Raw genomic sequence first — 56,352 nt, 5'->3', positions numbered from 1 at the left:
TCGAGATCGCGATTTCCGGCGGCGTCCGGCTGCCGATGTAGATGCCGGCCGGCCCGTGCAGCCGGGCCAGTTCCGCTTCGTTCAGGTCGAATTCGCGCAGCCGCTCGCGCCGTGCCGCATTGTTGCGCCGCGAGCCGAGCGCGCCCACGTAGAACGCGGGCGTCTTCAGCGCCTCCATCAGCGCGAGATCGTCGAGCTTCGGGTCGTGCGTGAGCGCGATCACCGCCGAACGCGCATCGAGGTTCATGTCGAGCACCGTATCGTCGGGCATCGTGTGCACGACGCGCGTACCCGGCACGTCCCACGCATCCGTGTATTCCTCGCGCGGATCGCACACCGTCACCTGGTAGTCGAGCCCGACCGCGATCTGGCACAGATAGCGCGACAACTGGCCGGCGCCGATCACGAGCATCCGGTAGCGCGGCCCGTGGATCGTCACGAGCCGCTCGCCGTCGAACGCGAGCCCGTCGGCTGCCTGCGCCGGCGACAGCGATGCGCGGCCGGTCGCGAGCGTCATCGTGCGCGTGACGAGGCGGCCGGCCTCGACTTCCGCGCACAGCGCGGCAATCCCGCTGTCGCGCGTGAGCGGCTCGAGCACGAGCTGGATCGTGCCGCCGCACGGCAGCCCGAAACGGTGCGCTTCCTCGGCCGTCACGCCGTACTTGAGCGCTTCCGGGCGCGCGTCGGCCGCGATCCCGCTTGCGTGCACCCGGGTGATCAGGTCGTCCTCGATACACCCGCCGGACACGGAGCCGACCACGAGCCCGTCCTCGCGCACCGCGAGCATCGCGCCTTCGGGGCGGGGCGACGAGCCCCACGTCTTCACGACCGTCACGAGCAGCACGCGGCGCCCTTCTTCGAGCCATCGCGCGCTGGATTTCAATACATCGAGATCGACGCTTTCCATCATCTTCTTCCTGTTGCCGGGCGACACCGCCGATGCGGGCCGCCGTTCGATGGCGCGATTATGAACCGCGCGGCGCGCACGTGCAGGCGGCGCGCTGGCTCGTGCGGGCAAATCCGGAGAATCGGGCAAGATATTGCGACGATCGGACAGCGGTCGATCGGGGGAGCGGCGCCGCGGCCGGTTCGGGAACGCGCGGGGCACCAGTGATGGGCCCGCGTGGTGTTCGTCGCGACGCGCGGCCTGCGCGCGCCGATACGTCGCTCAGTGCGCGTCGTGGCGACCGTGCGCGAGCTTCGAGTGGTGGCGCGAATACAGGAAGTAGATCACGAGGCCGATCACGAGCCAGATGCCGAACGCGGCCCACGTGACGGGCTGCAGGTTCAGCATCAGGAACAGGCACGACGCGACCGCGAGGATCGGCACCACCGGCACGCCGGGGCAGCGGAACGCACGCGGCAGCTCGGGGTGCGTGCGGCGCAGCACGAGCACGGCGATCGACACCATCGAGAACGCGGCGAGCGTGCCGATGTTGATCAGCTCGGCGAGCACGTTGAGCGGCACGAGCGCGGCGATCAGCCCGAAGAACAGGCCGACGAGCCAGGTCGTCAGGAACGGCGTCGCGTAGCGCGGGTGCACGCGCGACAGCGCGGCCGGCAGCAGCCCGTCGCGCGACATCGCGAAGATCACGCGTGTCTGGCCGTAGCTCATCACGAGGATCACGGTCAGCATGCCGAGCACGGCGCCGAGATCGATGAAGCCTGCCACCCACGTCTCGCCGGCCTTCTGCAGCGCGTACGAGATCGGGTGCGAGATGTTCGCGTACTGGGCCGACGGCACGATGCCGGTCGCGACCGCGGCGACCGTCACGTACAGCACCGCGCACACCGCGAGCGACGCGATGATGCCGATCGGCAGGTCGCGTTTCGGGTTCTTCACTTCCTCGGCCGCCGACGACACCGCGTCGAAGCCGATGAACGCGAAGAACATCACGGCCGCCGCGCCGAACACGCCGTTCCAGCCGTGCGGCATGAACGGCTTCCAGTTCGCGGGCGTCACGTGGAACACGCCGACCGCGATCACGAGCAGCACGACCGACACCTTGATGAACACCATGATGTTGTTGATGCGGGTCGACTCGCGGATGCCGATCGACAGCAGCGTCGTGATCACGATCATCACGAGGAACGCGGGCAGGTTGAACCACGTGACGACGCCCGGCACCGCACCCGGCGCGGCCGTCAGCACGGTGGGCAGCGTGAGCCCGAAGCCCTGCAGCAGCGACTGCAGGTAGCCCGACCAGCCGACCGACACGGCCGACGACGCGAGGCCGTATTCGAGCATCAGGTCCCAGCCGATGATCCACGCGACGAGCTCGCCGAGCGTGGCGTACGAATACGTGTAGATCGAGCCGGCGACGGGAATGGTGGACGCGAATTCCGCGTACGACAGCGCGGCGAGGCCGCACGCGATCGCGGCGATCACGAACGACAGCATCAGGGCGGGGCCGGCCTGCACGGCGCCGGTACCGGTCAGCACGAAGATGCCGGTGCCGATGATCGCGCCGATGCCGAGGAAGGTGAGGTCGATCGCGCCGAGCGCTTTCTTGAGCCCGGCGGCATGCGCGCCGGCGATCATGCGATCGACGTTTTTCTTGCGGAAGAGAGACATTGCGGATGAATCGCCAGCGCGCGCGGGCGCGGTAGCGCTGACTGAGTGAAAACCCGTAATTTTAGCCGATTTGGCGCGCAAGACCCGCTGCAGCGCAGCGCTGTGTCACAAAATCGTCCGATAAAACAAGCGCTTGCGCTTCAGGCGGGCGACAGCGGGCGGCGACGCGGCAGGTGCCGCGTCGCTGGCCCGGACCAATCGGGTGAAACGTGGGGGAATCAGGCGCCGGCCGTGGGCGCCATGTCGACGAGCCGGTTGCTCATCACGTAGAACGTGAGCTCCGCGTTGTTCGACAGCCGCATCTTCTCGAGCAGCCGCGAGCGGTACACGCTCACCGTCTTCACGGACAGCGACAGCGTGTTCGCGATGTCGGTGAGCCGCTTGCCCGATGCGAGCATGCAGAGCGTCTGGTATTCGCGGTCGGACAGTTTCTCGTGCGGCAGCGGTTCGTTCTCGAACGACACGTATTCGGCGAGCGCCTCGGCCATCGCGGGGCTCACGTACTTGCGGCCGGCCGCGACCTGCTGGATCGCGCCGATCATCTGCGCGGCGTTGACCGTCTTCGACAGGTAGCCGGCCGCGCCGGCCTTCAGCGCGCGCACCGCGTACTGATCCTCGCGATACATCGAGAACATCAGCACCGGCGTGCGCGACAGCTTGCGCTTGAGGCGCTTGAGCACCTCGATGCCGTTCGTGTCCGGCAGCGAGATGTCGAGCAGGATCACGTCGAATTCCTGCTTGTCGACGGCGGCCATCGCGTCGCCGCCGGTTTCGGCCTCGGTGACGTCGCGCGCGACGCCACGGTCGATCAGCAACTGGCGGATCCCTTGCCGGACGATCGCGTGATCGTCCACGAGCAGGATGTTCAGGCTCATGGCTACCTCACGAAAGCGACGCGCGGCGGGCCGCGACAGGCACCGCGAGCAGCGAATCCCAAGCGAAGCGCGCGGTGACGCGCGTGCCGTGGCCGGTGGCCGGCGTGGCCGTCTCGAAGCTGCCGCCGAACGCCTCGCAGCGGGCGCGCATGCCGGCCAGGCCGTAGCCGTTGCGGCGGCTACGCGAGAAACCGGTCCCATCGTCGGAGACAATCAGTGACAGGTGCGTGCCGTCGGTGGCGATGCGCACGTCGACCGACGTCGCGCGTGCGTGCTTCGCGACGTTCGACAACGCTTCCTGCGCGACGCGGAACACCGCGAGCGCGCCGGCGCCGGCGAGCTGCGTCAGGCGCGCGTCGGCCGCACAGACGAAGCTGGTGCGCAGGCCCGTGCGGGCCGCATGAGTGTCGGCCCACGACGACAGCGCGCCGACCAGGCCCGCGTCGAGCGCCGGCGTGCCGCGCTCGTCGATCAGCCGGCGATTCGCGTCGGTCGCGGCGTCGAGCGCCTGCTGCGCCAGCGCCAGCGCGCGCAGGCAACCCTCCGGCGCATCGGCCGGCAGCCACGTTTGAACGTTTGCGAGCGCGAAACGCGCAGCGGTGAGTTCGGCACCGAGCCCGTCGTGCAGCTCGCCGGCCAGATGGCGGCGGGCCGCTTCGTCGGCGGCGAGCAACTGGGCAGACAGCGCTGCGATCCGCGCGGCGGAGGCGCCACGTTTCGGCGCGGCGTCGGCAATGGGCGGAGTCGCGACGCAGCCCGGCACGCGCTGTTGCGACGGGAACGGGGCGTGGGCGCCCAAAGGCGCGTTAAGCGACGTATCCATGACTCTCCCTGCTGTCAGAAAGCGGTTCAGACACCGGCTGGCTGCGTGGATCGGCTGCCGTTTCGATGACGGTCGCCGCCAGAGAATCGCCCCCTGCCGAGGTAACAAAAGTTACGTCTTGTAACACTTGCATCCGACCCTTCCACTCTCATCCGAACGGCAACCACGCGCGGCGAATAATATCTCAAAATTTCTGAAAAGGTCATGTCAGGCGGACATTTAAGGGTAAATGTGAATAATCGGAATGAAGGTGTTGTAGGAAAAACACTGACACCCGAGCACCGGACGATGACGTATCCAAATGTAACTATTTGAGATGGGATGATCCCAATTTGTTACGAATTCGCCAAGTAGGGACGAAAAAAAACCGGAGCTTTTGCTCCGGTTTTTGATGATGCGCAAATTTGGGGATCGATCAGTCGACGAACGCGCGCTCGATCACGTAGTGGCCCGGTGCGCTGTTCTTGCCTTCGACGAGGCCGGCCTGCTTCAGCAGCTCGGTCGTGTCCTTCAGCATCGCGGTGCTGCCGCACAGCATCACGCGGTCGTTTTCCGGCGAGAACGGCGGGACGTCGAGATCCGTGAACAGCTTGCCCGTCGCGATCAGGTCGGTGATCCGGCCTTCGTTGTCGAACGCTTCGCGCGTGACCGTCGGGTAGTAGACGAGCTTTTCCTTGATGATGTCGCCCAGGTACTCGTGGCCCGGCAGGTCGTGCTTGATGTAGTCCATGTACGCGAGCTCGCCCTTCAGGCGGCACGTGTGCGTCAGGATCACCTTGTCGAAGCGGTCGTAGATGTCCGGATCGCGGATGATCGACATGAACGGCGCGAGGCCCGTGCCCGTCGACAGCATCCACAGCGTCTTGCCCGGCAGCAGGTTGTCGGCGACCAGCGTGCCCGTCGGCTTCTTGCCGATCAGCACCGTGTCGCCCACCTTCAGGTGCTGCAGGCGCGACGTCAGCGGGCCGTTCTGCACCTTGATGCTGAAGAATTCGAGATGCTCTTCGTAGTTCGGGCTGACGATCGAGTAGGCGCGCGCGAGGGGCTTGCCGTCGACCTCGAGGCCGACCATCGTGAATTCGCCGTTGTTGAAGCGCAGGCTCGCCTCACGGGTGCAGGTGAAGCTGAACAGCGTGTCGGTCCAGTGATGGACGGATTGGACGGTGGCGGTGTCGTATTTGCTCATGGCTTTGAAAACGGACGCGCGTAGCGAACGCGAGTAACGGGCCCAAAAACGGGCAAAAAAACCGAGTGCGACGGCCCGATCACGGATCGGCCGGCCGGCGCGTCGGACACGCGCCTTCTCGATGACAGACGATTGAGGAACTCGTTATTTTACCCTGTTGACGCGGATCGCGGGCTTGACCCCCGTGGCCGCGCGGATTTGGCGCAACGAATTATTTCAATCGCCTTTCAGTTTTTCAGCGCTCGGCCGCGAGTTTCGCGCCGAGGCCGACGAGCGCCACGCCGCACAGCGCGTCGAGCGGGCGCCGCACGCGCCGGTAGCCGCGCTGCGCGCGCGGGCTCGCGAACAGGTACGCGACGCACGAATACCAGCCGGCCGACAGCACGCCGATCGTCACCAGCACCGCGCCGTTGAACCACAGCGGCACGTGCGCGGGCAGCATCGCCGCGAACACGCTGGTCCAGAACGCGCACGATTTCGGGTTCGTCAGGCACGTGAACAGGCCGCTGCGATACGCACGCAGGTAGTCGCGCGCGTGCGGCGCGGCCAGCGGCGCGCGTTCGTCGGGTGCGTCGGCCGGTGCCGTATCGCGGCGCACGCCCGCGCGCAGCAGCTTGAAGCCGAAATACACGAGGTAGGCGGCGCCGCCGATCCGGATCGCCTCGTACAGCCATTCGACCTGGTGCAGCACGGCCGCGAGGCCGAGCATCGCGAGCGTCGCCCAGGCGATCGACGCGGTGCCGACGCCGAGCGCCGACGCGGCACCGAGGCTGCGCCGGCCCGCGAGCGACAGTTGCGAAATCATGAAGAAATTCGGGCCGGGCGTGATCGCCGCGACGAGATAGACGACGGCGATTTGCAGCAGGATCGGCAGGTAGGTCATGGCGGCGCGGCCCGGCGGCGGGGCGGAGCGGAATGGGCAAGGCGTTAATGTAGCGCGCGCCGCGCAATCCGGCCGTGAGCGGGCCGAGGTCGGAGCGCTATTGCGGATCGAGGCGCAGGCGCGCGATGTACGGCAGGTGGTCCGACAGCCACGCGGCTTCGCCGGACGGCGCGCGCCATTCGAGCGGCGTCAGCCCGCGCACGAACATCTTGTCGAGCGCGAGCGCCGGCGAGAACGCGGGGAACGTGCGGCCCGATTCGCCGAGCAGCGTCGCGACCTCGGACAACCCGATCTCGCCGAACAGCGCGACCGAATCGTTGCGCCAGTCGTTGAAGTCGCCGGCGAGCATCAGCGGGCCGTCGCCTGCGTTGCGCACGATCCAGTGCGCGATCCAGTGCATCTGGCGCAACCGTGCCGCGCGCGTGAGCGCGAGGTGCGCGCACAGCAGCGTGACCGGCCGGGCGCCCGCGAGCGTCGCGCGCGCGACCAGCAACCCGCGCCGCTCGAAACGGTGCGCGGAGATGTCCCAGCGGCCGCCGAGGTCGAGCGGATGCGGTGACAGGATGGCGTTGCCGTGCCGCCACGACGGCTTGAACACGTTCGGCCCGAGCGCGATCTGCCAGTCGAGCGCATGTGCGATCTCGGTGGCCTGGCAGTGCCAGATGTCGTCGACCGAGTCGTCCATCGGTGCGCCGAAGCCGGGCGCGAGCACGGGGCGCGGCATGCGGCGCGCCATCGCTTCCTGCAGGAAATACACGTCGGCGTGCGTCGACTGCATCCAGTTGCGCATCGCGTTCCACGCGGTGAAGCCGAGCGGCGAGCGGCCCTTGTGCAGGTTCCAGCTCACCGCGGTGATTTCGTCGGGTGCGGCGTGCGGTTCGGCGAACGGCAGGGACAGGGCGTCGGCGGACATGACGCTCAATCCTTCGCGACGTGCGCACGCACGCGGTACACGAGGTGCGGATGTTGCTCGACGAGCGTCCAGTCGGTCCACGCATCGGCGCCGACCGTCAGGCCGGGGTGACTCGCGACGATTTGCCGCGGCGACGCGGGCACGCACGGATCGGCCGGCTTCGCGCCTTCGTCGTCGATCGTTTCCTGCACGTCGAGCGCGAGCGACACCGTGTTCGCGCCGGCATCGACGGTGAGCGGCGCGACCGTCACCGTGCGCGAACGCTCGGTCGGCACGACGCGCGCGGCATTGCCGCAGCCGACCGGCACGGCGGACGGATAGCGATGGGTATCGGTACGGGTCTGACCCACGGTGGTGCGCTGCTGGAACGTGTCGATGGTCTGACCGTCGCGTACCACCTGGATCTCCCATGCGACGGAGGCCGGTGCGGGGCTCTGCGCATGGGCGGCGAGCGCGACGCTCGCGAGCAGGACGGCCAGGCCGTGTTTCAGCATGAAACGTCTCCGGAAACGCGGAATAGCGGGGAACGGACGCACATCTTACGCCCGATCGATTTCGGTCGCGATGTGACGGGACGCGTCGCCGCAGGTTCGCCGCACGATGCGTTCCTGTTCGAAAGGTAAGGCCGCGTCATGCGTTTTCAAGCGAAAAAGCGCGTGAACTCGGCAACGGGCGCGCGCTCGGTGACGAGGCGGTTCTCGATCGCGTCGGGATCCGCATGGCCGAGCGACATCCCGCACACCAGCTGTTCGTTGGCGGGAATGCCGAGGTGTTCGGTAATGATCCGGTGAAACGGCACGAACGCGGCCTGCGGGCAGGTATCGAGCCCGCGTGCGCGCGCGGCCGTCATCACGCCCTGCAGGAACATCCCGCAGTCGAGCCAGGCACCGTAGGTCATCACGCGGTCAAGCGTGAAGAACAGCGCGACCGGCGCATCGAAGAAGCGGAAGTTGCGGGCGTGCTGCGCATGCATGCGCGCCTTCTCGTCGCGGCCGATGTTCAACAGCCCGTACAGGTCCCAGCCGACCTTGCGGCGCCGGTCGATATACGGCGACACCCACTCGCGCGGGTAGTAGTCGTACTCGGCGACGTACTTCTCGTCGCGCGCGGGATCGTCGTGGGCCGCGGTGAGCGCTGTGGCGAGCGCATCGCGCGTGGCGCCCGTCGCGACGTACACGCGCCACGGCTGGATGTTGGTGCCCGACGGCGCGCGGCTCGCGGCTTCGAGGATCGCCTCGAGCGTGTCGCGCGGCACCGGCGTCGGCAGGAACGCGCGGACCGCACGGCGCGACGTGAGCGCCGCGTCGACGGCGTCGATCGCATCGGCATCGACGCGCGGGACAGCAGTGGGGACGGACATCGGCATACCTTCGGGACGGAGTCCGACGCGCCGTGCGGGCGCGGTCGGCCAGGCCGGTGCGGCGGGTGGGTGAACCGACGATCATACGCCGCGGCGCGCCGGCGTGCAGTGCGCGCGGGTGTTAGCAGCAGACTCGCGCGGCTGCTTGCTTGCGCGGGGATGCGGGATCGCTACACTGAAATCGTAAGGGTCTGATGGTCATGTGACGGCACGCGGCAGCGAGGTTGGTATGACGACGGCGATGGTGAAACAGGAACTGGCGGTGGCATCCTTCAGCACGGTGTACGACCTCGAGCAGGTCGAGACGGCGCTGAGCGACCTGAACGAGAGCGCGAGCGACGCACTGCGCGCCACCTACGAGAGGATGCTCAAGACGGGCAATCTGCGCTTCTGCGTGAAGCCGAACCGGATGCCGTCGTTCGACGCGCTCGGCGAGGCATTGCCCAATTTCGCCGAGCCGCTCGAAGACGTGCGCAAGCAGGTCGCGCTGTGCCTCGAAACGGAGGACCGGCTCGAACTGATGCCGATCCTGCTGCTCGGGCCCCCGGGCATCGGCAAGACGCACTTCGCGAAGGCGCTCGCGCAACTCCTCGGCACCGCGTACCACTACGTGCCGATGAGTTCGCTGACGGCCGGCTGGATCCTGTCGGGTGCGTCGTCGCAATGGAAGAACGCGAAGCCCGGCAAGGTGTTCGATGCACTGGTGAACGGCAGCTACGCGAACCCGGTGATCGCGGTCGACGAGATCGACAAGGCCGGCAGCGATGCGCAATACGATCCGCTTGGCGCGCTGTATGCGTTGCTCGAGCACGACACCGCGCGCGCATTCATCGACGAATTCGCGGAAGTGCCGATCGATGCGGGCAACGTGATCTGGATCGCGACCGCGAACGAGGCGCACGCGATTCCGGAGCCGCTGCTCAACCGGATGAACGTGTACGAGATCGAGCCGCCCGATGCGGCCGGCGCGCGCCGGATCGCGCAGACGATCTACGACGAGATCCGCACGTCGCACGCGTGGGGGCGGCGCTTCCCGGACACCCTCGGCGACGACGCGCTCGACGTGCTGGCCGCGACCCCGCCGCGCACGATGCGCCGCGCGCTGCTGCACGCGTTCGGCGCCGCACGGCTCGACGGGCGCGACGCGATCGGGCCGCGCGACATCCGGGCCGACGAAGGCGCGGCGAAGCGCCGGCCGATCGGCTTCTGAACGCGCGGCGCGCGCACGGCCCCGGCCCTGGCGGCGTGCGCGCCGCGCAGTGCCGCGCGTCGCGCCGTGCGCGGCGCGTCATGCACGGCGGCGTCGCGAGACGCTGCACGACCTTCGGCAAGCGGATGAACCGGGACGTACAATTCCCTTCTCTCCCCTCGACGCGCTAGCGGCGCGAAACGTCATGGAGCAGATGGATTGTGTCGTGATCGGCGCGGGCGTCGTCGGTCTGGCGATTGCGCGCGAACTGGCCGCGCGCGGGCGTGAAACGCTCGTGCTCGAGGGCGCCGATGCGATCGGCACCGGTACGAGTTCGCGCAACAGCGAAGTGATCCACGCGGGGCTCTACTATCCGCGCGGGTCGCTGAAGGCGACGTCGTGCGTGCACGGGCGTGACCTGCTGTATGAATTCTGCGAGACCCATCATGTGCCGCACCGGCGCGCCGGCAAGCTGCTCGTCGCCACGAGCGCCGCGCAGGTGAAGCAGTTGAGGGCGATCGCCGCACGCGCGACCGAAAACGGCGTGCTCGACCTGATGCCGCTCACGCGCGCCGAGGCGCAGACGCTCGAGCCCGCGCTCGAATGCGTCGAGGCGGTGTTCTCGCCGTCCACCGGCATCGTCGACAGCCACCAGCTGATGCTCGCGCTGCTCGGCGACGCGGAGCGCGGAGGCGCCGTGTGCGCGCTGAAATCCCCGGTCGAATCGATCGACGTGCTGCGCGGCGGGCGCTTCGTCGTGCGCACGGGCGGCGACGCGCCGACCGAGATCGAGGCCGCCTGCGTGATCAACAGCGCGGGCCTCGGCGCGCAGGCGCTGGCGCGCCGCACGCGCGGCCTCGACCCGCGCTGGGTGCCGCCGCTCTATCTCGCGCGCGGCAACTACTTCAGCCTGTCGGGGCGCGCACCGTTTTCCCACCTGATCTACCCGATGCCCGACCGCGCGGGGCTCGGCGTGCACCTGACGCTCGACCTCGGCGGGCAGGCGCGCTTCGGCCCCGACGTCGAATGGATCGATGCGCTGCGCTATGAAGTCGATCCGGCGCGCGCGACCGCGTGCTACGCGTCGATCCGCGCGTTCTGGCCGGGCCTGCCGGATGGCGCGCTGCAGCCGGCGTATGCGGGCATCCGGCCCAAGCTCGCGGGCCCCGGCGAGCCGCCGGCGGACTTCATCGTGCAGGGCGCCGCGCAGCATGGCGTGCGCGGGCTCGTGAACCTGTTCGGCATCGAGTCGCCAGGGCTCACCGCGTCGCTCGCGCTCGCGCAGCGGGTGGGCGACATGACGGCTTACCGCTGACGCGGCGCGTGTGTGACGGTGTGACGGGTGGGTGGCGGGTGCGTATCGGCGTGTGTGGCGCCTGTGTGAAATCCCTTATCTCTGGAATTTCGGCACGCACATTTATTCGCATGAGCGTTATTCTGTCGAACGGCTGTCGCCAGAACAGCTTTCAAACCGATAACGTTGGAGCGAGTCCCCCATGAAAACATCCCGTCGGAGTTTCCTGATTACGAGCATTGGTGCCGTGTCCGCGCTGGCGCTGTCGCGTGAAGCGCTGGCCGATGCGCCGATGCTCGCGGAAAGCGACCCGACCGCGACGGCACTCGGCTACAAGGCCGATGCGACGAAGGTCGACAAGACGAAGTACCCGAAATACGCGGCAGGCCAGGATTGCGCGGCCTGCATGCTGTACCAGGGCAAGAAGGGCTCGGCCTCGGGCCCGTGCGGCGCCTTCCCCGGCAAGCAGGTGTCGGCGAAGGGCTGGTGCAGCGCCTTCTCGAAGATGGGTTGAGGCCCGTGCGGCATCGTGCGATGCCGCATTGTGGCGAAAACCGCACAACGCCCGCCGTCGAAAGATGGCGGGCGTTTTTTATTGCTTGAAAACGGTTCCGTCGCTTTCTACACTCGCTGCACACCGGCGCGCCGCGGGCACTCCACGCGCCGCGCAGCCCGACACGGCGAACCGACGAGGACGAGGCACGCATGGCGACGATTGCGAATTCAACGAAAACGAGCCGGCCCGAGCGTGCACTGAACCGGCGTGCGGTCGCGGCCGCCGTGATCGGCAATGCGCTCGAGTGGTACGACTTCACGGTGTTCGGCTTCATGACGGTCGTGATCGCCGAGCTGTTCTTCCCGACCTCCAGCGAATACTCGTCGCTGCTGCTGACCACCGCGACGTTCGGCGTCGCGTTCTTCATGCGTCCGATCGGCGGCATCGTGTTCGGGCTGTACGCGGATCGCGCGGGCCGCAAGGCCGCGCTGTCGCTCGTGATCCTCCTGATGACGGCCGGCATCTTCCTGCTCGCGGTCGCGCCGCCGTATGCGGCGATCGGCATCGGGGGCCCGCTCCTGATCGTGCTCGGCCGTCTGCTGCAGGGCTTCTCCGCGGGCGGCGAATTCGGCAGCGCGACGGCGCTGCTGATCGAGGCCGCGCCGTTCTCGAAACGCGGCTTCTACGGCAGCTGGCAGATGGCGAGCCAGGCGGCCGCGCTGCTGATCGGCGCGCTCGTCGGCGCGGCCGTCACGCGCGGGCTGTCGCACGAAGCGCTGCGCAGCTGGGGCTGGCGCGTGCCGTTCATCCTCGGGCTCGTGATCGGCCCGATCGGTTTCTACATCCGCCGCCATCTCGCCGATTCCGAGGCGTTCCTGCATGCGCAGCAAAGCGCGCGCCGCGTGACGCTCGGCGAAGTGTTCACGCGCTACCCGCGCGAGGTGCTGTGCGGGCTCGGCTCGGTGATCGCGCTGACGGTGACGATCTACGTGCTGATCAGCTATCTGCCGACCTTCGCGGTGAAGCAGCTGAAGCTGCCGTACGCGGAATCGTTCTATGCGGTGATCGTCGGCAACCTGCTGCTGATGGTGCTGTCGCCGATCGCGGGCGCGTGGTCGGATCGTATCGGCCGAAAAGGGCTGTCGCTGTGGTCGCTCGCGCTCACGCTCGTGCTGATGTATCCGCTGTTCGCGTGGCTCGACGCGGCGCCGAGCATCGCGCGGCTGATCGCGGTGCAGGCCGTGCTGTCGGTCACGCTCGCGGGCTACTACGGTCCGTTCGGCGCGATGATCGCCGAGCTGTTCCCGGCCAACGTGCGCTCGACCGGGCTGTCGATCGCGTACAACGTCGCGGTGATGCTGTTCGGCGGCTTCGGGCAGTTCATCGTCACGTGGCTGATCAAGGTCACGGGCACGCCGCTCGCGCCGACCTACTACGTGATGGCCGGGATCGCGCTGTCGATCGTCGCGGTCGCGTTCGTGCCCGCGCGCAGTGCCGACCTCGACGCGCCGGCGTGACGACGCGGCGACGCGACAACATGACGATTTGACGACGATCACCCGATCGTTTCGCAAAACGCAATGATGTGCTGCAGAACACGGGAAAGCGGTGGGTCGATCCTTCGCGGTCGCGCCCGAATTGTTTAGTCGTCGAACGAAACTTGCGCGAAATGAACGAAATGGGCGCTCGCGCGCGTTGTCGCATTTTTTACTCCCACTAAACATCGGCAAAAACCCGGCGGGACATCTAGAAGAGTTTTTTCTCCAGCTTGTTGCCACATCGTTAGCTCAAGTAATATCCGCGTACGCCGGCCCCTGGCGGGCCGGTTCCGATCTGGAGACCTGGAGGAAACATGGAATACAACCGTCTGTTGCACACCCTGCGTGTTACCGCCATTGCAGGCGTGGCAGCGGCATCGCTCGGCGTCGCGGGCTCTGCATTCGCACAGATTCCGAACAAAACGCTCGTCTACTGCTCAGAAGGCAGCCCGGCGGGTTTCGATTCCGCGCAATTTACGACCGGCGTCGATTTCACCGCCGCCACGTTCACCGTCTACAACCGCCTCGTCGAATTCGAGCGCGGCGGCACGAAGGTCGAGCCGGGCCTCGCCGAGAAGTGGGACGTGTCGCCGGACGGCAAGGTGTACACGTTCCACCTGCGCCACGGCGTGAAGTTCCACACGACCGACTTCTTCAAGCCGACGCGTGAATTCAACGCGGACGACGTGCTGTTCTCGTTCCAGCGCATGCTCGACCCGAACCAGGCGTTCCGCAAGGCGTACCCGGTGTCGTTCCCGTATTTCACCGACATGGGCCTCGACAAGCTGATCACGAAGGTCGAGAAGGTCGATCCGTACACCGTGAAGTTCACGCTCGCCGAACCGAATGCGCCGTTCATCCAGAACATGGCGATGGAATTCGCGTCGATCCTGTCGGCCGAATACGGCGACCAGCTGATGAAGGCAGGCAAGGCCGCCGACATCAACCAGAAGCCGGTCGGTACGGGCCCGTTCATCTTCCGCAGCTACACGAAGGACGCGACGATCCGATTCGACGGCAATCCTGATTACTGGAAGAAGGGCGAAGTGAAGATCTCGAAGCTGATCTTCTCGATCACGCCGGATCCGGGCGTGCGCGTGCAGAAGATCAAGCGCAACGAATGCCAGGTGATGAGCTATCCGCGTCCGGCCGACATCGCGACGCTGAAGGCCGATTCGAACGTCGACATGCCGTCGCAGGCAGGCTTCAACCTCGGCTATCTCGCGTACAACGTCGAGCACAAGCCGGTCGACAAGCTCGAGGTGCGTCAGGCGCTCGACATGGCGATCAACAAGAAGGCGATCCTCGAGTCCGTCTATCAGGGCGCAGGCCAGGCCGCCAACGCGCCGATGCCGCCGACCCAATGGTCGTACGACAAGAACCTGAAGATGGCGCCGAACGACACCGCGAAGGCGAAGGCGCTGCTCGCGAAGGCCGGCTTCCCCAACGGTTTCGAGATCACGCTGTGGGCGATGCCGGTGCAGCGCGCGTACAACCCGAACGCCCGTCTGATGGCCGAGATGATCCAGGCCGACTGGGCGAAGATCGGCGTGAAGGCGAAGATCGTCACGTACGAGTGGGGCGAGTACATCAAGCGCGCGCACTCGGGTGAGCAGGACACGATGCTGATCGGCTGGACGGGCGACAACGGCGATCCGGACAACTGGCTCGGCACGCTGCTCGGCTGCGAAGCGATCAAGGGCAACAACTTCTCGCACTGGTGCTACAAGCCGTTCGACGAGCTGGTCCAGAAGGGCCGCACGACGACGGGCCAGGACGCGCGGACCAAGCTCTACATGCAGGCTCAGCAGATCTTCGCGCAACAGCTGCCGTTCTCGCCGATCGCGAACTCGACGGTCTACCAGCCGGTGCGCAAGACCGTGGTCGACATGCGTATCGAGCCGCTCGGCTATGCCCGCTTCGACGGTGTGAGCGTGAAGTAACGCGCCCGGCGTAAGCTGTCTACGAAGACCGAGACCGGCTAATTCATCCGGCGGCGGGAGGCCAAAAGCTTCCCGTCGCCGGTCGCACATTTCCCACAAGAAAATACGAGACGCATCATGTTCACATTCGTGTTGCGCCGCGTGGGGATGGTGATCCCGACTTTCATCGGCATCACCATCCTGGCGTTTGCGCTGATTCACCTGATACCGGGCGACCCCATCGAAGTGATGATGGGCGAGCGCGGCGTCGATCCCGCGATGCATGCGGAGGCGATGAAACGCCTCGGGCTCGACCAGCCGCTGCCCATGCAGTACATCCACTACATCGGCCGGGCGCTGCATGGCGACCTCGGCACGTCGATCATCACCAACACGAGCGTCGCGGGTGAGTTCTTCGCGCGCTTCCCGGCGACCGTCGAGCTGTCGCTGTGCGCGCTCGTGTTCGCGCTCGCGGTCGGGCTGCCGGCCGGCGTGATCGCCGCATTGCGGCGCGGCTCGGTCGTCGACCATGGCGTGATGGGCACCGCGCTCACCGGCTATTCGATGCCGATCTTCTGGTGGGGGCTGATCCTCATCATGGTGTTTTCGTCATATCTCGGCTGGACGCCCGTGTCGGGGCGCATCGCCGTCGAATACGATTTCCCGCACCCGACGGGCTTCATGCTGATCGACGCGCTGCTCGCGCCGGATGAAGGCGCGTTCAAGTCGGCGGTCAGCCACCTGATTCTGCCCGCGATCGTGCTCGGCACGATCCCGCTCGCGGTGATCGCGCGGATGACGCGCTCGTCGATGCTCGAAGTGCTGCGCGAGGATTACATCCGCACCGCCCGCGCGAAGGGGCTGTCGCCCGCGCGCGTGGTCGTCGTGCATGCGCTGCGCAATGCGCTGATCCCGGTCGTCACCGTGATCGGCCTGCAGATCGGCACGCTGCTTGCGGGCGCCGTGCTGACCGAGACGCTCTTTTCGTGGCCCGGTGTCGGCAAGTGGCTGATCGATGCGATCGGCCGCCGCGACTATCCGGTCGTCCAGGGCGGCATCCTGCTGATCGCGACGCTCGTGATCGTCGTGAACCTGGTCGTCGACCTGCTGTACGGCGTGCTGAATCCGCGCATCCGCCACACGAGGTAATCCCATGAGCAATCTGCAAAACACCCTGCCGACCGAATCCGCGCCGGCCGGCGGCCGTGCGCTCGCGCTGCGCGAGTTCTGGGCCAACTTCTCGCGCAACCGGGGCGCCGTCGGCGCCGGCATCGTCGTGATCGTGCTGATCCTGGTCGCGCTGCTCGCGCCGCTGCTCGCGCCGCACAGCCCGGTCGAGCAATACCGCGACTTCGTGAAGATCCCGCCCGCATGGCTTGAAGGCGGCAACTGGAAATTCATCCTCGGCACCGACGAAGCGGGCCGCGACATTCTTTCGCGCCTGATGTACGGCGCGCGGATGTCGTTCTGGATCGGCTTCGTGTCGGTCGTGCTCGCGCTGATCCCCGGCATCGTGCTCGGGCTCGTCGCCGCGTTCTTCCAGAAGTGGGCCGACACGCCCGTGATGCGCATCATGGACGTGCTGCTCGCGCTGCCGTCGCTGCTGCTCGCGGTCGCGGTCGTCGCGATCATCGGCCCGGGCCTCACCAACACGATGTTCGCGATCGCGATCGTCGCGCTGCCGGCCTACGTGCGCCTCACGCGCGCATCGGCGCTCGGCGAGCTGCAGAAGGAGTACGTGACGGCGTCGCGCGTGGCCGGTGCCGGCACGCTGCGCCTGATGTTCTCGCAGGTGCTGCCGAACTGTACGGCGCCACTGATCGTCCAGGCGACGCTCGGCTTCTCGTCGGCCATCCTCGACGCGGCCGCGCTCGGCTTCCTCGGCCTCGGCGTGCAACCGCCGACCGCCGAATGGGGCGCGATGCTGGCCTCCGCGCGCGACTACATCGACAATGCGTGGTGGATCGTGACGATGCCGGGCCTGTCGATCCTGATTTCGGTGCTCGCGATCAACCTGCTCGGCGACGGGCTGCGCGACGCGCTCGATCCCAAACTGAAACGGATGGCGTGAACATGAGCCAAGATCTTCTGACCATCCGCAATCTCGCGGTGAATTTCAACGGCCTGCCCGCCGTCGACCGGATCAACCTGTCGATCGCGCCGGGCGAGGTGGTGGGCGTCGTCGGCGAATCGGGCTCGGGCAAGAGCGTGACGATGATGGCGCTGATGGGCCTGATCGACGCGCCGGGCAAGGTGACGGCGGACGAAGTCACGTTCAACGGCGTCGACCTGCTGAAGGCGTCGCCGAAGGCGCGCCGCAAGATCGTCGGCAAGGACATCGCGATGGTGTTCCAGGACGCGCTGACGAGCCTGAACCCGAGCTATACGGTCGGCTACCAGATCAAGGAAGTGCTGAAGCTGCACGAGGGCTTGCGCGGCGACGCGCTGCACCGGCGCGCGCTCGAGCTGCTCGACCAGGTCGGCATTCCCGATGCGAAGAACCGCATTGCGTCGTTCCCGCACCAGATGTCGGGCGGGATGAACCAGCGCGTGATGATCGCGATGGCGGTGGCGTGCAACCCGAAGCTGCTGATCGCCGACGAGCCGACCACCGCGCTCGACGTGACGATCCAGGCGCAGATCATGGACCTGCTCGTGAAGCTGCAGAAGGAGCGCGGGATGGCGCTCGTGCTGATCTCGCACGACCTGGCCGTGGTGTCGGAAGTCGCGCAGCGCGTGGCGGTGATGTACGCGGGCGAGGTGATCGAGACCAACCGCGTGCCCGACATCTTCCGCGCGCCGCATCATCCGTACACCGAAGCGCTGCTCGCGGCGATTCCCGAGCACAATCAGGGGGCGCGTCGCCTTGCCGCATTGCCCGGCATGGTGCCGGGCCGCGATGATCGCCCGTCCGGGTGCCTGTTCGCGCCGCGCTGCAAGTACGTCGTCGACGATTGCCGCAAGGCGCGGCCGGCGCTTGACACGCTGGTGCCGGCCAACGATGCGATGCGCGCACGCTGCATCAAGCCGCTCAATGTTTCCAACCTCGACCTGACGGGAGGTGCACGATGAATGCAGTCAATCAAACGCCTCGCGTGTCGCACGACGAGGAAGCCGTGCTGGTGGCCGACGGCCTCGCGAAACACTATTCGGTGAAGCGCGGGATGTTCGGGCAGGGCACGGTGAAGGCACTGAACGGCGTGTCGTTCTCGCTGAAGCGCGGCAAGACGCTCGCCGTCGTCGGCGAATCGGGCTGCGGGAAGTCGACGCTCGCCCGCCAGCTGACGATGATCGAGACGCCCACCTCGGGCAGCCTGACGATCGACGGCAAGAACGTGGCCGGCGCCAGCCGCGAGACGGTGGCCGACCTGCGCCGCCGCGTGCAGATGGTGTTCCAGAACCCGTTCGCGTCGCTGAATCCGCGCAAGACCGTCGAGCAGACGCTTTCCGAGCCGCTCGAGATCAACGCGAACCTGACCGCCGCCGAACGCGCGCAGCGCATCGCGCAGATCATGCGCACGGTCGGCTTGCGGCCCGAGCACGCGAAGCGTTATCCGCACATGTTCTCGGGCGGCCAGCGCCAGCGGGTCGCGATCGCGCGCGCGATGATCCTCGATCCGCGCATCGTCGTGGCCGACGAGCCGGTGTCCGCGCTCGACGTGTCGATCCAGGCGCAGATCCTGAACCTGTTCATGGATCTGCAGGAGCAGTTCAAGACGAGCTACGTGTTCATCTCGCACAACCTGTCGGTGGTCGAGCACGTCGCGGACGACGTGATGGTGATGTACTTCGGCAGCGTCGCGGAGCTGGGCGACAAGGCGACGATCTACGCACGGCCGCGCCATCCGTACACGCGCGCGCTGATGTCGGCGACGCCGGCGATCTTCGAGGAAGACCGCCGCGTGCAGATCAAGCTGCAGGGCGAACTGCCGTCGCCGCTCAATCCGCCGTCGGGCTGCGCGTTCCATCAGCGCTGCCCGTATGCGGTCGAGCGCTGCCGGGTGGAGGAGCCGCAGCTGCGCGAGGTCGACGGCCGGCGCGTGGCCTGCCATCGGGCCGAGGAAGTCGGGGAGGAGAATGCCTGAGGTGTTGGCGGCGCGCGCGTCCGGCGTGCGCCGTGCGGGGGCAAGCAGCGCGCGCGTGATGCGCGCGTACCGCTACGCGCGGCGCTGGAGCGTGCGTACCGTCACGGGCGCGGCGCTGGCCGGCGCGTGCGTGGCGGCCAGCCTCGTGGTTCCCGTCGAATCCGCGCGCGCCGAAGGGCGCGCGCCGGCCACTTCACCGATCCATCCGTCGCAAGTCCCGCCGCCCGGCATGAGCCTGCCGGGCTTCCACGCGCCTGCCGTGTCGAACGGCACGGTTTCAAGCGGCTCCGTGCGCGTGCAGCCCGCCCGCATGCCGTTCTACGTCGCAACCAAGGGCAAGGTCACGCTCTACGTGCTCGGCACGCTGCACACCGGCGACCCGTCCGACTACCCGAGCGCGCAGCCGTTCCGGCCGCGCATCCTCGCGGCGCTCGCCGCGTCGCCCACCCTGGCGCTCGAACTGTCGCCCGACGATCTGCTCGAATCGCAGGACGACGTGTCGAAGTACGGCGTCTGCCGCTACCCGTGCCTGCAGCGCCTGCTGCCCGAGCCGCTGTGGCAGCGGCTCGCGGCGCGCCTGCGCGGCAACCCGGCGGCGCTCGTCGAGATCCGCAAGATGCGGCCGTGGCTCGCGGCGCTCGTCGTCGAGACCTACGATTCGCTGTCGGCCGGCCTGCAGACGGAATACGGCACCGAGGCGCAGCTGCAGAACGTGTTCCTGAAGAAGAAGGGCGGCCGCGTGATCGGGCTCGAGACGCTCGCCGAACAGATGCGCGCGTTCACCGGGCTGACGCTCGCCGAGCAGCGCGAGATGCTCGCGCAGGACATGGTGCAGACGCCCGCGCAGAACGCCGACGACATCAAGGCGCTGCACCGACTGTGGCGAATTGGCGACGCCGACGCGATCTCGGCATGGGCGGTTGCGAAGAGCGAACGGCTCGCGCGTTCGAAGGCGTTGTCGGACGCGATCGACAACAAGATCGTGTACGAGCGCAACCGGCGCTTCGTTGCACGGATGACGGCAATCGCCGCCCCGAACCGGCCGCTGTTCGTCGCAATCGGCGCGCTGCACTTGGGCGGCCCACGCGGCGTACTCGAATTGTTGCGTCAACAAGGTTACAGCGTCGACGCGAACTGATCGCCGTCACCGCGCCCGAACCGATCCTCCCCTGTTTGATCGACGCCGCGCGAGCGGCTCAAACGCCTGGTTGGGCACGCGATTCGATAAGGAAAACCCTCGAATCATCAGAAAATAGCGTTTCAAACGATTGACATCCCGATCTGCCAATATCTATTCTTCGATCCACAAGTTGAAAAAATGAAAAGAATAGAAAAAGTTCTACGGGGTAGCAGAAAATAAAGCGCGGGGTTAGCGCGTTGCCGGCACGTGGTGCACGTGCCGGCCGCGGAAGTGTCTGCATGTACGGCGGGGCCAATCATCGTCGGACAACAACCAGGCATGCAGGCCGACTTGCGGGATAAGCGACGTTCCGTCGTCCCACCGGGGAAAGGCAGTAATCGGGCGGCGGCGGACGTTTTTTAATCCGGAATAGTTTTCCGGTCACCGTCGCAAGACGGTTTCGGGGGGCGAATCGACAGACGGCGAAGCCGCAGCGATTGTGCCAACGGAAAAGCGCCACGAGGGCGCTTTTTTCTTTGGTGCGACGGATCGTGCGTCCGCCGGCGCGATCGGCCGGATCAGGCGCGTTCGTCGGCCTGCAGCATGCCGGGCGCGACCACGTCGACACCCACCGCCTCGAGCGCGGCGCGAATCCGTTTCGCGAAGACCAGCGCGTGCGGCCCGTCGCCGTGCAGGCAGACGGTCTGCGCATTGAGCATCACCCATTCGCCGCCGATCGCCCGCACCTGCCGGCTGCGCACCATGTCCAGCGTGCGCGCGATCATCGTGTCCTCGTCGTCGATCAGCGCGCCGGGCTGGTTGCGCGGCACGAGCGAGCCATCGGCGCGATAGCCCCGATCGGCGAACACTTCCTCCACCGCAGCGAGCCCCGCGTGCCGCGCGGCCGCGACGAACACGCTGTTCGCGAGCCCGAACACCGCGAGCGACGGGTCGAAATCGCGGATCGCGGACACCACCGCATCGGCGATCAGCGGGTCGCGCGCGGCCTGGTTGTACAGCGCGCCGTGCGGTTTCACGTGCGCGATGCGCCCGCCCTCGGCCTGCGCGATCGCCGACAGCGCGCCGAGCTGGTACAGCACGCCCGCGTAGATGTCGCTGGCCGGCAGCTGCATTTCCTTGCGGCCGAAATTCTCCGGATCGTGAAAGCTCGGGTGCGCGCCGATCGCCACGCCTTTCTGCACGGCCCAGCGTACGCAGTCGCGCATCGCGTTCGCACCGCCCGCATGCCACCCGCATGCGATGTTCGCGGACGTCACGAGGTCGAGCAGCGCCTCGTCCGAACCGCATCCTTCGCCGAGATCGGCATTCAGATCGATTTGCATGATGTTCCTCGTCCACTGATTGCGTGGCCCGTTTTCTCTACGACGACTGCCTTCGGTACCGCTACCGCCATTGTCACGCCGCACGCGACTCGGCGCGGCGGCGCGCTTCCTCGCGCAGGTCGATCGCCACGTCGATCTGCCGCAGATACGCACGTTCCGCGGCCAGCGCGGCGCGCGCGGCGTCGGGTGTCGTGCGCACGAAGCGGATCGGCAGGTTGAGCCGCGCCTGCGCGAGTTTCCACAGGTCCGCACGGATCACCGTGCCGATCTTCGGGTAGCCGCCGGTGGTCTGCGCGTCGTGCATCAGCACGATCGGCTGGCCGTTCGGCGGCACCTGGATCGTGCCGGGCAGCACCGCGTGCGACAGCAGCTCGGCCGGCCGCTCGCGCACGAGTTCGACACCGGCCAGCCGGTAGCCCATGCGGTTGCTGTTCGCCGTGACCAGCCATTCCTCATCCCAGAACGCCTGCTGCGAATCGGCGGCGAACGACGCGTAGTCGGGGCCCGGCAGCACGCGCACCGGCATCGCCCACGGCGCATGCGCGGGGCGGTGACGGCGCGGCGGCTCGTCGACGCGCACGAACGCGCACCACGCCGGCGCCTTGACGCCGAATTCGGGCGCGTCGGCCGCGAGGCAACCCATCCCGGCCGGAAGCACGCCGACCGGAAGGCGATCGCCGTCGCGCAGCGCGCGGCCGCCGAGGCCGCCGAAGCGCGACGCGAGATCGGTGCTGCGCGAGCCGAGCATCGGCAGCACGTCGATGCCGCCGGCGATGCACAGGTAGCCGCGCATCCCGCGTTTCGCGGCGGGCAGCACGAGCGTCTGCCCGGCCTCGACCGGCAGGCTCCACCATGAATATACGCGCTGGCCGTCGAGCGTCGCACCGAACTCGGTGCCGGTGATCGCGATGCGGGTCGCGCGCGTGAAGCGGAAAGCGGCCGGGCCGATCGTGATCTCGACGGCCGCCGCATCGGGGCGGTTGCCGACCAGCCGGTTGCCGACTTCGAGCGCGAGGCCGTCGAGCGCGCCGCCCTGCGCGACGCCGAGATGGCGCGCGCCGCGGCGCCCGAGATCCTGCACGGTGGACAGCGGGCCGGCCCGCACCACTTCGATGGTGCCCGGTACGGTGCTCTGGGTCATCGTGCGTCGACTCCGGCAATGGTGAAGCGCACGCGGTCGCCGGGCAGCAGCAGCGTCGGCTGCGGCCGCGCCGGGTCGAACAGCACGTGCGACGTACGGCCGATCAGTTGCCAGCCGCCGGGCGACGTGGCCGGGTAGATGCCCGTCTGCGCGCCGCCGATGCCGACCGAGCCGGCCGGCACCTCGAGGCGCGGCGCCGCGCGGCGCGGCATGTGCAGCGCGGCGTCGAGCCCGCCGAGATACGCGAAGCCCGGCTGGAAGCCGACGAAGAACACGACGTAGGCGCCGGCCGCGTGGCGCGCGACGACTTCGTCGGCCGACAGGCCGGTATGCGCGGCGACGGCCGGCAGATCGGGGCCGGCGGCGCCGCCGTATTCGACCGGGATCTCGACCTCGCGGCCGTCCGCGTGCTCGACGTCGGCCGTCTCCCACGCGTCGCGCAGCGCGGGCGTGAGCGACTCGGCCGTCGTGGCGAGCGCGTCGAATACGATCGTCAGGTTGTTCATGCCGGGCACGACGTCGATCACGTCGGGCCACGCGCGCACGGCCTCGGCAACGGCCCAGACGCGGCGCTGGCAATCGAGCGTGGCGGGCGGCGGCACCTCGCAGACGAGGGCGGCATCGCCGAGCGGATAAAAGCGGGGTTGCGTCATCGGACTGGCACGGTTCGGACGGCAATGTTAGCGCACATTGTCAATAAAATATCGACAACTTCCCAATAAGCGTTTTCGCCTAGCCCGTATGTCGGGGCTTCTGGCGTACACTCGGCACACCCTGTCATCCGGCTTGCTCCGCCTTTCCATGAAGCGTCCTGCGACCAAGATCGTGTCATCCGAACACCTCGTTTCCGATTCGAGCGCGGAGCTGTCGGAGCTCGAATACGGCCTCATCATGGCAGGCAATGCTTTCAATCGGTGGATGGTGCGCTGCATGTCGGCGGCCGGCGCGAAGGACATGACGGCGGTCGAGGTGTCGCTGCTGCATCACGTCAGCCATCGCGAACGCAAGAAGAAGCTCGCCGACATCTGCTTCGTGCTCAATATCGAGGATACGCACGTCGCGACCTATGCGCTGAAAAAACTGATCGCCCGCGGCTATGTGAAGAGCGAGAAGAACGGCAAGGAAGTGTTCTTCTTCGCGACCGACGCGGGCCGCGACCTGTGCCTGAAGTACCGCGAGGTGCGCGAGCACTGCCTGATCGAGACGCTGAAGGACAGCGGGCTCACCAACGAGCAGATCGGCGACGCGGCGCAGTTGCTGCGCAACGCATCGGGCCTGTACGACACGGCCGCGCGCGCGGCGGCGTCGCTGTAAACGGTTGCGCCGCGGCTGGCGCGCGGCGGTGCGCTGACGGGCGTGCGACGCCGGATGCGGCACCGCCCGCCGCCTCATCAGGCGGCCGGGTACAGCGCGCCGTCGGTCACGATCCAGTGCAGCGCGAGATCGTGCGCTTCGGCCGGCAGCGCATCGACGCGGCACGCTTCGTATGCGATGCCGACCGTCACGGGCAGCGCGCTGCCCGGCCACGCGGCGAGCGTGCGGTCGTAGTAGCCGCCGCCGTAGCCGAGCCGGTAGCGCTGCAGATCGAATCCCACACAGGGAATCAGCAACAGGTCGGGCACGACGACGATTCCCGACGCCGGTTCCGGAATCCGGTGATGACCTTCGCGCATCGGCGTGTGCGCGTCCCACGCATGGAACTCGAGCGGCGTGTGCCGTTCGTCGATCACGGGCAGTGCAGCCCGCCTGCCGGCGCCGGCCGCGCACCACGCGAGCACGGCCTCGCGCGCATCGAACTCACCCGGCAGCGGCCAGTAGAACCCGACCGTGCGCGGCGCGAGCCGGTCGAGCAGCGTGCGCAGCCGCGCGTCGAGCGCGGCGTTCGCGGCGGGTTGCGACGCGGCGTCGCGACGCGCGCCGGACAGCGTTTTGCGTAGCGCAACCTTCGGGTTCGGCACAGGGTTGCGTGCTATGCTTTCGCTCACTTCGTGCTCCATTCAAAACGATGTCGAACAGCCTTTTCCGAGTATATCGCGCGGTCGCGCTCACACTTTCGGCCGCCGCGCTCGTCGCCGGTACGGCTGCGTGCGCCGCACCGAACGACGATACGGTCGCCGGGGACGACCAGACCTTCGTGCAGCTTCGTGAAGCCGCGCGTCGCAACGACGCCGCGAAAGCCGCGCAGCTCGCGTCGATGATCCCGAACTATCCGGTGCCGTCCTACGTCGAGTATTTCCAGATCAAGCCGCAGCTGTTCGATTCGACGGGCCGCGCGCGCGTGGACGCGCCGGACGCGCCCGTGCAGTCGTTCCTGCAGCGCTACGACGGCCAGGCGATCGCCGACCGCCTGCGCAACGACTACCTGCTCGTGCTCGGCGCGCGCCACGACTGGCGCAACTTCGACGAGCAATACAAGCGCTTCGTGCTCGACGACGACACGCAGGTCAAGTGCTATGCGCTCGAATCGCGCGCGGCGCGCGGCGAGAACGTCGCCGAAGCGGCGCGTGCGCTGCTCGTCGAGCCGAAGAACTACGGCGACGCGTGCGTCGACCTGATCACCGCGCTCACGGTCAACCAGCAGTTCACGAGCGACGACGTGTGGCAGCAGGCGCGCCTCGCGTACGAGCAGAATTACACGACGCTCGGCGGCAAGATCGTCGATGCGCTCGGCCCGCGCCCGGTCGGCTTCGACCAGGCGACGAGCGCGCCGCCGCTGTACCTCGCGCGCGGCGTCGGCCCCGATGCAACCTCGCACCAGCTCGCACTGATCGCGCTCAGCCGCATGGCGCGCAACGATCCGGACGCGGCAGCCGGGATGCTGACCACGGTCGCGCCGTCGCTGACCAAGCAGGAGCAGGCGATCGCGTGGGGCGCGATCGGCTACCAGGGCGCGATCAAGCGCTCGCCGCTCGCGTCGGTCTGGTACGCGAAATCGACGAATGCGCCGCTGTCGAACCCGGGCTACGAATGGCGCACGCGCGCCGCGCTGCTCGCCGGCAACTGGCCGATGGTGCGCTGGTCGATCGAGCAGATGCCGCCGTCGCTGCGCAACGATCCGGCCTGGATCTACTGGCATGCGCGCGCGCTCAAGCAAAGCGGCGACACGCTGCAGGCGAACCAGGAATTCGAGCAGGTCGCGGGCCAGTTCAACTTCTACGGGCAGCTCGCCGGCGAAGAGCTCGGCCAGCGCACGACGATCCCGCCGCGCACGAAGGTGAGCGACGCCGAGATCGACGCGATGAGCAAGATTCCGGGCTTCGCGCTTGCCCAGCGTTTCTACGCGCTGAACCTGCGCCTCGAAGGCAACCGCGAATGGAACTGGCCGCTGCGCGGGATGACCGATCGCCAGCTGCTGGCCGCGGCCGAATACGGCAAGCGCGTCGAGCTGCTCGACCGCACGGTCAACACGGCCGACCGCACGAAGGCCGAGCACGACTTCACGCTGCGCTACCCGTCGCCGTACCGCAACATCGTCGAGCGCTATGCGCAATCGACGGGCCTCGACATCGAATGGGCGTACGGGCTGATCCGCCAGGAATCGCGCTTCATCATCAGCGCACGTTCGTCGGTGGGCGCGGGCGGTCTGATGCAGCTGATGCCGGCCACCGCGCAGATGGTCGCGAAGAAGCTCGGCATGGGCACGATCTCGCGCGCGCAGATGCACGACATCGATACCAACATCCAGCTCGGCACCTGGTATCTGGCGGACATCTACAACAACTTCGACAGCTCGCCGGTGCTCGCCACGGCCGGCTACAACGCGGGCCCGGGCCGGCCGCGCCAGTGGCGCCAGGTGTTGACGCAGCCGATCGAAGGCGCGATCTTCGCAGAAACGATTCCGTTCAACGAGACGCGCGACTACGTGAAGAACGTGCTGTCGAACACCGTCTATTACGCGGCGCTCTTCGAGGGCAAACCGCAGTCGTTGAAGAAACGTCTAGGCATGATCTCGCCCTGATACGCAATCTTCACACTGCCGCGCGAGACGCGGCAGTGTTCTTTTGAGGCTCACGACATGGATCGCCAGACCGTTGCGCTGCTGGGCGGCACCGGCTTCATCGGCAGCCGGCTCGTCAATGCGCTGATCGAATCCGGCAAGCAGGTACGGATCGGCACGCGCCGGCGCGACCACGCGCGCCATCTGCAGATGCTGCCGGTCGAAATCGTCGAGCTCGACGCGCTCGACACGCGCACGCTCGCGCGCTTCGTCGCCGGTGCGCACGCGGCGATCAACCTGGTCGGCGTGCTGCACGGCGGCCGCGGCACGCCGTACGGGCCCGGCTTCGAGCGCGCGCACGTCGCGCTGCCGGCCGCGCTCGCGACCGCCTGCACCGAGGTGGGCGTGCAGCGCGTGCTGCACATGAGCGCGCTCGGCGCCGATTCGCACGGCCCGAGCATGTACCAGCGCTCGAAGGGCGATGGCGAGGCCGCGCTGCATGCGATCGCGGCGACCGATTCGCTCGCGCTGACGATCTTCCGCCCGTCGGTCGTGTTCGGCCCCGGCGATGCGTTCCTCAACACCTTCGCGAACCTGCAGCGCTCGGTGCCCGTGCTGCCGCTCGCGATGCCCGACGCGCGCTTCCAGCCGGTGTTCGTCGGCGATGTCGTGCGCGCGTTCGTCAACACGCTCGATCTCGCGGCCGCACACGGCAAGACCTACGAACTCGGCGGCCCGACCGTCTATACGCTCGAGCAGCTGGTGCGCTATTGCGGCACGCTGGTCGGCCGCCAGGCACGCATCGTGCGGCTGCCCGACGCGCTCGCGCGGCTGCAGGCGAGCGTGTTCGAATGCCTGCCCGGCGAGCCGGTGCTCACGCGCGACAATCTCGCGACGATGTCGGTGCCGAACGTGCTGTCGGGGCCGCTCGCGCCGGAGCTCGGGATCTCGCCCGCGAGTCTCGAAAGCATCGCGCCCGCGTATCTCGGCCAGGCCGCGCAGCGCTCCCGGTTCGACTGGTTCCGCTCGCGCCGCTAGGCCGGCAGCGTCCTCCTTTTCCCCTTCTCGTTTTCCGGAACACCGTCATGAAACTCGTCATTGGAGACAAGAACTACTCGTCGTGGTCGATGCGCCCGTGGCTGCTGCTCGCGCATTTCGGCATCCCGTTCGACGAGATCGCGATCGAGCTGCGCCACGATGACACGGCCGCGCGCATCCGCGAGTATTCGCCGTCCGGCAAGGTGCCGTGCCTGATCGACGACCACGGCGTCGCGATCTGGGATTCGCTCGCGATCGCCGAGACGCTCGCCGAACGCTATCCGCAGTTTCCGATGTGGCCGGCCGATCCGCTCGAGCGCGCGCATGCGCGCTGCGTCGCGGCCGAGATGCATTCGGGCTTCGCGGCGCTGCGCACGCAGATGGGCATGAACGTGCGCGCGTCGATGCCGGGGCGCGGCGCGACGCCCGACGCGCTCGCCGATGTCGCGCGCATCGATGCGCTGTGGAGCGCGTGTCTCGAGGCGTCGGGCGGCCCGTTCCTGTTCGGCGAATTCGGCATTGCCGATGCGATGTACGCGCCCGTCGTGATGCGCTTCAACACGTACGCGCCGGGCCTGTCGCCGGAAGCGGCCGGCTATGCGGCGCGCGTGACGGCGCTGCCGGCCGTCCAGCGCTGGATCGATGCCGCGCGCCGCGAAACGAACGTGATCGCCGAATACGAGCCGCAGCCATGAACATCTACGCAGTAGGCGGCGCCATCCGCGACGAACTGCTCGGCGTGCCCGTGCAGGACCGCGACTACGTGGTGGTGGGCGCGACCCCCGAGCAGATGGCCGCGCAGGGGTTCCGGCCGGTCGGCAAGGATTTCCCGGTATTCCTGCATCCGCGCACGCAGGAGGAGTACGCGCTCGCGCGCACCGAGCGCAAGACGGCGGCCGGCTATCACGGCTTCCAGTTCCATTACGCGCCGGACGTGACGCTCGACGAGGATCTCGCGCGGCGCGACCTGACGATCAACGCGATGGCGCGCGAGGTGAGCCCGGAGGGCGACCTGGTCGGGCCGGTGATCGATCCGTTCGACGGGCAGGCCGACCTGCGCGCGCGCGTGTTCCGGCATGTGAGCGACGCGTTCGTCGAGGATCCGGTGCGGATCCTGCGCATCGCGCGCTTCGCCGCGCGGTTCGCGGATTTCACGGTCGCGGACGAAACGCTCGCGCTGATGCGACGGATGGTCGACGCGGGCGAGGTCGACGCGCTCGTGCCCGAACGCGTGTGGCAGGAAATCGCGCGCGGGCTGATGGAGGCGAAGCCGTCGCGGATGTTCGCGGTGCTGCGCGAGTGCGGCGCGCTCGCGCGCATCCTGCCCGAGGTCGATGCGTTGTGGGGCGTGCCGCAGCGCGCCGACTACCACCCGGAAGTCGACACGGGTGTGCACGTGATGATGGTCGTCGACTATGCGGCGAAGCAGGGTTATTCGCTGCCGGTGCGCTTCGCGGCGCTCACGCATGATCTCGGCAAGGCGACGACGCCCGCCGACGTGCTGCCGCGCCACGTCGGCCACGAGGGGCGCAGCGTCGACCTGCTCAAGCCGCTGTGCGAGCGGCTGCGCGTGCCGAACGAATGCCGCGATCTCGCGCTGGTCGTCGCGCGCGAGCACGGCAACCTGCATCGCGTGATGGAGATGGGCGCGGCCGCGCTGGTGCGGCTGTTCGAGCGCAGCGACGCGCTGCGCAAGCCGGCGCGTTTCGCCGAGATGCTGCAGGCGTGCGAATCGGATGCGCGCGGGCGGCTCGGGCTCGACGCGCAGCCGTATCCGCAGGCCGAGCGGCTGCGCGTTGCGCTCGCGGCCGCGCGCAGCGTCGATGCCGGCGCAATCGCGCGCGGCATCGGCAACGATACGGAGAAGATCAAGGACGCCGTGCATCGCGCACGGATCGAGGCCGTCGCGCAGGCGCTCGAGATCGGCGAATAGGCCCGGCGAATAGGGCCGGCGGGAAGGGCGCGCGCCTTGCGTCTGCTTCCCGGCAACCGTTACGACTTCTTCTTGCGCGCTGGCTTCGCGGCCGCCGGGCGTTTGCCGGCCGATGCGCGCGGCTTGGCCGCGGTCTTCTTGTCCTTTCCCGCCGCGCCGGCGTCGCGCTCGCGCTCCGCCCGCTTGGGCGCCGGCCCGCGGCGGCTCCCGCGCGGCTCGCCCGGCGTCGCGCGTGCGGCGGGCGCCGCTTTCCCGACGTCCATCGTCGCCGACACGAACCCGGCGCCACGGTCGTCGAACAGCGGCAGCGTGCCGACCGCGATCACCTCGGCCGGCCCGTCGCCCACGTTGGCGACCCGATGCCGCTTGCGCGCGTCGAAGTGCAGCGAGTCGCCGGGCGACAGCGGGTAATCCTTCTTGCCGACCGTGTAGCAGATCCGGCCGGCCAGCACGTACACGAATTCGTCGCCGCCGTGCGCGACCCATTCCGAGCGGTAGCCTTCCATCATCTGCACCTTGAGCGCATTGATCTGGCTGCCGTCGAACGTGGTGGAGAGGCGTTCGTACCACTGCGACCTGGCGTCGAGCGCGTACGGCTTGCGGCGGCCCTCGTACGAATCGGGCTGGGCCTGGCGCGGCTGGTCGATCAGCGCGCCGAGCGGCACGCCGAGTGCCTTCGCGACGTTGACGAGCGACGACAGCGAGATGCCCGTGAGGTGGCGCTCGACCTGGGACAGGAACCCGACCGACAGTTTCGCCTCGGTCGCGACTTCCAGCAGCGTCTTCTTCGCTTCCCGGCGCAGGCGGCGAATGCGCTGGCCGATACGCATGATGTCTGAATCCATGAATCTCTTTCGTGACAACGAGTCGGGAGGCGAGCGGACGGGCGGTGCAGTCGCCGGACGGTGATTTCCGCGCCTCGCACGAAGCACGGCCGTCGGGACGGCGATGCCGGCGCATTGTACCGCGCCGTGTCGCCGGGCGAATTCATGTGGCGTTGTGCCGGGATGCGCAGGCGCCGCGCCGATTTTAGCCCTACGAAAATTTTAGCTTGACCTCAATTTCGGCGTGCTCTAGATTCTGTCGCGCGTATCAAAAAAAGTTAAGTGGGACGAAAATTTTTTCAAGGACTGCTGCCGGAATGGCACGGCGGTCCGGCGCCGTGCCGCGCCGGGCCGGACGTCCACCTGCAGCGGCGCCGTGCCGCTCAGGCCCGCCTCGGGCCTGCACCCCGCCGCGTCACCGCCGCGTCACCGCCGGCCGCCGACAACAATGCATAACGGGCTTCCGATGATCGATCGACTGAAATACAGCTTCTCCGGCCTCCCCCCGTACGACGCATCCGTCGTCGACACGCAGGCGGGCCTGTCGCGCCTGCTCGATGCGGCGCGGCTCGACGCGGTGCTGGTCACGTCGCAGGACGAATACGTGACCGAGTACCTGCCGCTCGCCAACAATCCGCGCTATGCGGTGTCGGGTTTCGACGGCTCGGCCGGCTGCGGGATCTTCCTGAGCGCGGCGACCGCGCAGGCGCTCGATCTGCCCCCGTTCGTGCTGTTCGTCGATGGCCGCTATCACCTGCAGGCCGAGCAGCAGTGCGATCCGGCGCGCGTGCGCATCGAGAAGCTCGGGATGAACGTGACGATCTGGCAGGCAATGGCCGACTGGCTGGTCGCGCACGGCAGCCGGCTTGCGCGGGTCGGCTACGACGCGCGGCGGATCAGCGTCGCGCAGCGCGATCGACTGTTCGAACGGACGCAGGCCGCGACGCTCGACTGGACGAGCCTCGTCGACCGGGAGATCGATCGCGCGATCGCGCTGCCGGGCTGGGTCGTCGAGCGGCCGATCTTCGAAGTGCCGGAATCGGCGACCGGCCTGAGCGTCGCGCAGAACCTCGACACGCTGAACCGCCAGCTCGCCGCGCATACCGGCGCGCCGGACGGCAAGACCGCGTTCTTTACCTGCGCGTCGGACGATCTCGCCTATCTGCTGAACAGCCGCGGCTATCACATCCCGAATGCGTCTTCGCACCTCGGCTTCCTGTTCGCGGTCGGCGGCCAGGTGGCGTTGTTCCTGCCGGAAGGTTGCGAGCGCTGCGAGGTCACGCTCGCGTCGTATCCGGCGCTGCACGTGATCCGGCGCGATGTCGCGGCGCTCGAGCGCTTTCTCGCGCAGTTCGACGTCGAGCACGTGTGCTACGGCTTCGAATCGGTGAACTGCGCGCTCGTCGACGCGGTGAAGCGGGTGTGGCCGCACGCGCGGCAGGCCGACTTCAACCCGGTCGAGGCGATGCGGGCCAGCAAGACGCCGGCGGTGCTCGACCGGTTCCGCGATGCGTTCGCGCGCAGCTCCGCGGCGATCGCCGAGACGATGCGCTGGGCGAAGGCCGGCGAGCCGGGCGCGCGCCACACCGAATACGATCTGGCGCGCACGATCAACGACGCGTACGGCGCACGCTCGGCGGTGGCGCTGACGTTTCCGTCGATCGCGGCGAACGGCGCGAACAGCGCGTTCGCGCATTACACGGCGGCGAGCGCCGACGTCGAGCTGACGGAGGGCGAACTCGTGTTGCTCGACAGCGGCGCGTATTACGAAGCCGGCTTCGCGACGGACTGCACCCGTGTGGTGCTGCGCCGGACCCGGCCGGAAACGGTCGCGCAGCCGTGGCAGCGCGAGATCTACACGGTCGCGCTGAAGGCCTGCATCAAGGGGCTCGTCGCACGCTTCCCGAGCACCGCGAAGGGCGGCGACGTCGATGCGCTCGTGCGGCAGGTGTGCCGCGACCACGGCCACGACTTCGGCCACGGCACCGGGCACGGCGTCGGGATTCACGTGCACGAGGGCGGCGTGCGGTTCGCGCCGGGCGCGCAGTACGGGCTCGTGCCGAATGCGGTGATCTCGGTCGAGCCGGGCATCTACGTGCCGGGCAAGGGCGGCGTGCGGATCGAGAACATCGTGATCATCCACCGGGACGACGCGCAGCCGGACACCGTCACGTTCGAGAACATCGTGACGGTCGGCTACGACTGGGACCTGATCGATCTCGACCTGCTGGACGACGACGAGCGCGCGTACCTGCGCGACTACGAGCGGCTGTGCGTGGAGCGCGGCACGCAGGTCACCGCGTGTCCGCTGCTGTAGGCACGGCCGGGCGCGCCGCTCAGTTCAGCAGGCGTGCCCGCACGAACGGCGCGATCCGCTCGGCGAGCCACGCGTGCGTGCGCGTGGTCGGGTGCAGCGTGTCCCAGAACACGAAGCGCGCCGGATCGCGGCAGTCCGCACGCGGCGTCTGCGCGCTCAGGTAGGTGAGCGACGACGGTTTCGGGATGTCGAGGCATGAACGCTTCGCATCGTCGAAGCCGTACCGGGCCGGGTGGCTCAGCAGGTCGTCGAACAGCGCATACGCGTCGAATACCTCGAGCCGCAGCGTCGCGCCGTAGCGGGCACGCAGCGCGGCGGCCGCGTCCGCGAGGCGCTGGTTGTAGTCCTTCACCTGCGCGGCGACGCTCGCGGTGTCGCTGCGGGTCGCGAACACCGGCGCGCGCGACACGTCCGGCAGCGTGACGAGCATGATCCGCGTCGCGCCGGCCGCGGCAAGCCGCTCGAGGCTGTCGCGCACCGCATTCGCCGCCTGCTCGGGCGAGCGCCCGTAGTTCACCAGGTCGTTGCCGCCCGCGAACACCGCGAACAGCGTGTTGGCGGGCCGGTAGTCCGGCGCGCGATCCATGTATTCGCGCCACGAGTCGATCTGCTGCACGAGGCCCGGCACGACGAGGTACTGGTCGGTCGCCGCGCCGCCGATTGCCCAGTTGTAGAACGGCAGCCGCAGCGTATTGGCGAGATATTCGGCCCACACCGGGCCGTTGCTGAAGCGCCCCGCATTCCAGCTCGTGCCGTTCGGCAGCTTCCACTGGCTCGCGTTGAACACGTTCTGCGTGTCGGACAGGCTGTCGCCGAACACGATCAGCTTGTTGACGCGCGCGTCCTGCTGCGCGGCGTCGATGGTCCACACCGTGTAATTGAACGACAGCGCGTTGTTCGCCGCGACCGCCTGCACGAGGTCGGTCTTGATGCCTTTCGCGGCCAGCGTCTTGCGGCACACGTCGGCGAGCGTGTCCTGCGGCGTCGTGCTGTAGAACATGTTCTTCCACTGCGTGATGCCGTCCGCCCACCAGTAGCCGGACACGCGATACCAGTCGCCGCCGGCCGGGTTGCGCGCCCATTCGTAGGTCGCGGCCGGCTTCAGCGGGTCCGCGTCGAGCCGGTACCAGCAGCGCAGGTACGTGTAGGTGTCGGAGCCGCGGCGGGACGCGCGCGGCGTGGCGCCGGGCGGACTCGAGGCGGCCGGCGGCACGATGTCGGGGCCGGCCGGCGACAGCGACATGTCGCCCGTCGGCGTGGGCAGCGGCGCGGGGCCGGCGGCCTGCGCGGCGGGGAGCGTCAAGGCGGCGCCCAGCGTGGCGACAGCGGACACGGCGGCGACGCGGGATGAAAACGGAATGCGGAAAGTTGGCATGCGGCCCTCTTCTGATTGTTGTGACGGGACGGCTCGCGGCTGCGCGACCGTGTATCGGAAGGGACCGTGGGTGCCGGGCTCGGGCCCGGTCTGTCGAAACGTGACGTGCCGCGAACGGCGGGGAAAGTACGGTGGTGGCGGCGCTGCCGCCGATCAGTCAGTCAGTGCTTCAGCGCGTGAGAGCCGACACGCGGCCGTCGGCGCCGTAGATGCCGGCCGGTGCGGGCGCCGAGCGCAGTACCGCGAGCGCGCGCTCGTTGTAGTCCATCCGGATCCGGATCAGCATCCCGTTGTTCGCGTTGGCCTGGCGCGCGCGTTCGGCGGACTGCTGCAGCAACTGCCAGCGGCCGGCGAGGCGGGCATCGCGCTCGGCGGCCTGGTCCATGCCCTTCTTGCCGGCCGGAAAGCCGAGTGCGGAAAGCTGCGTGTCGCGCGTGCGTTCGAGCTGCGCGAGCCGGTCGATCAGCTCGCTTTTCTTCTCGACGATCCCGGGCAGCATCTCGAGCGGCTGCGCCATCGTCAGCGCCTTTTCCTCGTACGCGAGCAGGGACGCGAACGCCTCGACCGTCGCATGTTCGTCATTGACCGTGGCCAGCAGCTCTTCTCTCATCGCGTCGTGCTCGTCGCGCCGGCGCGGGGAGCGCCGGCAAACCGGGGGGGCGGGCCTCGCGAGGCCCGCTTCAGTTGCCCGGGCGCTGCTGCTGCAGCAGCTCTCGGGCGGTATTCAATACGCCGTCGGCGATCTTGTTCGCGTCGATCGTCAGCGTGCCGTTGTTCAGCGCGTCCTTGATCGACTGGACCAGGCCCGTGTCGATATCGCCGTTGCCGGACGCGGATACCGAGCGCAACTGGCCGGACAGACCCGACAGGTTCACGCTCCGGTCGCCGCCGGTCGACCCCGCATCGGCCGCCTGCGCGGACGAAGACGAGGCCGTGCCGGATTGCGCACGGGTCGCGCCGTTGCCGGTCGGCGCCAGGGGGCTCGGGTTCGGAGTGGAATCGATCTTCACGATGGGTTTCCTGTTCGGTTTGACCCAGATAACGGCCGGGTCGGCCCGAACTTTAGCATCGCGAGCCCGAAATGCCCCGAATAAACAATTCTTTACATTCTTGCCGCGAGATCCGTCCCTATAGCGGAATTTCCACGGTGCCGGCGTCCTTGACGATCGCCGTGACAATCTGGCCCGCCGCCATCCGCACCCGTACCGACTGGCCGGGCGCCGCATTCGCCAGCGCGCTGCCCTCGGCCGAAATCGTGAAACCGGGCCCGGCCGCGACCACCCGCACCGTCTGGCCGGCCGACACCGACGCCGCGCTCTTCAGCAGGTCCTGCCGCAGCGGCAGCCCGGCCGAGATGCGCGCGAGCGCGGTCGCGCCGATCGCCTGCGCCGGATCGGTGATCACCGCGAGCGGCAGCACGGTCAGGTCGCCGTCGCGGGCGACCAGGTCGGCCGCGGAAAGCGGCTCGCCGGGCGCGATCTGGCGCGCGGCGACGTAGTAGGTGGCCTGCACGGTGACTTTCGCCTGCAGGTAGACGGTCCACGGCCGCTCACCCGCGCAGCGCACGCCGACCGTCGTGCGGCCCCACAGGCGCGCGCCGGTCGGCATGAACGGCTCGAGCGTCGTGCACGCGGCGAGCCCGCGCGGAAACGCGGTCGTGACCGTCGTGGTGGTCTTGCCGGGCAGGCCCGCGACCTGCTGCTGCAGGAACGCGAGGGCCGTGCGGCGGATCGACTCGGGATCCTGCTGGCCGGGCGGCGTCGCGGGCTGGGCCGCGGTGGCGGCATTGGCGGCAGGGGCCGGGTTCGCGGAAACCGGGACGGCGCGCGGCGCCGGCGCGGCGGACGCGGCGCGGGCCGCCGCCAGGCGCGCGGCCATGGCCGGCTGCGGGGCCGGCCGTACGGGATTCGATGCGGGTTCGGCCGTGCCGGCGACGACCGTCGCGATCGCGTTCGGATCGGCGGCGCGCGGCGCGCCATATCCGGTTCCGGCGTTCATGCGGGCGGCTGCGTAGACAGGGCGCGGCACCGGGGCTGGCGCAGGCGCCGGGACGGTCGTCACGACCATCGTGCCAGCCGGTTGCGCCGCGTAGCCGGCGCCGGACGCGCCGGCGGCGGCACCTGCACCCGCGCCGCTCGCGGCACGACCCGTGTCCGGCGCCAGGCCCGAACCCGGCGCCGTCGCCGCATTCCCGCCGCTCGCCGCATTGGCGTGCGCGAGCGCGGTTTCGGCCGTCTCGCCGCGCCCCGGAATCACGATCATCGCGTCGTCCGCGTGCGCGGCCGGGGCGGCGATCCACAGCGCCGCGGCGAGCGCAAGCGCACGCCGGACGTGCGTGAGCCGCCCGTTCCTTCCGCGAAGTGCGCTGCCAGTCATCGCCGTATCCCCGATCCGTTGCTCCGCTTCGCATTCTAGGGAGCGGGGCGGTCGCGCAAACGATGAATAGAGGGGGCCTTTGCCGCGTTATTCGCCCGATTGCCGGTTGCGTCCGGCGCCTACCATCGCTGTCATGGAAAAAAGCCTCTCGAGTCGCCATCCGGCGCGAGGGGCGTGCAGCGCTTCATACGGAGAGACGCACACATGCTGGACAAACTCGATGCGGAATTCGCGTTCGGCCGACAGGCGCTGGACGTGCGCGCCTACCGGCAGGAACTGCTGTCGTCGAACATCGCGAACTCCGACACGCCCGGCTACCAGGCCCGCGACGTCGATTTCGCGTCGACGCTCGCGCGCTCGCTGAAGCAGGCGGGCGGCGGCCTCGCGCCGAGCAACGCGGCGCAACTGCCGATGGCGCAGCCGGCCGGCGTGACGAACGGGATGTCGATGGTGTCGACGGCGGCGGGTCACATGGCCGGCACCGCGAAGCTGATCCCGACGGGCGGCCCGTCGGACGACTACGGCCGTGCGCAGTACCGGATGCCGCTGCAGCCGGCGCTCGACGGCAACACGGTCGATCTCGACGTCGAGCGCGTGCAGTTCGCGAACAACGCGCTGCACTATCAGACCGGGATGACCGTGATGACCCAGCAGATCAAGGCGATGATCGCCGCGATCACGTCGAACCAGTGACGGCGCGCACCGCCGCCGAATCCGAGCAAAAGGAGCTTCCATGCCCTCGTTGATGAACATCTTCGGCGTCGCCGGCTCGGCGCTGTCCGCGCAGTCGCAGCGCCTGAACGTCACCGCGTCGAACCTCGCGAACGCCGACAGCGCGACCGGCCCCGACGGCAAGCCGTACAAGGCCAAGCAGGTCGTGTTCGCGACCGACCCGATCGGCGGCGCGCGCACCGCGTCCGGCCAGGGCGTGGGCGGCGTGCGCGTGACGAAGGTGATGGACGACCCGTCGCCGATGAAGTCGACCTACGACCCGTCGAACCCGGCCGCCGATTCGAACGGCTACGTGCAGATGCCGAACGTCGATCCGGTGCAGGAGATGGTGAACATGATCTCGGCCTCGCGCTCGTACCAGGCCAACGTCGAGACGCTGAACACCGCGAAGACGCTGATGCTCAAGACGCTGACGATCGGCTCGTAAGCCGCGCCGACCGACCTTACCGACCCGACAGAAGGCCACCCAGGATGACTTCCTCCAGCACGACGATCGGCAGCAACGGCACCAACGTGTCGAACCTGCCGACCGACACGATGAACACCAACAAAGTGTCGACCAACGGCACGTCGGCGAGCGACCTGCAGGCGACGTTCCTGAAGCTGCTCGTCACGCAGCTGCAGAACCAGGATCCGACCAGCCCGGTCGACAGCTCGCAGATGACGTCGCAGCTCGCGCAGATCAACACGGTGAGCGGCATCGCGCAGCTGAACACGTCGCTCACGTCGCTGTCCTCGCAGCTCACGGCCGGCCAGCAGACGCAGGCCGCGCTGCTGATCGGCACGAACGTGCTCGCGCCGGGCAACGCGGTCGCGGTGAAGAGCGGCGCGGCGTCGCCGTTCGGCGTGTCGCTCGCGAATTCGGTGTCGAACCTGACGATCACCGTGAAGAACGCGGCGGGCACCGTGGTGAACACGATCAACGCGGGCGCGCAGTCGGCCGGCACGGTGCCGTTCAACTGGACGCCGACCGACGCGGCGGGCAACGCCCTGCCGGACGGCAAGTACACCGTCAGCGCGTCGTACACCGACAGCAACGGCACGCCGCAGCCGGCCACGACGCTCGCGGCGTCGACCGTGCAGAGCGTGATCAAGCAGGCGGACGGCACGGCGGGTCTCGTGCTGTCGAACGGCACGACCGTGGGGCTGACCCAGGTTGCGTCGATTTTCCCGAACACTACCGCGTCGCCGCCATCGGGCAGCGGCACCACCTCCAACTGATACTGATCGAGCAATCTCGAAACGGAGACCGAAATGGGTTATCAACAGGGTCTGAGCGGCCTCGCGGGTGCATCGAACGCGCTCGACGTGATCGGCAACAACATCGCGAACGCGAACACGGTCGGCTTCAAGTCGAGCACCGCGCAGTTCGCCGACATGTATGCGAACTCGGTCGCGACGTCGACCAACACGCAGATCGGTATCGGCACGTCGCTGAACGCGGTGCAGCAGAACTTCGGCCAGGGCACGATCAACACGACGAGCTCGTCGCTCGACGTCGCGATCAACGGCAACGGCTTCTTCCAGATGTCGAACAACGGCGTGACGACCTACTCGCGCGACGGCACGTTCCAGCGCGACAAGAACGGCTTCATCGTCGACTCGCAAGGCCGTAACCTGATGGGCTATGCGGCCAACGGGGGCGGCGTGATCAACACCGCGCAGACCGTGCCGCTGCAGGCGCCGACGACCAACATCGCGCCGACCGCGACGACCAAGATCGGCGCGCAGTTCAACCTGAATTCGCAGGACGCGGTGCCGGCCAAGACGCCGTTCAGCGCGACCGACAACACGACCTACAACTACTCGACGTCGATCCAGGTGTACGACTCGCTCGGCGGTTCGCAGGCGGTCAACATGTACTTCGTGAAGTCCGCGGCCGGCACGTGGGAAGCGTACGCGGGCGTGCAGGGCGGCGCCACGACGGATCTCGGCACGGTCACGTTCGACGCGTCGGGCGCGATCAAGAGCACGACCACGGGCACGCCGCCCACGCCGACCACGTCGGTCGGCCAGTTCCAGTTCACGGTGCCGAACACCGACGGCTCGGCGACGCCTCAGAGCCTCACGCTCGACCTGACCGGCACGACGCAGTACGGCGGCAAGAACGGGGTGAACAACCTCGCGCAGGACGGCTACGCGAGCGGCACGCTGACGACCTACACGATCGGCACCGACGGCAAGCTGACCGGCAACTACTCGAACGGCCAGACCGCCGTGCTCGGCCAGATCGCGCTCGCGAACTTCAACAACCCGAACGGGCTGGTGAGCCTCGGCGGCAACCAGTACGCGGAAAGCTCCGCGTCGGGCGTGCCGCAGATCTCGGCACCGGGCAGCACGAACCACGGCAAGCTGCAGGGCAGCGCGCTGGAAAACTCGAACGTCGACCTCACGTCGCAGCTCGTCAACCTGATCACCGCGCAGCGCAACTACCAGGCGAACGCGCAGACGATCAAGACGCAGCAGGCCGTCGACCAGACGATCATCAACCTGTAAGCGCGGATAACGGGCAGCCATGGACCGACTGATCTACACGGCGATGACGGGTGCGTCGCAGTCGCTCGACCAGCAGGCGGTGGTCGCGAACAACCTCGCGAACGCGTCGACGACGGGCTTTCGCGCGCAGCTCGCGACGTATCGCGCGGTGCCGATGAATTTCGGCGACGGCAGCACGAGCGACCCGACGACGACGCGCACCTACGTGCTCGCGTCGACGCCCGGCGCCGACTACACGCCGGGTCCGATCACGCGCACCGGCAACCCGCTCGACGTCGCCGTGCAGGGCGCGGGCTGGCTGGCGGTGCAGGCGGCCGACGGCAGCGAGGCGTACACGCGCGCCGGCAACCTGCACGTCGACGAGAACGGCCAGCTCGTCAACGCGAGCAATCTGCCGGTGGTCGGCAACGGCGGCCCGATATCGGTGCCGCCGAACGCGGAAGTGACGATCGGCAAGGACGGCACGATTTCCGCGCTGATGCCGGGCGACCCGCCGACGGCGGTCGCGATCGTCGACCAGATGAAGCTCGTGAATCCCGACCCGGCCACGCTCACGCGCGGCAACGACGGGCTGTTCCGCACCGCCGACGGCAATCCGGCCGACGCCGACCCGAACGTGGTCGTCACGCCGAATTCGCTCGAAGGCAGCAACGTGAACCCGGTGACCGCGATGGTCGCGATGATCGACAACGCGCGCGCGTTCCAGCTGCAGTCGAAGCTGATCCAGACGGCCGACCAGAACGAGCAGACGGCGAACCAGCTGCTCAATTTCAGCTGAGCGCCCGCGCCACCCTACGCAGGAGACCTGATAAATGAACCGTTCGCTCTACATCGCCGCCACCGGCATGAATGCGCAGCAAGCGCAGATGGACGTGATTTCGAACAACCTCGCGAACACCAGCACGAACGGCTTCAAGGCGTCGCGCGCGGTGTTCGAGGATCTGCTGTACCAGACCATCCGCCAGCCGGGCGCGAACTCGACGCAGCAGACGGAACTGCCGTCGGGCCTGCAGCTCGGCACCGGCGTGCAGCAGGTCGCGACCGAGCGCCGGTACACGCAGGGCGGCCTCACGCAGACCGGCAACGCGAAGGACGTCGCGATCAACGGCGCGGGCTTCTTCCAGGTGCTGATGCCGGACGGCACGAACGCGTACACGCGCGACGGCGCGTTCCAGACCAACGCGCAGGGCCAGCTCGTCACGTCGAGCGGCTACCAGGTCCTGCCGGCGATCACGATCCCGCAGAACGCGACGTCGCTGACCATCGGCAAGGACGGCGTCGTGACGGTCACGCAGGCGGGCTCGACCAATTCGGTGCAGATCGGCTCGCTGCAGGTCGCGACCTTCATCAACCCGGCCGGCCTCGAGGCGCGCGGCGAGAACCTGTTCTCCGAGACGACGTCGTCGGGCGCGCCGAACGTGTCGCAACCGGGGCTGAACGGCGCGGGCACGCTCAACCAGAACTACGTCGAAGCGTCGAACGTGAACGTCGTGCAGGAGCTCGTCAACATGATCCAGACGCAGCGTGCCTACGAGATCAACAGCAAGGCCGTGACGACGTCCGACCAGATGCTGCAGACCGTCACGCAGATGAAGAGCTAACCGGAACACCCGCCGTCGCCATGAAGCAGGTTCGCCTCCTCCCGTCAGCCACCGTCCGCGCCGCATGCGCGGTCGCGGTGGCGGCGTTCGCCGCCGGTTGCGCGCAAATTCCGCGCGATCCGATCATCCAGCAGCCGATGACGGCGCAGCCGCCGACGCCGATGTCGATGCAGGCGCCCGGCTCGATCTACAACCCCGGCTACGCGGGGCGGCCGCTCTTCGAGGATCAGCGTCCGCGCAACGTCGGCGACATCCTGACGATCATGATCGCGGAGAACATCAACGCGACCAAGTCGTCGGGCGCGAACACGAACCGGCAGGGCAACACCGACTTCAACGTGCCGACGGCCGGCTTCCTCGGCGGGCTGTTCGCGAAGGCGAACCTGTCGGCGGCCGGCAACAACAAGTTCGCGGCGACCGGCGGCGCCAGCGCGGCGAACACGTTCAACGGCACGATCACGGTGACCGTCACCAACGTGCTGCCGAACGGCAACCTCGTGGTCAGCGGCGAGAAGCAGATGCTGATCAACCAGGGCAACGAATTCGTGCGCTTCTCGGGGGTCGTCAACCCGAACACGATCTCGGGCGCGAACTCGGTCTACTCGACGCAGGTCGCCGACGCGAAGATCGAATACTCGGCGAAGGGCTACATCAACGAAGCCGAGACGATGGGCTGGCTGCAGCGCTTCTTCCTCAACATCGCGCCGTGGTGATGACGATGCAGAAGACGCTTCTCGACCGCCTGTCTGCCCGCGTGCACGCCGCCGCGCGGCTCGCCGTCGCGTTCGTGGCCGTGGCCGCGGCGTGTGGTTTCGGCGCGGCGCCCGCGCACGCGGAACGCCTGAAGGATCTCGCGCAGATCCAGGGCGTGCGCGACAACCCGCTGATCGGCTATGGCCTCGTCGTCGGCCTCGACGGCACGGGCGACCAGACGATGCAGACGCCGTTCACCACGCAGACGCTCGCGAACATGCTCGCGAACCTCGGCATCTCGATCAACAACGGGTCGGCCAACGGCGGCGCGTCGCAACTGAGCAACATGCAGTTGAAGAACGTCGCGGCCGTGATGGTGACCGCCACGCTGCCGCCGTTCGCGCGGCCGGGCGAGGCGCTCGACGTCACCGTGTCGTCGCTCGGCAACGCGAAGAGCCTGCGCGGCGGCACGCTGCTGCTGACGCCGCTGAAAGGCGCGGACGGCCAGGTCTACGCGCTCGCGCAGGGCAACATGGCGGTCGGCGGCGCCGGCGCCAGCGCGAACGGCAGCCGCGTGCAGGTGAACCAGCTCGCGGCCGGCCGGATCGTCGGCGGCGCGATCGTCGAGCGTTCGGTGCCGAACGCGATTGCGCAGATGAACGGCGTGCTGCAGCTGCAACTGAACGACATGGACTACGGCACCGCGCAGCGGATCGTGTCCGCGGTCAACTCGAGCTTCGGCCCGGGCACCGCGACGGCGCTCGACGGCCGCACGATCCAGCTCGCCGCGCCGGCCGATTCGGCGCAGCAGGTCGCGTTCATGGCGCGGCTGCAGAACCTCGACGTCAGCCCGGACAAGGCCGCGGCGAAGGTGATCCTGAACGCGCGCACCGGCTCGATCGTGATGAACCAGATGGTCACGCTGCAGAGCTGCGCGGTTGCGCACGGCAACCTGTCGGTCGTCGTCAACACGCAGCCGGTCGTGTCGCAGCCGGGGCCGTTCTCGAACGGTCAGACGGTGGTGGCGCAGCAGTCGCAGATCCAGCTGAAGCAGGACAACGGCGCGCTGAAAATGGTGACGGCTGGCGCGAATCTCGCCGACGTCGTGAAGGCGCTGAACACGCTCGGCGCGACGCCCGCGGACCTGATGTCGATCCTGCAGGCGATGAAGGCCGCCGGCGCGCTGCGCGCCGACCTGGAGATTATCTAAATGGCAGCCAGTCTCCCGAACGCGAACGACCTCACGCAGCGCTTTGCGCTCGACGTGCAGGGTTTCGACGCCCTGCGCGAGCAGGCGAAGCAATCGCCGCGGGCCGGCGCGAAGGCGGTCGCCGGCCAGTTCGACGCGATGTTCACGCAGATGATGCTCAAGAGCATGCGCGACGCGTCGCCCGACGGCGGGCTGTTCGATTCGCATACGTCGAAGATGTACACGTCGATGCTCGACCAGCAGCTCGCGCAGCAGATGTCGACGCGCGGGATCGGCGTGGCCGACGCGCTGATGAAGCAGCTGCTGCGCAATGCGGGACAGGGCGCGGGCAGCGATTCGGCGGCCGACGTCGGCGCGGCCGGGCTGGGCGCGGCCGGCTTCGGCGCGTCCGGCAACGAAGGTGGCCTCGCCGCGATGAACGCGATGGCGAAGGCCTACGCGAACTCGGCCAACAACGGCGGGCTTGCCGGCACGCGCGGCTATTCGGCCGGCAGCGCGCTGACGCCGCCGCTGAAGGGCGCGAGCGGCGTGCAGGACGCCGACGCGTTCGTCGACCGGCTCGCGGGCCCCGCGCAGGCGGCCAGCGCGTCGACCGGCATCCCGGCGCGCTTCATCGTCGGCCAGGCCGCGCTCGAATCGGGCTGGGGCAAGCGCGAGATCCGCGCGACCGACGGCTCGACGAGCTACAACGTGTTCGGCATCAAGGCGACCAAGGGCTGGACTGGCCGCACGGTGTCGGCGCTGACCACGGAATACGTGAACGGCACGCCGCGCCGCGTGGTCGCGAAATTCCGCGCGTACGATTCGTACGAGCACGCGATGACCGATTACGCGAACCTGCTGAAGAACAACCCGCGCTACTCGGGCGTGCTGAGCGCGAGCCGCAGCGTCGAAGGCTTCGCGCACGGGATGCAGAAGGCCGGCTACGCGACCGACCCGAACTACGCGAAAAAGCTGATCTCGATCATGCAGCAGATCGGCTGACGGCCCCCGTCGGCGCCCGCCTGTTGCTCCCTCTGGACCGCGCCCGGCAGCCCGCCGCGCGCGGTTTCAACGTTTGCGCGAAAAAAATCCCCAATTCGATCTAAACTTTCGGTCAGCACTGCCGCTAAGTGTGAGAGACCTGCGACCGGGCCCCCGTTCTGGCCCGGTTTTATTGCGCACCGGTTGCCCGGGCGCCCATGACAAGAATGACCGGCTAGCCATGAATATCGAAACGTCGACGGACCCCAGCCTGGATGCAGGCCACTCCGGGCCCGACTATGCCCGCCGCAATCCGCTGGAAATCGGCGTGCAGCTGCGCAACCTCGTCAATCGCGGCGATTTCCTGACCGTCCAGTACCCGGGCGGCCAGCTCGTCACGCGCCTGCTCGAGGTGGATGTCGGCGCGCGGACGTTTACGTTCGACTGGGGTGCGCTGGCGGAGCAGAACGCCAGCATCCTCGGCGCGTCGCACTGCACGTTCGCGGCCGCGCCGGAGGGCGTGCGCGTCGAATTCTCCACGGGCACGCCGCGCGAGACGCGCTACGAGGGGCTGCCCGCGTTCGTCGCCGATTTCCCCGACGTGCTGATGTGCATCCAGCGCCGCGAATATTTCCGCGTCGATGCGCCGATCGTCGATCCGTTCCTGTGCCGCGGCAAGCTGCCGGACGGCGAAAGCTTCCTGTTCGAGGTGCATAACCTGTCGCTCGGCGGCGTGGGGCTGCGCACGGCCGACGAACGCGTCGAGGCGCTCGAGGTCGGCACGCTGCTGCCCGACGTCGAGCTCGAGCTGACCGGCCACGGCAAGCTGTCGCTCGACCTGCAGCTCGTGTCGCAGCGTTCGACGCAGATGCCGAACGGGTCGCGGCGCTACCAGCTCGGCTTCCGCTACATGTCGCTGCCGGGCAGCGCGGAGAACACGCTGCAGCGGCTGATCACGCAGCTCGAGATGAAGCGCCGCTCGCTCGCGCGGGCCTGACGCGCTAGCGGCGGCCGGCCCCGCCCGGGGCAGCCCGCACGGCGTTTGCGGCACCCTCGGCCGCACGCCCGAACCGGCGACGCGCACGTGCGCGTCGCGCGTGCATTTTTTCCTCAATTTTTTCGATCGGCGGCCGTTATACCGGGAGTCACGCAACCCGGCGGCCGCGACGCGCGGCCGGCTCATCAGGATCGCGCATGTCCAACACACTCATGAACCTCGGCGTCAGCGGCCTGAATGCCGCGCTCTGGGGCCTCACGACGACCAGCAACAACATCAGCAACGCGGCGACGCCCGGCTATTCGGTCCAGCGGCCCGTGTATGCGGAAGCGAGCAGCCAATACTCGGGCAGCGGTTACATGCCGCAAGGCGTGAACACCGTCACCGTGCAGCGGCAGTACAGCCAGTACCTGAGCGACCAGCTGAACACCGCGCAGACGCAGGGCGGCGCGCTGTCGACGTGGTACACGCTCGTCGCGCAGCTGAACAACTACATCGGCAGCCCGACGGCGGGGGTCTCGACCGGGATCACGAACTACTTCACCGGGCTGCAGAACGTCGCGAACAACGCGTCCGACCCGTCGGTGCGGCAGACCGCGATCAGCAACGCGCAGACGCTGGCCAACCAGCTCAACGCGGCCGGCCAGCAGTACGACGCGCTGCGCCAGAGCGTGAACACGCAGCTCACCAGCACCGTGTCGCAGATCAACACGTACACCGCGCAGATCGCGCAGCTGAACCAGCAGATCGCGGCTGCGAGCAGCCAGGGGCAGCCGCCGAACCAGCTGCTGGATCAGCGCGACCTCGCGGTGTCGAACCTGTCGGGCCTCGCCGGTATCCAGGTCGTGCGCAACGACAGCGGTTACAGCGTGTTCATGTCGGGTGGCCAACCGCTCGTCGTCGCCGACAAGAGCTACCAGCTGGCGGCCGTCACGTCGCCGTCGGATCCGAGCGAACTGACCGTCGTGTCGCAGGGGATCGCCGGCGCGAAGCCGCAGGGGCCGAACCAGCCGTTGCCCGATTCGTCGCTGTCGGGCGGCACGCTCGGCGGCCTGCTTGCGTTCCGCAGCCAGACGCTCGACCCCGCCCAGGCCCAGCTCGGCGCGATCGCGACCAGCTTCGCCGCGCAGGTCAACGCGCAGAACGCGCTCGGCATCGACCTGTCGGGCAACAAGGGCGGCAACCTGTTCGCGACGCCGTCGCCGACCGTGTACGCGAACCAGGGCAATACCGGCAACGCGTCGCTGTCCGTGTCGTTCGCGAACGCGTCGCAGCCGACGACGAGCGACTACACGCTGTCCTTCGACGGCGCGAACTACACGCTGACCGACCGCGCGAGCGGCGCGGTGGTCGACCAGAAGGCGGGGCCGATGCCGGTTTCGCTCGGCGGCCTGAATTTCTCGATCCCGTCGGGCTCGATGAGTGCCGGTGACAAGTTCACCGTGCTGCCGACGCGCGGCGCGCTGAACGGCTTCGGCCTCGCCACGACGAGCGCGTTGGCGATCGCGGCAGCCTCGCCGGCGGTCACGTCGGCGGCGAGCACCAACACCGGCACGGGCAAGATCACGCTGGGCGGCGTCACCGCGGGCTATCAAGTGCCGACGACCAAGCTGACCTATGACGCGACGGCGAAGACGCTGACGGGTTTCCCGGTCGGCACCACGGTGACGATCGGCACCACGCCGCCGACGTCGGTCACGATCAACAACCCGACGGACACCGTCCCGTACGACCCGGCGGCCGGCGCGACGATGACGATGTCGGGAACGGCCGCGGGCGCGCTCAACGGCGTGAGCGTCACGCTGTCCGGCGCCCCGGCGACCGGCGACTCGTTCACGATCGGGCCGTATGCGGGCGGCACCAGCGACGGCTCCAACGCGCTCGCGCTGTCGAAGCTGGTCAACGCGAAGGCGTTCGGCAACGGCACGACGACGCTCACGGGCGCGTATGCGAGCTACGTGAACGGGATCGGCAACACGACGACCCAGCTGAAATCGTCGAGCGCCGCGCAGACCGGGCTGATCGGCCAGATCACCCAGGCGCAGCAGTCGGTGTCGGGCGTGAGCACGAACGAGGAAGCGGCCAACCTGATGCAGTACCAACAGTTCTACCAGGCGAACGCGAAGGTGATCCAGACGGCGGCGACGCTGTTCCAGACCGTGCTCGGCCTGTTCAATTGACCGGATTCGAGGGATAGAAGCGATGCGGATTTCCAGCGCCCAGTTCTTCCAGCTGAACGTTTCACAAATGAACGATCAGCAGGCCCAGCTTGCGCAGCTGTATCAGCAGATCTCGAGCGGTGTGAGCCTGCAGACCGCGGCGGACAATCCTGCCGGCGCGGCGCAGGCCGTGCAGCTGTCGATGACGTCGGCGACGCTGTCGCAGTACGCGACCAACCAGAGCGCGGCGCTCGCGTCGCTGCAGGCCGAGGACCAGACGCTGCAGAACGTGAGCACCGTGCTGACGAACACGCAGTCGCTGCTCGTGCGCGCCGGCGACGGTTCGATGTCCGACAGCGACCGCTCGGCGCTCGCCACGCAGCTGCAGGGTTACCGCGACCAGTTGATGACGCTCGCGAACACCAACGACGGCGCGGGCAACTACCTGTTCGCCGGCACGAAAAATTCGGCGGCGCCGTTTTCGACGACGGCGAGCGGCAGCGTCGTCTATGTCGGCGACACCGGTACGCGCCAGGTGCAGATCGCCGATTCGAGCACCGTGTCGCAGGGCGACACGGGCGCGGCCGTCTTCATGTCGGTGCCGGCGATCGGCAGCTCGCCGGTGCCGTCGGCCGGCGCGGGCAACACGGGCACCGGCACGATCGGCGCGGTCACAGTGACGAACCCGTCGATCGCGACGAACGGCCATCAGTTCTCGATCAAATTTGGCGGCACGGCCGCCGCGCCGACCTACACCGTGACCGACAACTCGGTCACCCCGCCCACCACCACGCCGGCACAGGCCTATTCGTCGGGCTCGGCGATCTCGCTCGGCGGCGGAATGACGGTGGCGGTGTCGGGCACGCCGGCCGCCGGCGACACGTTTGCCGTTGCGCCGGCGCCTCAGGCGAGCGGCGGCTCGGACGTGTTCTCGACGCTCGACGCGATGATCGCGGCGCTGAAGACGCCCGTGACGGGCAACGCGGTGGCGGGCGCGGCGCTGAAGAACGCGCTGATGACCGGCTCGACCAAGCTGGGCAACACGATGCGCAACGTCACGACGATCCAGGCATCGGTCGGTGGCCGCGAGCAGGAAGTCAAGGCGATGCAGGCCGTCAACCAGACCGCGTCGCTGCAGGTCACCAGCAACCTGTCCGACCTGACGAGCACCAACATGGTGACGACGATCAGCCAGTTCCTGCAGGTGCAGAACGCGCTGACGGGCTCGCAGAAGGCGTATGCGCAGTTGCAGAACCTGTCGCTGTTCCAGTACATCAACCCCTGATGTCAGCCGCGCCGGCTGCGATGTGAGCGCCCGCTTGCGTCGCGGCCGGCGTCGGTCGCCGCCCGGTCGAGTGTCTGCTCGGGCGGCTGCTGTATCAGGTCGCGCGCTGGGACGTCGACAGCTCGCAACTTTCAGTGGCGTTGATTTCGGCCGCACGGACCTTGACCTTGCGCGTTGTCGTCACGGTGGCGATCGCCAGCATCGCGGCCGCCACGATGCAGACGGCGCGCGGCTGCGGACACGCCCAAAGCAGCGCTTGCGCGCCGGCCTCCCCGAACGCGCCCGCGACCCAGATGGAGCCAAAGTAGCGGCTGCGCGCATGCGCGGGAGCGTGTTCGGAAACCAGGTGGTAGAGCACCGGGATCGACAGAAGTTCGCCGATGCTCAACACGACAATGCCCACGCCGACGATCCAGCCGGCGGGTGCGGTTCCCACCAGCGCGACGCCGACGGTGGTCAGCGCGAGTCCTGCCGTCACACTGGACCAGGAGATACCGGTCCTTTCCGGGCGGCGCAGCGTCCACAGGTAAGCGAGCAGGACCGTGGCCGAATTCACGCCCAGCCAGACGTTGCCTTGCGTGCGCAACTCGAGTTCGGCTGCAATCAGGGGGGCGCTGGAAAAGATCATCGTGTAGCACGCCCAGATCGCGCTGAACAGGATGAACACCCTCAGGAAGATCGGGTCGTGCAGGGGTGCGAACCAGGACGCGGATCGATGCTGTGCCGGCATCGCGCGTGATCCTGCCGAGGAAGCGAGTACGGTCACCAGTGCGACGCCAGCCGGAAGCAGGAGCCACAGGCATGCGTTGCCGAAGGCAGGCCACAGGACAAGCGGGCCGGCCAGCGCCCCGACGTTGATCAACAAATAGTGCGTGGAAAAAGCGCGGCTGCCGGCCGGGCCTGATACCTGGCTCAGCATCGAATAAATGACCGGATTCAGGAGCCCTCCACCGATTCCGACCAGTCCGCCCGCGAAGAACAGCGCTTGCGACGAGGTGGCCTGACACAGTGCCGCCAGTCCGAGCGCCTGTAGCAGCGAGCCGAAGGCGAGCGTCGAGCGTTTCGAATACCGGTCCGCGAGGAATCCACCCAGTAAAGGGAAGAGCCGGTAGCAGAAGATCTGGATCACGAAGAACAGCGCGAGCCCCGAATCATCCAGCCAGCCTGCCTGCCAGGCGGAAATGGGTTTGTTCGGCGCAATCGAGAAGAACAGGAGCTTGTCGAGCGCGTGAAAGGCGAGCAGCGTAAGCAGCGGTCGATTCATCGCGCGATCCTGACGACGACATCGCCCAGCACCGCCTGTACCCGGTCGGCCGCGATATCGGCCGTGTCACCGGTCACGATAACGAATGCGATCCGGTCAGCGGAGCTTTCGGGTGGACGAATGCGGTCCCCCGGTTTCTTTTCCAGCCCGCAATGGACGACGTAGTCGCGCCGAGTGACGTCGTCCCAACCGTCGAGCGCTTCCAGCACGCCTTCGCGCGGGGCAACGACGAACCCCACGGCCGCCGCCGCGTTTCGAGCGGGGGGCGTTGTTTCGGCATCACCCAGCAGCGCTCGCAGGTGGAGCTTGAACAGATCGATGCCGGTTGCGAGCGGGACCAGGTGCGTTGTGATGTGATCGCCGCCGGGGCGCGGGTTGGTCTCGATAATGCGCGGGCCAGTCGAAGTCCAGCGCAACTCGATGTGAAATACGCCGGTATCCAGGCCGAGCGCCTGCGTCGCGGAGCGGGCCGCGTCGAGCAGTGCCTGGCGTTGCCGCGCGGGCAGGCGCGCGGGGAATACGTGACCGATCTCGACAAAAGACGGCGGTGACGTCACCCATTTCTCCGTTACGCCGGCAAACCGAACGGTTCCGTCGACTAGCGCCAGCTCGACGCTGAACTCGCGACCGTCCGCGAACGCCTCGAGCAGGTACTCCGTACGGCGTGCCAGGCCGAACATGCCGAAGTCCGTTTGCTGCAACTGCCGATATGCAGGTTCGAGCGCGCTCTCGTCTTGCAGCAGCGTGACCCCCTTGCTCGACGCGCTGCTGGTCGGCTTGATCACGAGCGGGTAACCGATTCGGGCTGCCGCGGCTTGCGCGTCGTCCAGGGTCGCGACCAGTGCGTAGTCGAGCGACGGCGCCCCCGCCTGCCGATACGCGTGCCTTGCGAGATCCTTGTGGACGCCGCATTCGGCCGCGAGCGCGGGGACGCCGCGCAGTCCCAGCAAGGCGACCAGTTTCGCGGCTGTCACGGTGACGAACTGATTGCCGGCGACCACGGCTGCGATGGTCGGCAGCAGGTCTGCTTCGTCCAGCGCGTGCTTGACGGCGTGCGCGTCGTTTACCGGGCACACCAGCACACCACGCACCTGATCGCGATAGTTGTACTGATCCGGATGCGTCGCGTCGCTGGTTACCGCCCAGCATTCCAGGCCTAGCGCACGGGCCGCCTGAATGTAACCGAGGCCGAAGAAGCACGGCTCGATGATGAGAACCTTCATGGGTTTGCTCCTCTCGTGGCGCGCGCGCCCTTTGCCGTTCACGCACGCTCTGGATTACCGGCGGTCAGGCGTTCCCGTCTCTCCAGTTTTTATTGGCATTCGGATGCGTCCGCTCTCCGCTGTTCCGGAACAAGCGGGCTGCACGCTGTGATGCAGGCTTTCTCGTGTTGAGCTACTGTTTGAACTCGATGGATCCGTGCCGCCACGCTCACAGCGAGGCAGTCCAGATACTCTAGGGCGGGCGACCCCGGCCGTGAATTGGACGAGTTCGAATCTGCAGGGCTGCCGTTCGGCTGCCGCGTGCGCGTCCGCCGCTTGCCAGCCCCATTTCCGCTCCGTAAACTCGCGCCAGATTCCAGACCGGCGCATCCTCCGCAGCCGGCGACCGACAGGAGCCCTTTTCCCCATGTCCGATTCCTACTTCCCGCGCTGGCGGGTGCAACCGACCGGCACGGCCTCGCGCGTGGTCGGCCCCGACGAGCGCCTCGCGTGGCCGCAGATGGTCGCGATGGGCGTGCAGCACGTCGTCGCGATGTTCGGCTCGACCGTGCTCGCGCCGCTGCTGATGGGCTTCGACCCGAACCTGTGCATCTTCATGTCGGGCGTCGGCACGCTGCTGTTCTTCGTGCTGGTCGGCGGCCGCGTGCCGAGCTACCTCGGCTCGAGCTTCGCGTTCATCGGCCTGGTGATCGCGGTGACCGGCTACGGCGGCAGCGGCCCGAACCCGAACATCCCGGTCGCGCTCGGCGGGATCGTCGCGTGCGGCGTCGTGTACGTCGCGCTCGGCCTGCTGGTGCAGGCGATCGGCACGCGCTGGATCGAGACGCTGATGCCGCCCGTCGTGACCGGCGCGGTGGTCGCGGTGATCGGGCTGAACCTCGCGCCGATCGCGGTCAAGGGCGTGTCCGGGTCGACCTTCGAATCGGTGATGGCGCTCGTGACCGTGCTGTGCGTCGGCGGCGTCGCGGTGTTCTCGCGCGGCATGGTGCAGCGCCTGCTGATCCTCGTCGGGCTGGTGATCGCCTACGCGATCTACGCGGTCGCGACCAACGGGATGGGGCTCGGCAAGCCGATCGATTTCTCGATCGTCGGGCAGGCGGCCTGGTTCGGGGTGCCGAGCTTTCGCGCGCCGGTGTTCGATCCGCACGCGATGCTGATGCTCGCGCCGATCGCGGTGATCCTGGTCGCGGAAAACCTCGGCCACATCAAGGCCGTCAGCGCGATGACGGGCGCGAGCCTCGATCGCTACGTGGGCCGTGCATTCATCGGCGACGGGCTCGCGACGATCGTGTCGGGCAGCGTCGGCGGCACGGGCGTGACGACCTACGCGGAGAACATCGGCGTGATGGCCGTCACGCGGATCTACTCGACGCTCGTGTTCGCGCTCGCCGCAGTGATCGCGATCGTGCTCGGCTTCTCGCCGAAGTTCGGCGCGGTGATCCAGACGATTCCGGGCCCGGTGCTCGGCGGCGTGTCGATCGTCGTGTTCGGGCTGATCGCGGTGACGGGCGCGCGGATCTGGGTCGTCAACAAGGTCGACTTCTCCGACAACCGCAACCTGATCGTCGCGGCCGTCACGCTGGTGCTCGGCGCCGGCGACTTCTCGCTGAAGATCGGCGGCTTCGGGCTCGGCGGGATCGGCACCGCGACGTTCGGCGCGATCATCCTGTACGCGATCCTGCGCAAGGAAAAAGAACCGGGCCCGGTGGTCTGAGCGTTCGGCGGGCGGTGTGCCGCCGCCCGCGTCATCTTGTGCGTCGACCGTCGACGCGCTACGCGCCGACGTTCGACTGCGTCTGCAGCCACGCGCAGAACTGCGCGACGAGCGGATCGTCCGCCGGTGCGCGCGGCGCGATCCACCAGTAGCTGCGCGTCGCGATGCGCGGCCCCTCCAGCGGCATCACCAGCCGGCCGCTCGCGAGCTCATCGTCGATCAGCGGCAACGGGCCGAGCGCGACGCCCAGGCCGTCGACGGCCGCCTGCAGCGCCAGGTAGAAGTGGTCGAACGACTGCCGCTTGCGCCCCTTCATCGCCACGCCGGCCGCCGCGAACCAGTCGCGCCAGCCTTCCGGCCGCGTATCCGAATGCAGCAGCACATGGCGCGCGAGATCGTCCGCACGCGCGATCGGCGCGCGCTTGAGCAGTGCGGGGCTGCAGACGGGAATCACGCTTTCGTCGAGGAAGTGGCCGCTCGTGCAGTTCGGCCAGTGGCCGGGGCCGCGCCGGATCGCGACATCGAAGCCGTCGAGCGTATCGAGCGGCGCATTCGACGTCGACAGCTTCAGCTCGACGTTCGGCACGTCACGCTGGAACCGGGACAGGCGCGGCAGCAGCCATTTCATCGCGAAGGTCGGCAGCGCATTGATGCGCAGCACGCGTGCCGCGCCCGTGTTGCGCAACTGCTCGGTCGCGCGCGCGATGCTGTCGAATGCCGCGCGCACGGTGTCGAGGTAGCGGCGGCCTTCGTCGGTGAGCTTCACGCGCTTGCCGTAGCGGTGGAACACCGGCTTGCCGAGCCAGGCCTCGAACCCGGCGATCTGCCGGCTGATGGCACCGTGAGTCACATGCAGCTCGTCGCCGGCGGCGCTGAAGCTTTCATGTCGTGCCGCGGCTTCAAAGGCCCGAAGCGCGGAAAAGGGTGGGAGATCGCGTGCCATGCTTGTGATTCTAGATCACAAGGGCGTGCCGATAAAATCGTTTTGCCGGCATGCCGAACGGCGGTAACCTCGGGTCACCGTTTGATAAGGAACCCCATGCAATCCGCTTCTCCGCCGGCCGCCCCTCCGCCGGCCGCCTCACCCCGCGGCGTCGGCCTCGCCGAGCTGTTCACCGGTTTCCTGTCGCTTGGCCTCATGTCGTTCGGCGGCGCGCTGCCGTTCGCGCGGCGCACCATCGTCGAAGAGCGCAAGTGGCTCTCCGCCGACGAATTCACCGATCTGCTCGGGCTGTGCCAGTTCCTGCCGGGCGGCAACGTGATCAACCTGTCGGTGGCCGTCGGCATGCGCTTTCGCGGCGTCGCCGGCGCGTTCGCCGGCATTCTCGGGTTGATCGCGGGCCCGACGCTCGTCGTCGTCGCGCTCGGCGTGCTGTACGCGAAGACGCAGAACGATCCGCGCGTGCAGCATCTCTTTGCGGGGCTCGCGGCGGCGGCGGCCGGGCTGCTCGTCGCGATGGCCGTGAAGGTCTTGAAGCCGCTGCGGCATGCGCGCGCGGCGGCCGGCATCGCGGCGCTCGCGTTCGTCGCGATCGCGGTGCTGCGCATCCCGTTGCTGACCACGATGCTCGTGCTGACGCCCGTCAGCGTGTGGTTCGCGTCGCGCCGCCGCGACGCGGGCACGCCGCAGCCGGCGCCGGCCGCGGCGCGCGACGCGCAGCGAGGAGGCCGGCCATGACCGACACGCTGATCGCCATCGCGACGATCTTCAGCCAGTTGTCGCTGCTTGCGTTCGGCGGCGGCAACACGATCCTGCCGGAGATGCAGCGGCAGGTCGTCGACGTCCATCACTGGATGAGCGCGCACGAGTTCACCGCGCTGTTCGCGCTGGCCCAGGCGGCGCCCGGGCCGAACATGATGATCGTGTCGCTGGTGGGCTGGCACGTGGCCGGCTGGAGCGGGCTGCTGGTCGCGTCGCTCGCGAAGTTCGGGCCGTCGTCGATCGTCACCGTGCTCGCGCTGCACGCGTGGGAGCGCTTTCGCGACCGGCCGTGGCGCCGCTACGTGCAGCAGGGGATGATGCCGGTCACCGCCGGGCTCGTCGCGGCGAGCGCGGTTCTGATCTCCGAGGCGTCGAACCGCACCGCGATCCAGTGGGGCATCACGGCCGCGTGCGCGGTGCTCGCGTGGCGCACGCGCATTCATCCGCTGTGGCTGCTCGCGGGCGGCGCGCTGATCGGGCTCACGGGCATCGGGCAATGACCGGCGCACTTTGACCGCCCGTGCGCCATACTGGCGCGAATCTTCACGGGAGGCTCGATGGATCTCGACGGCGCCAGCCGCAATCTCACTGTCGCCGCGTTGCTGACGCTGTCCGGCGGCTACCTCGACGCGTACACGTATGTCGGCCACGGCCACGTGTTCGCGAACACGATGACCGGCAACGTCGCGCTGCTCGGCATCAACCTGTCGGCCGGCGATTGGGCCGCCGCGCTGCATCACGTGCCGCCGCTCGTCGGCTTCACGCTCGCGGTGTTCGTCGCGCACCTGCTCGGGCTTGCCGCGCAGCGCGGCTGGATGAAGCACACGGCGTTCGCGAGCCTGCTCGTCGAGATCGCTTTTCTCGGCGTCGCCGCGAGCGGCCTCGTCGGCGCGTCGAGCGCGTGGCTGATTCCGGGCATTTCGTTCGTCGCGACGCTGCAGACGCTGTCGTTCACCCATCTCGAGGAACTGTCGTACACGTCGGTGATGACCACCGGCAACCTGCGGCGCGCCGCGCAGAAGCTGTTCGTCGGGCTGATCCCGCGCTACGACGCGGGGGCGCTGCACGACTCGGCGCTGCTCGCGACGATCAGCTTCTGCTTCCTGGCCGGCGCGGTGGTCGGCGGCCTCGTCACGCGGCTCGCGCCGGAGGTCGCGCTGTGGGGCGCCGTGCTGCTGCTCGTCGGCGCGTTCGCGGAGATCGTGCGGCGCGCGTGGCGCCGGCACTCGGCCGACGGCGGGCCGGCCGCGGCGTGACCGCGCATCCCGCGGGCGCACCGGTGCGTGCGCTCCGGGGGCACCCTTGCGTCCGCCCGTTCCGCGGCACTGCCGCGCGACCCTTACAGACCCGACGCACCGTCAGCCGCGCGAGCGGCCGCTGCCGTGCGGCGCCCGATGCTGCCCGCTGCCCGCCGGACGCGCGTTGCCGCGCGCAACGTTGTGCGCGGGCGACAGTTCCGCCGTTACCGCACGTTTCAATTTCTTTCAGCGATTGCACTCGTCATATGATTCAGCCCACATCGCGCGCGCCAAGAACGTGAGCGATCGCCACCCGGTTGCGCACGCGGCCGGCCATGAATGGAGACACCTACAAAAGGGAAAGCTCATGAAGCAGACCACCCGACTCGCAGCCATCGCAGGGGGCGCCGCGCTCGCATTTGCCAGCCAGTACGCGGCCGCACAAAGCTCGGTCACGCTCTGGGGCGTCGCCGACGCCAGCATCCGTTACCTGACCAACGCCAACGCCAAGAACGACGGCCTGCTGTCGATG

At 68.2% G+C, this 56,352-nt stretch carries 54 protein-coding genes (2 of these 54 cut by a window edge); 33 read left to right on the top strand and 21 right to left on the bottom strand.

What is annotated here, in order from left to right; translation table 11 throughout:
* The 9 genes from CFB43_RS16825 to CFB43_RS16785 form a co-directional block, all read right to left on the bottom strand.
* Positions 1 to 907, bottom strand: partial view of an XdhC family protein gene (locus CFB43_RS16825; RefSeq protein WP_089495815.1) — the 5' portion only. 119 nt of this gene lie to the left of the window's left edge; the window shows 907 of its 1,026 coding nt (coding positions 1–907); it begins with the start codon at positions 905 to 907; its stop codon lies off the left edge, out of view.
* Positions 908 to 1,168: 261 nt separating this feature from the next.
* Complete coding sequence (locus CFB43_RS16820) at positions 1,169 to 2,575, bottom strand: amino acid permease (protein ID WP_089495814.1); 1,407 nt, start codon at positions 2,573 to 2,575, stop codon at positions 1,169 to 1,171.
* Between the two features lie 218 nt (positions 2,576 to 2,793).
* Complete coding sequence (rqpR, locus tag CFB43_RS16815; RefSeq protein WP_059232953.1) at positions 2,794 to 3,450, bottom strand: response regulator transcription factor RqpR; 657 nt, start codon at positions 3,448 to 3,450, stop codon at positions 2,794 to 2,796.
* A 7-nt stretch (positions 3,451 to 3,457) separates the two neighbouring features.
* Entirely contained in the window at positions 3,458 to 4,273 is an 816-nt protein-coding gene (gene rqpS / locus CFB43_RS16810; RefSeq protein WP_089495813.1) for a quorum system sensor histidine kinase RqpS, read from the bottom strand.
* A 415-nt stretch (positions 4,274 to 4,688) separates the two neighbouring features.
* Entirely contained in the window at positions 4,689 to 5,459 is a 771-nt protein-coding gene (locus tag CFB43_RS16805) for a ferredoxin--NADP reductase (protein WP_089426542.1), read from the bottom strand.
* Between the two features lie 235 nt (positions 5,460 to 5,694).
* Complete coding sequence (locus CFB43_RS16800) at positions 5,695 to 6,342, bottom strand: LysE family translocator (protein ID WP_089495812.1); 648 nt, start codon at positions 6,340 to 6,342, stop codon at positions 5,695 to 5,697.
* 97 nt (positions 6,343 to 6,439) lie between these two features.
* Positions 6,440 to 7,255, bottom strand: a complete 816-nt coding sequence (locus tag CFB43_RS16795; protein ID WP_089495811.1) for an endonuclease/exonuclease/phosphatase family protein — start codon at positions 7,253 to 7,255, stop codon at positions 6,440 to 6,442.
* A 5-nt stretch (positions 7,256 to 7,260) separates the two neighbouring features.
* The gene (locus CFB43_RS16790) at positions 7,261 to 7,749 is read right to left on the bottom strand and encodes a hypothetical protein (RefSeq protein ID WP_089441231.1); all 489 of its coding nucleotides are present in this window, start codon (positions 7,747 to 7,749) and stop codon (positions 7,261 to 7,263) included.
* Positions 7,750 to 7,895: 146 nt separating this feature from the next.
* A complete protein-coding gene (locus tag CFB43_RS16785; RefSeq protein ID WP_089495904.1) occupies positions 7,896 to 8,615 on the bottom strand; it encodes a nitroreductase in 720 nt (239 codons plus the stop codon).
* Positions 8,616 to 8,844: 229 nt separating this feature from the next.
* On the opposite strand from CFB43_RS16785, the gene CFB43_RS16780 reads away from it, so the two are divergent.
* From CFB43_RS16780 to CFB43_RS16735, 10 genes are all read left to right on the top strand, one after another.
* Entirely contained in the window at positions 8,845 to 9,825 is a 981-nt protein-coding gene (locus tag CFB43_RS16780; RefSeq protein ID WP_089426539.1) for an AAA family ATPase, read from the top strand.
* A 184-nt stretch (positions 9,826 to 10,009) separates the two neighbouring features.
* Complete coding sequence (locus tag CFB43_RS16775; protein WP_089495810.1) at positions 10,010 to 11,119, top strand: NAD(P)/FAD-dependent oxidoreductase; 1,110 nt, start codon at positions 10,010 to 10,012, stop codon at positions 11,117 to 11,119.
* Positions 11,120 to 11,300: 181 nt separating this feature from the next.
* Positions 11,301 to 11,612 (top strand): high-potential iron-sulfur protein, encoded by a 312-nt coding sequence (locus CFB43_RS16770; RefSeq protein ID WP_039354792.1) that lies wholly within the window; start codon positions 11,301 to 11,303, stop codon positions 11,610 to 11,612.
* Between the two features lie 191 nt (positions 11,613 to 11,803).
* Positions 11,804 to 13,111 carry an MFS transporter gene (locus CFB43_RS16765; RefSeq protein WP_089495809.1) on the top strand — a complete coding sequence of 436 codons (1,308 nt, stop codon included), beginning with the start codon at positions 11,804 to 11,806 and terminating at the stop codon, positions 13,109 to 13,111.
* Positions 13,112 to 13,446: 335 nt separating this feature from the next.
* Entirely contained in the window at positions 13,447 to 15,075 is a 1,629-nt protein-coding gene (locus tag CFB43_RS16760; protein ID WP_089495808.1) for an ABC transporter substrate-binding protein, read from the top strand.
* Positions 15,076 to 15,192: 117 nt separating this feature from the next.
* Positions 15,193 to 16,203, top strand: a complete 1,011-nt coding sequence (locus tag CFB43_RS16755; RefSeq protein ID WP_089461761.1) for an ABC transporter permease subunit — start codon at positions 15,193 to 15,195, stop codon at positions 16,201 to 16,203.
* A 4-nt stretch (positions 16,204 to 16,207) separates the two neighbouring features.
* Complete coding sequence (locus CFB43_RS16750) at positions 16,208 to 17,125, top strand: ABC transporter permease subunit (protein ID WP_089441227.1); 918 nt, start codon at positions 16,208 to 16,210, stop codon at positions 17,123 to 17,125.
* Between the two features lie 2 nt (positions 17,126 to 17,127).
* On the top strand, positions 17,128 to 18,126 hold the full coding sequence (locus CFB43_RS16745) for an ABC transporter ATP-binding protein (protein ID WP_089426533.1): 999 nt from the start codon (positions 17,128 to 17,130) through the stop codon (positions 18,124 to 18,126).
* Positions 18,123 to 19,139, top strand: coding sequence for a peptide ABC transporter ATP-binding protein (locus CFB43_RS16740; RefSeq protein ID WP_039354810.1), 1,017 nt, complete (start codon positions 18,123 to 18,125; stop codon positions 19,137 to 19,139). Before CFB43_RS16745 ends, CFB43_RS16740 begins: the two co-directional genes overlap by 4 nt.
* On the top strand, positions 19,132 to 20,277 hold the full coding sequence (locus CFB43_RS16735; protein ID WP_089495807.1) for a TraB/GumN family protein: 1,146 nt from the start codon (positions 19,132 to 19,134) through the stop codon (positions 20,275 to 20,277). Before CFB43_RS16740 ends, CFB43_RS16735 begins: the two co-directional genes overlap by 8 nt.
* A gap of 560 nt (positions 20,278 to 20,837) precedes the next feature.
* Here CFB43_RS16735 and pxpA read toward each other — a convergent pair.
* The 3 genes from pxpA to pxpB form a co-directional block, all read right to left on the bottom strand.
* Positions 20,838 to 21,602, bottom strand: coding sequence for a 5-oxoprolinase subunit PxpA (gene pxpA, locus CFB43_RS16730; RefSeq protein WP_089495806.1), 765 nt, complete (start codon positions 21,600 to 21,602; stop codon positions 20,838 to 20,840).
* Positions 21,603 to 21,675: 73 nt separating this feature from the next.
* Positions 21,676 to 22,743: a biotin-dependent carboxyltransferase family protein gene (locus tag CFB43_RS16725; RefSeq protein WP_089495805.1), complete on the bottom strand. Its 1,068-nt coding sequence runs from the start codon at positions 22,741 to 22,743 to the stop codon at positions 21,676 to 21,678.
* Entirely contained in the window at positions 22,740 to 23,396 is a 657-nt protein-coding gene (gene pxpB / locus CFB43_RS16720; protein ID WP_089495804.1) for a 5-oxoprolinase subunit PxpB, read from the bottom strand. The genes CFB43_RS16725 and pxpB overlap by 4 nt, the downstream gene beginning before the upstream one ends.
* 148 nt (positions 23,397 to 23,544) lie before the next feature.
* Here pxpB and CFB43_RS16715 point away from each other — a divergent pair, with 148 nt between their 5' ends.
* Complete coding sequence (locus tag CFB43_RS16715) at positions 23,545 to 24,057, top strand: winged helix DNA-binding protein (RefSeq protein WP_027788908.1); 513 nt, start codon at positions 23,545 to 23,547, stop codon at positions 24,055 to 24,057.
* Between the two features lie 77 nt (positions 24,058 to 24,134).
* Here the strand turns inward: CFB43_RS16715 and CFB43_RS16710 are convergent, their stop codons facing one another.
* Positions 24,135 to 24,740: a 5-formyltetrahydrofolate cyclo-ligase gene (locus CFB43_RS16710; protein ID WP_089495803.1), complete on the bottom strand. Its 606-nt coding sequence runs from the start codon at positions 24,738 to 24,740 to the stop codon at positions 24,135 to 24,137.
* An 8-nt stretch (positions 24,741 to 24,748) separates the two neighbouring features.
* Between CFB43_RS16710 and CFB43_RS16705 the strand changes: the two genes are divergently transcribed.
* From CFB43_RS16705 to CFB43_RS16690, 4 genes are read left to right on the top strand one after another with little or no spacing between them, the layout of a single operon-like run.
* Positions 24,749 to 26,701 (top strand): lytic transglycosylase domain-containing protein, encoded by a 1,953-nt coding sequence (locus tag CFB43_RS16705; RefSeq protein WP_089495802.1) that lies wholly within the window; start codon positions 24,749 to 24,751, stop codon positions 26,699 to 26,701.
* Positions 26,702 to 26,758: 57 nt separating this feature from the next.
* Positions 26,759 to 27,718: a complex I NDUFA9 subunit family protein gene (locus CFB43_RS16700; RefSeq protein ID WP_089495801.1), complete on the top strand. Its 960-nt coding sequence runs from the start codon at positions 26,759 to 26,761 to the stop codon at positions 27,716 to 27,718.
* A gap of 47 nt (positions 27,719 to 27,765) precedes the next feature.
* Entirely contained in the window at positions 27,766 to 28,413 is a 648-nt protein-coding gene (locus CFB43_RS16695) for a glutathione S-transferase family protein (protein WP_089441217.1), read from the top strand.
* A complete protein-coding gene (locus tag CFB43_RS16690) occupies positions 28,410 to 29,651 on the top strand; it encodes a multifunctional CCA addition/repair protein (RefSeq protein WP_089495800.1) in 1,242 nt (413 codons plus the stop codon). The genes CFB43_RS16695 and CFB43_RS16690 overlap by 4 nt, the downstream gene beginning before the upstream one ends.
* A gap of 59 nt (positions 29,652 to 29,710) precedes the next feature.
* Here CFB43_RS16690 and CFB43_RS16685 read toward each other — a convergent pair whose 3' ends face one another.
* Positions 29,711 to 30,496 carry a helix-turn-helix domain-containing protein gene (locus tag CFB43_RS16685; RefSeq protein WP_089495799.1) on the bottom strand — a complete coding sequence of 262 codons (786 nt, stop codon included), beginning with the start codon at positions 30,494 to 30,496 and terminating at the stop codon, positions 29,711 to 29,713.
* Positions 30,497 to 30,941: 445 nt separating this feature from the next.
* Between CFB43_RS16685 and CFB43_RS16680 the strand changes: the two genes are divergently transcribed.
* On the top strand, positions 30,942 to 32,792 hold the full coding sequence (locus CFB43_RS16680) for a M24 family metallopeptidase (protein WP_089495798.1): 1,851 nt from the start codon (positions 30,942 to 30,944) through the stop codon (positions 32,790 to 32,792).
* 19 nt (positions 32,793 to 32,811) lie between these two features.
* Here CFB43_RS16680 and CFB43_RS16675 read toward each other — a convergent pair whose 3' ends face one another.
* The 4 genes from CFB43_RS16675 to flgA form a co-directional block, all read right to left on the bottom strand.
* Positions 32,812 to 34,167 (bottom strand): SGNH/GDSL hydrolase family protein, encoded by a 1,356-nt coding sequence (locus tag CFB43_RS16675; RefSeq protein ID WP_089495797.1) that lies wholly within the window; start codon positions 34,165 to 34,167, stop codon positions 32,812 to 32,814.
* Between the two features lie 169 nt (positions 34,168 to 34,336).
* Positions 34,337 to 34,777 carry a flagella synthesis protein FlgN gene (locus CFB43_RS16670; RefSeq protein WP_089431819.1) on the bottom strand — a complete coding sequence of 147 codons (441 nt, stop codon included), beginning with the start codon at positions 34,775 to 34,777 and terminating at the stop codon, positions 34,337 to 34,339.
* Between the two features lie 70 nt (positions 34,778 to 34,847).
* Complete coding sequence (gene flgM / locus CFB43_RS16665) at positions 34,848 to 35,177, bottom strand: flagellar biosynthesis anti-sigma factor FlgM (RefSeq protein ID WP_089426519.1); 330 nt, start codon at positions 35,175 to 35,177, stop codon at positions 34,848 to 34,850.
* Between the two features lie 118 nt (positions 35,178 to 35,295).
* Positions 35,296 to 36,543 carry a flagellar basal body P-ring formation chaperone FlgA gene (gene flgA, locus CFB43_RS16660; RefSeq protein ID WP_089495796.1) on the bottom strand — a complete coding sequence of 416 codons (1,248 nt, stop codon included), beginning with the start codon at positions 36,541 to 36,543 and terminating at the stop codon, positions 35,296 to 35,298.
* A gap of 204 nt (positions 36,544 to 36,747) precedes the next feature.
* On the opposite strand from flgA, the gene flgB reads away from it, so the two are divergent.
* The 12 genes from flgB (at position 36,748) to flgL (ending at position 48,679) form a co-directional block, all read left to right on the top strand.
* Positions 36,748 to 37,236 carry a flagellar basal body rod protein FlgB gene (flgB, locus tag CFB43_RS16655; protein ID WP_039369170.1) on the top strand — a complete coding sequence of 163 codons (489 nt, stop codon included), beginning with the start codon at positions 36,748 to 36,750 and terminating at the stop codon, positions 37,234 to 37,236.
* A gap of 40 nt (positions 37,237 to 37,276) precedes the next feature.
* Complete coding sequence (gene flgC / locus CFB43_RS16650; RefSeq protein ID WP_011353470.1) at positions 37,277 to 37,702, top strand: flagellar basal body rod protein FlgC; 426 nt, start codon at positions 37,277 to 37,279, stop codon at positions 37,700 to 37,702.
* Positions 37,703 to 37,746: 44 nt separating this feature from the next.
* Entirely contained in the window at positions 37,747 to 38,496 is a 750-nt protein-coding gene (locus CFB43_RS16645) for a flagellar hook assembly protein FlgD (RefSeq protein WP_089495795.1), read from the top strand.
* Positions 38,497 to 38,529: 33 nt separating this feature from the next.
* Entirely contained in the window at positions 38,530 to 39,771 is a 1,242-nt protein-coding gene (gene flgE, locus CFB43_RS16640; RefSeq protein WP_089495794.1) for a flagellar hook protein FlgE, read from the top strand.
* A 19-nt stretch (positions 39,772 to 39,790) separates the two neighbouring features.
* Positions 39,791 to 40,549 (top strand): flagellar basal-body rod protein FlgF, encoded by a 759-nt coding sequence (flgF, locus tag CFB43_RS16635; RefSeq protein WP_089426515.1) that lies wholly within the window; start codon positions 39,791 to 39,793, stop codon positions 40,547 to 40,549.
* Between the two features lie 34 nt (positions 40,550 to 40,583).
* Positions 40,584 to 41,372, top strand: coding sequence for a flagellar basal-body rod protein FlgG (gene flgG / locus CFB43_RS16630; protein ID WP_069249069.1), 789 nt, complete (start codon positions 40,584 to 40,586; stop codon positions 41,370 to 41,372).
* Between the two features lie 20 nt (positions 41,373 to 41,392).
* Positions 41,393 to 42,085: a flagellar basal body L-ring protein FlgH gene (gene flgH, locus CFB43_RS16625; RefSeq protein WP_089495793.1), complete on the top strand. Its 693-nt coding sequence runs from the start codon at positions 41,393 to 41,395 to the stop codon at positions 42,083 to 42,085.
* A 5-nt stretch (positions 42,086 to 42,090) separates the two neighbouring features.
* Positions 42,091 to 43,275, top strand: coding sequence for a flagellar basal body P-ring protein FlgI (locus CFB43_RS16620; protein WP_089495903.1), 1,185 nt, complete (start codon positions 42,091 to 42,093; stop codon positions 43,273 to 43,275).
* Positions 43,276 to 44,259 (top strand): flagellar assembly peptidoglycan hydrolase FlgJ, encoded by a 984-nt coding sequence (gene flgJ / locus CFB43_RS16615; protein ID WP_089495792.1) that lies wholly within the window; start codon positions 43,276 to 43,278, stop codon positions 44,257 to 44,259.
* A 220-nt stretch (positions 44,260 to 44,479) separates the two neighbouring features.
* The gene (locus CFB43_RS16610) at positions 44,480 to 45,235 is read left to right on the top strand and encodes a flagellar brake protein (protein ID WP_089431814.1); all 756 of its coding nucleotides are present in this window, start codon (positions 44,480 to 44,482) and stop codon (positions 45,233 to 45,235) included.
* Between the two features lie 197 nt (positions 45,236 to 45,432).
* A complete protein-coding gene (flgK, locus tag CFB43_RS16605) occupies positions 45,433 to 47,415 on the top strand; it encodes a flagellar hook-associated protein FlgK (protein WP_089495791.1) in 1,983 nt (660 codons plus the stop codon).
* Between the two features lie 22 nt (positions 47,416 to 47,437).
* Complete coding sequence (gene flgL, locus CFB43_RS16600) at positions 47,438 to 48,679, top strand: flagellar hook-associated protein FlgL (protein ID WP_089495790.1); 1,242 nt, start codon at positions 47,438 to 47,440, stop codon at positions 48,677 to 48,679.
* A gap of 94 nt (positions 48,680 to 48,773) precedes the next feature.
* Here the strand turns inward: flgL and CFB43_RS16595 are convergent, their stop codons facing one another.
* Positions 48,774 to 49,943, bottom strand: a complete 1,170-nt coding sequence (locus CFB43_RS16595) for an MFS transporter (RefSeq protein ID WP_089495789.1) — start codon at positions 49,941 to 49,943, stop codon at positions 48,774 to 48,776.
* Positions 49,940 to 51,166, bottom strand: coding sequence for an ATP-grasp domain-containing protein (locus CFB43_RS16590; RefSeq protein WP_089495788.1), 1,227 nt, complete (start codon positions 51,164 to 51,166; stop codon positions 49,940 to 49,942). The genes CFB43_RS16595 and CFB43_RS16590 overlap by 4 nt, the downstream gene beginning before the upstream one ends.
* A 406-nt stretch (positions 51,167 to 51,572) precedes the next feature.
* Between CFB43_RS16590 and CFB43_RS16585 the strand changes: the two genes are divergently transcribed.
* Positions 51,573 to 52,880, top strand: coding sequence for a solute carrier family 23 protein (locus CFB43_RS16585; RefSeq protein ID WP_089495787.1), 1,308 nt, complete (start codon positions 51,573 to 51,575; stop codon positions 52,878 to 52,880).
* Positions 52,881 to 52,938: 58 nt separating this feature from the next.
* Here CFB43_RS16585 and CFB43_RS16580 read toward each other — a convergent pair whose 3' ends face one another.
* Entirely contained in the window at positions 52,939 to 53,823 is an 885-nt protein-coding gene (locus CFB43_RS16580) for a transcriptional regulator GcvA (protein ID WP_089495786.1), read from the bottom strand.
* Positions 53,824 to 53,919: 96 nt separating this feature from the next.
* Here CFB43_RS16580 and CFB43_RS16575 point away from each other — a divergent pair, with 96 nt between their 5' ends.
* From CFB43_RS16575 to CFB43_RS16560, 4 genes are all read left to right on the top strand, one after another.
* Positions 53,920 to 54,558 (top strand): chromate transporter, encoded by a 639-nt coding sequence (locus CFB43_RS16575; protein ID WP_089495785.1) that lies wholly within the window; start codon positions 53,920 to 53,922, stop codon positions 54,556 to 54,558.
* Positions 54,555 to 55,082, top strand: coding sequence for a chromate transporter (locus tag CFB43_RS16570; protein ID WP_089495784.1), 528 nt, complete (start codon positions 54,555 to 54,557; stop codon positions 55,080 to 55,082). The genes CFB43_RS16575 and CFB43_RS16570 overlap by 4 nt, the downstream gene beginning before the upstream one ends.
* Positions 55,083 to 55,139: 57 nt before the next feature.
* Positions 55,140 to 55,838: a YoaK family protein gene (locus CFB43_RS16565; protein WP_089495783.1), complete on the top strand. Its 699-nt coding sequence runs from the start codon at positions 55,140 to 55,142 to the stop codon at positions 55,836 to 55,838.
* A gap of 349 nt (positions 55,839 to 56,187) precedes the next feature.
* Positions 56,188 to 56,352, top strand: partial view of a porin gene (locus CFB43_RS16560; protein WP_034190325.1) — the beginning only. It continues 957 nt past the right edge of the window; the window shows 165 of its 1,122 coding nt (coding positions 1–165); its start codon is at positions 56,188 to 56,190; its stop codon lies off the right edge, out of view.

Source organism: Burkholderia sp. AU15512 (assembly GCF_002223325.1).
Classification (GTDB): domain Bacteria; phylum Pseudomonadota; class Gammaproteobacteria; order Burkholderiales; family Burkholderiaceae; genus Burkholderia.
This window is presented reverse-complemented; position numbering and strand designations above follow the sequence as displayed.

Coding starts and splice junctions, on each gene's coding strand:
- CFB43_RS16820 (WP_089495814.1), bottom strand. CDS start 2,575: ATGTCTCTCTTCCGCAAGAAAAACGTCGATCGCATGATCGCCGGCGCG.
- rqpR (WP_059232953.1), bottom strand. CDS start 3,450: ATGAGCCTGAACATCCTGCTCGTGGACGATCACGCGATCGTCCGGCAA.
- rqpS (WP_089495813.1), bottom strand. CDS start 4,273: ATGGATACGTCGCTTAACGCGCCTTTGGGCGCCCACGCCCCGTTCCCG.
- CFB43_RS16805 (WP_089426542.1), bottom strand. CDS start 5,459: ATGAGCAAATACGACACCGCCACCGTCCAATCCGTCCATCACTGGACC.
- CFB43_RS16800 (WP_089495812.1), bottom strand. CDS start 6,342: ATGACCTACCTGCCGATCCTGCTGCAAATCGCCGTCGTCTATCTCGTC.
- CFB43_RS16795 (WP_089495811.1), bottom strand. CDS start 7,255: ATGTCCGCCGACGCCCTGTCCCTGCCGTTCGCCGAACCGCACGCCGCA.
- CFB43_RS16790 (WP_089441231.1), bottom strand. CDS start 7,749: ATGCTGAAACACGGCCTGGCCGTCCTGCTCGCGAGCGTCGCGCTCGCC.
- CFB43_RS16785 (WP_089495904.1), bottom strand. CDS start 8,615: ATGTCCGTCCCCACTGCTGTCCCGCGCGTCGATGCCGATGCGATCGAC.
- CFB43_RS16780 (WP_089426539.1), top strand. CDS start 8,845: ATGACGACGGCGATGGTGAAACAGGAACTGGCGGTGGCATCCTTCAGC.
- CFB43_RS16775 (WP_089495810.1), top strand. CDS start 10,010: ATGGAGCAGATGGATTGTGTCGTGATCGGCGCGGGCGTCGTCGGTCTG.
- CFB43_RS16770 (WP_039354792.1), top strand. CDS start 11,301: ATGAAAACATCCCGTCGGAGTTTCCTGATTACGAGCATTGGTGCCGTG.
- CFB43_RS16765 (WP_089495809.1), top strand. CDS start 11,804: ATGGCGACGATTGCGAATTCAACGAAAACGAGCCGGCCCGAGCGTGCA.
- CFB43_RS16760 (WP_089495808.1), top strand. CDS start 13,447: ATGGAATACAACCGTCTGTTGCACACCCTGCGTGTTACCGCCATTGCA.
- CFB43_RS16755 (WP_089461761.1), top strand. CDS start 15,193: ATGTTCACATTCGTGTTGCGCCGCGTGGGGATGGTGATCCCGACTTTC.
- CFB43_RS16750 (WP_089441227.1), top strand. CDS start 16,208: ATGAGCAATCTGCAAAACACCCTGCCGACCGAATCCGCGCCGGCCGGC.
- CFB43_RS16745 (WP_089426533.1), top strand. CDS start 17,128: ATGAGCCAAGATCTTCTGACCATCCGCAATCTCGCGGTGAATTTCAAC.
- CFB43_RS16740 (WP_039354810.1), top strand. CDS start 18,123: ATGAATGCAGTCAATCAAACGCCTCGCGTGTCGCACGACGAGGAAGCC.
- CFB43_RS16735 (WP_089495807.1), top strand. CDS start 19,132: ATGCCTGAGGTGTTGGCGGCGCGCGCGTCCGGCGTGCGCCGTGCGGGG.
- pxpA (WP_089495806.1), bottom strand. CDS start 21,602: ATGCAAATCGATCTGAATGCCGATCTCGGCGAAGGATGCGGTTCGGAC.
- CFB43_RS16725 (WP_089495805.1), bottom strand. CDS start 22,743: ATGACCCAGAGCACCGTACCGGGCACCATCGAAGTGGTGCGGGCCGGC.
- pxpB (WP_089495804.1), bottom strand. CDS start 23,396: ATGACGCAACCCCGCTTTTATCCGCTCGGCGATGCCGCCCTCGTCTGC.
- CFB43_RS16715 (WP_027788908.1), top strand. CDS start 23,545: ATGAAGCGTCCTGCGACCAAGATCGTGTCATCCGAACACCTCGTTTCC.
- CFB43_RS16710 (WP_089495803.1), bottom strand. CDS start 24,740: ATGGAGCACGAAGTGAGCGAAAGCATAGCACGCAACCCTGTGCCGAAC.
- CFB43_RS16705 (WP_089495802.1), top strand. CDS start 24,749: ATGTCGAACAGCCTTTTCCGAGTATATCGCGCGGTCGCGCTCACACTT.
- CFB43_RS16700 (WP_089495801.1), top strand. CDS start 26,759: ATGGATCGCCAGACCGTTGCGCTGCTGGGCGGCACCGGCTTCATCGGC.
- CFB43_RS16695 (WP_089441217.1), top strand. CDS start 27,766: ATGAAACTCGTCATTGGAGACAAGAACTACTCGTCGTGGTCGATGCGC.
- CFB43_RS16690 (WP_089495800.1), top strand. CDS start 28,410: ATGAACATCTACGCAGTAGGCGGCGCCATCCGCGACGAACTGCTCGGC.
- CFB43_RS16685 (WP_089495799.1), bottom strand. CDS start 30,496: ATGGATTCAGACATCATGCGTATCGGCCAGCGCATTCGCCGCCTGCGC.
- CFB43_RS16680 (WP_089495798.1), top strand. CDS start 30,942: ATGATCGATCGACTGAAATACAGCTTCTCCGGCCTCCCCCCGTACGAC.
- CFB43_RS16675 (WP_089495797.1), bottom strand. CDS start 34,167: ATGCCAACTTTCCGCATTCCGTTTTCATCCCGCGTCGCCGCCGTGTCC.
- CFB43_RS16670 (WP_089431819.1), bottom strand. CDS start 34,777: ATGAGAGAAGAGCTGCTGGCCACGGTCAATGACGAACATGCGACGGTC.
- flgA (WP_089495796.1), bottom strand. CDS start 36,543: ATGACTGGCAGCGCACTTCGCGGAAGGAACGGGCGGCTCACGCACGTC.
- flgB (WP_039369170.1), top strand. CDS start 36,748: ATGCTGGACAAACTCGATGCGGAATTCGCGTTCGGCCGACAGGCGCTG.
- flgC (WP_011353470.1), top strand. CDS start 37,277: ATGCCCTCGTTGATGAACATCTTCGGCGTCGCCGGCTCGGCGCTGTCC.
- CFB43_RS16645 (WP_089495795.1), top strand. CDS start 37,747: ATGACTTCCTCCAGCACGACGATCGGCAGCAACGGCACCAACGTGTCG.
- flgE (WP_089495794.1), top strand. CDS start 38,530: ATGGGTTATCAACAGGGTCTGAGCGGCCTCGCGGGTGCATCGAACGCG.
- flgF (WP_089426515.1), top strand. CDS start 39,791: ATGGACCGACTGATCTACACGGCGATGACGGGTGCGTCGCAGTCGCTC.
- flgG (WP_069249069.1), top strand. CDS start 40,584: ATGAACCGTTCGCTCTACATCGCCGCCACCGGCATGAATGCGCAGCAA.
- flgH (WP_089495793.1), top strand. CDS start 41,393: ATGAAGCAGGTTCGCCTCCTCCCGTCAGCCACCGTCCGCGCCGCATGC.
- CFB43_RS16620 (WP_089495903.1), top strand. CDS start 42,091: ATGCAGAAGACGCTTCTCGACCGCCTGTCTGCCCGCGTGCACGCCGCC.
- flgJ (WP_089495792.1), top strand. CDS start 43,276: ATGGCAGCCAGTCTCCCGAACGCGAACGACCTCACGCAGCGCTTTGCG.
- CFB43_RS16610 (WP_089431814.1), top strand. CDS start 44,480: ATGAATATCGAAACGTCGACGGACCCCAGCCTGGATGCAGGCCACTCC.
- flgK (WP_089495791.1), top strand. CDS start 45,433: ATGTCCAACACACTCATGAACCTCGGCGTCAGCGGCCTGAATGCCGCG.
- flgL (WP_089495790.1), top strand. CDS start 47,438: ATGCGGATTTCCAGCGCCCAGTTCTTCCAGCTGAACGTTTCACAAATG.
- CFB43_RS16595 (WP_089495789.1), bottom strand. CDS start 49,943: ATGAATCGACCGCTGCTTACGCTGCTCGCCTTTCACGCGCTCGACAAG.
- CFB43_RS16590 (WP_089495788.1), bottom strand. CDS start 51,166: ATGAAGGTTCTCATCATCGAGCCGTGCTTCTTCGGCCTCGGTTACATT.
- CFB43_RS16585 (WP_089495787.1), top strand. CDS start 51,573: ATGTCCGATTCCTACTTCCCGCGCTGGCGGGTGCAACCGACCGGCACG.
- CFB43_RS16580 (WP_089495786.1), bottom strand. CDS start 53,823: ATGGCACGCGATCTCCCACCCTTTTCCGCGCTTCGGGCCTTTGAAGCC.
- CFB43_RS16575 (WP_089495785.1), top strand. CDS start 53,920: ATGCAATCCGCTTCTCCGCCGGCCGCCCCTCCGCCGGCCGCCTCACCC.
- CFB43_RS16570 (WP_089495784.1), top strand. CDS start 54,555: ATGACCGACACGCTGATCGCCATCGCGACGATCTTCAGCCAGTTGTCG.
- CFB43_RS16565 (WP_089495783.1), top strand. CDS start 55,140: ATGGATCTCGACGGCGCCAGCCGCAATCTCACTGTCGCCGCGTTGCTG.